Genomic DNA, 48,017 nt, shown 5'->3' with positions numbered 1-48,017 from the left:
GTCCTACACCCTTACCCCGGGACAACCACCGCCCGGGATGGACTACCTTCCTGCGCCCCGGCGACGCCGGGGGCCTCCTCGCATGTGCGGGCGCGGCTCAGACGGTGGTGACGACGTCCTCGTAGGCCAGGCGCGGGCCGCGCGGGTGCGAGGCGTCCGGGGCGGGCCTGCCGATGTTGACGATCATCAGCGGGGTGTGGTCGTCGTCCAGGAACTCCTTGCGGACGCCCTCGGCGTCGAAGCCGGTCATCGGGCCGGCGGCCAGGCCGGCGGCGCGGATGCCGACGATGAGGTACCCGGCCTGCAAGGCGGCGTTGAACGCGGCGGCGCTCTCGCGGACCGGGCGCTCGGCGAAGAACACGTCCTTGGCCTGCGGGAAGGCCGGGAAGAGGGTCGGCAGCTCCTCGTGGAACTCGTTGTCCGCGGAGAGGATCGCGACCAGCGGGGCGGCGGCGGTCTTGTCCCGGTTGCCCTCGGCCATGTGCTTCAGCAGGCGCTCGCGGGCCTCGGGGGAGCGGACCAGGGTGATGCGCAGCGGGGTCTGGTTGAAGGCGGTGGGGCCGTACTTGACCAGGTCGTAGATCGCCCGGACCTGCTCGTCGGTCACCGGCTCGTCGGTGAAGGCGTTCGCGGTGCGGGCCTCCCGGAACAGCAGGTCCTGGGCGGCGGGGTCAAGAACGAGAGACATGCGTGACTTCCTCGGGTGCGCGTCCGGCCCGTGGTGCGGGACCGGCTGACGGCCCGACCCTACGTCAGATGAGTTTTAAGCTTCAACCAACCCCGGGGTGCGGTGACCCGCCTCACCCCGGCCCCCGCCGCGGCTACTCGCCGTCCTGCCCGGCCTTCTCCTCGGCCAGCGCCGCGTCCAGCCGGGCCCGGGCCCCCTCCAGCCAGCGCCGGCACACCTTGGCGAGCTCCTCGCCGCGCTCCCACAGCGCCAGGGACTCCTCCAGCGACGTGCCGCCGGCCTCCAGCCGCCGTACGACGTCGATCAGCTCGTCGCGGGCCTGCTCGTACGTCAGGTCCTCGTCCACCTTGCTCGTCATTCGCTCACCTTCACCGTGAATTCGCCCTCGGCGACGCGGGCGCGCAGCGCCTCGCCCTCCGCCACTTCCCCCGGACCGCGCACCACGTGCCCGTCCGGTCTCTGCAGGACCGCGTAGCCGCGCCGGAGCGTCGCCGCGGGCGAGAGCGCCACCACACGCGCGTGCGTGTGCGACAGCTCCGAGTCGGCCCGGTCCAGCAGATGCCCCAGCGTCCGCCGGCCGCGGTCGAGCAGCGAGGCGACCTGGTCCGCGCGCTCGTCGACCATCCGGTGCGGATCCTCTATCGAGGGCCGCGCCAGCGCGTGCGCCAGCCCGCGCTCCTCCCGCTCCAGGTACGCGTGCACGCAGCGCCGCGCCCGGTCCCGCAGCGTCCGCACCCGCTCCAGCTCCTCGCCCACGTCCGGCACGACCTTCTTGGCGGCGTCCGTCGGCGTGGAGGCCCGCAGGTCGGCGACGTGGTCGAGCAGCGGGTTGTCGGGTTCGTGCCCGATCGCGGACACGACGGGCGTACGGCAGGCGGCCACCGCCCGCACGAGCTGCTCGTCGGAGAACGGCAGCAGGTCCTCGACGCTGCCGCCGCCGCGGGCCACGACGATGACGTCCACCTCGTCGATCGCGTCGAGTTCCTTGACGGCCTGCACGACCTGCGGGACGGCGTGCACCCCCTGCACCGCGACGTTGCGCACCTCGAAGCGGACCGCGGGCCAGCGGTGCCGGGCGTTCTCCAGCACGTCCCGCTCCGCGGCGGAGGCCCGGCCGCACACCAGCCCGATCAGCTGCGGCAGGAACGGCAGCGGCTTCTTCCGCTCCGGCGCGAACAGCCCCTCGGCCGCCAGCGTCTTCTTCAGCTGCTCCAGCCGGGCCAGCAGCTCGCCCACGCCGACGGGCCGCATCTCGGCGGCGCGCAGCGAGAGCTGGCCCCGCGGCGCGTACCACTCGGGTTTCGCCAGCACGACCACCCGGGCCCCCTCCCCGACGACGTCCGCGACGGCGTCGAACACCTGGCGGTAGCAGGTGACGCTGACGGAGATGTCGTACGAGGGGTCGCGCAGCGTCAGGAACACCACGCCGGCGCCGGGGCGGCGGGACAGCTGGGTGATCTGCCCCTCGACCCAGACCGCGCCGAGCCGGTCGATCCAGCCGCCGATGAGCCGCGACACCTCACCCACGGGCAGGGGGGACTCGGCGGACGTGTTCACAGCCATGCGGTCGAGCGTAACGGGGCGTACCGACAGTGCGGCCCCGCCCGCCGGGGGACACCGGCCCGCCGCGCCGTGCGGAGCCTGCCGTTCCGGGCCCGGCGGTGCGCTCCCGCTCCACCGGGGACGCCGGACAGGTGATCAACGCGCCCCCGGGCGCACCCGTACGATGGGACGCATGACCGCTTCGCCTGGCCGCCGTGTCCTGCTCGCCGCCCCCCGGGGCTACTGCGCCGGTGTGGACCGCGCCGTGATCGCCGTCGAGAAGGCCCTGGAGCAGTACGGGGCCCCGATCTACGTCCGGCACGAGATCGTCCACAACAAGTACGTCGTGCAGACCCTGGAGAAGAAGGGCGCCGTCTTCGTCGAGCGCACGGACGAGGTGCCGCCGGGCAACATCGTGATGTTCTCGGCGCACGGAGTCGCCCCGGCGGTGCACGAGGAGGCCCGGCGCGGCCGGCTCGCCACCATCGACGCCACCTGCCCCCTGGTCACCAAGGTCCACAAGGAAGCCGTCCGCTACGCCAAGGAGGACTACGACATCCTCCTGATCGGGCACGAGGGCCACGAGGAGGTCATCGGCACGTCCGGCGAGGCCCCCGACCACATCCAGCTGGTCGACGGCCCCGAGGACGTCGCCAAGGTCGAGGTCCGCGACCCCTCGAAGGTCGTGTGGCTCTCCCAGACCACCCTCTCCGTCGACGAGACCATGGAGACCGTCGACGCCCTGAAGACCAAGTTCCCGCAGCTGCTCTCCCCGCCCAGCGACGACATCTGCTACGCCACGCAGAACCGGCAGCTCGCCGTGAAGCAGATGGGCGCCGAGGCCGAGCTGGTCATCGTCGTCGGCTCGCGCAACTCCTCCAACTCCAAGCGGCTGGTCGAGGTCGCCAAGCTGGCCGGCGCCCGCGCCGCCCACCTGGTGGACTTCGCCGACGAGATCGACGAGTCCTGGCTCGACGGCGTGACGACCGTCGGCGTCACCTCGGGCGCCTCCGTGCCGGAGGTGCTGGTCGAGCAGGTGCTGGAGTGGCTCGCCGAGCGCGGCTACGCCGACGTGGAGATCGTCAAGGCCGCCGAGGAGTCCATCACCTTCTCGCTGCCCAAGGAACTCCGCCGGGACCTGCGCGACGAGGCGGCCGCACTGGTCGCCGAGCGCGGCGGCACCGGGACCTCCGGGGTATGACTGTGACGGTGCGTCGTCCGTCGTAACGTGGGGCCATGCAGATCTTCGGCGTGGACATCGGCGGATCCGGCATCAAGGGCGCCCCAGTGGACCTGGACCGGGGCGACCTGGCCCAGGAGCGCTGCAAGGTGCTCACCCCCCACCCGGCGACGCCCGACAGCGTGGCCGACGGGGTCAGGCAGGTGGTGGAGCACTTCGGCTGGACCGGCCCCGTCGGGCTGACCTTCCCCGGAGTGGTCACCGGCGGCGCCATGGTGCGCACGGCCGCGAACGTCGACAAGGGCTGGATCGACACGGACGCCCGCGCGTTGTTCAGCGGCAGGCTCGGCGGCCTCCCGGTGACCGTGGTCAACGACGCGGACGCGGCCGGCGTCGCCGAGATGCAGTTCGGCGCCGGCCGGGGCCGCCGGGGCACCGTCGTCCTGCTCACCTTCGGCACCGGCATCGGCAGCGCCGTCTTCACCGACGGCGTCCTCGTCCCGAACACCGAGCTGGGCCACCTGGAGCTGAACGGCCACGACGCCGAGAAGCGCGCCTCCAGCAAGGCCAAGGAGGACAACGACCTGAGCTGGGAGCAGTGGGCGCGCCGCGTGCAGAAGTACCTGGCGCACGTGGAGATGCTGTTCTCGCCGGAGCTGTTCGTCATCGGCGGCGGCGTCAGCCGCAAGGCCCACAAGTTCCTGCACCTCATCGAGGGCGTCAAGGCGGAGATCGTCCCCGCGCAGCTGCAGAACAACGCGGGGATCGTGGGAGCGGCCATGCGGGCGGCCCAGCAGTCCTAGCCCCGGGCCCGGCCTCGCGGCCCCGTGGGCACCGGCGCCGTCCCGGTCCCGCGGAGCCGCCGCGCCGTGTCCGGTGCCACGTCCGCCGGGGCCGGTGCGGTACCGGGTCCCGCGGGCCGCCGGGGCGGGTCCCGAAGGGCCGCGCGGGGGTGTGCGTCGCTCAGGCGCGCCGGCGCCGGCTCCGTACCCACCGCACCCGGCGCACCAGCACGATCCCCCCGGCGGCGAGCGTCCCCCCGTACAGCCAGCCCGCCTGCGTGGCCAGGCCCGTGAACAGCCCCATCAGCCGGCCGGCCGACCCCCCGCTGCCGTCGGCGACGGGCAGCAGCCCCACGGCGAACCCGATCGGCACGACCACCGGGGCGGTCAGCACGTCCCCCGCGCGCACCCACAGCGCGATCAGCACGCACACCGGCAGGAACAGCACCCCGTACACCGGCAGGGAAGCCCCGAACAGCATCTGGTCCAGGCAGCCCAGCAGGAACATCGCCACCGCGCAGAACAGCCCGCTGCCGAGCCCGGTGAGCCTCGGGTTCGGCAGCGCCCCGGCCTCTCCCGCCGGGCGGGCGGTCCGGACCGGCCGGCCCAGCCGCGCCGGACGCGCCGGACGCGCGGGGCGATCCGGGCGGGCGGGACGGGCCGGGCGCACCGCGCGGGCCGGATGCGCCGGACGGGCCGTCCCCGGCGCGGGCCTGCGCCGGGCCTGCGGCGGCAGCGAGGCGGGCGGCTGGGCGCCGCGTCGCCGTCCGTCGTTCGGGGGTCGCGATCCGTGTTGCTCCATCGGACCAACTTAGGTCTGCTTATGTGCTCAATCAGCCCCGAGACACGCCGATGCGGAGCACTCGGCCGGGCATCGACGTTCGCCGCGAGGCGGGCGTGCGGGACGCCGTAAACTGGTGGATCGGCCAGTGTCGGCCTCCGGCCCCTGGCACCCCTGGCCCACTCATCTACGGGAAGTCGCAACGTGTCGCTCACGATCGGAATCGTCGGCCTGCCCAACGTCGGCAAGTCGACCCTGTTCAACGCCCTGACCAAGAACGACGTGCTGGCGGCCAACTACCCGTTCGCCACGATCGAGCCGAACGTCGGCGTGGTCGGTGTGCCCGACGCCCGCCTCGCCAAGCTCGCCTCGATCTTCAAGTCGGAGCGCATCCTTCCGGCCACCGTCGACTTCGTCGACATCGCCGGCATCGTGCGCGGCGCCTCCGAGGGCGAGGGCCTGGGCAACAAGTTCCTCGCCAACATCCGCGAGTCCGACGCGATCTGCCAGGTCATCCGCGCCTTCAAGGACGAGAACGTCGTCCACGTCGACGGCAAGGTCTCGCCGAAGGACGACATCGAGACGATCAACACCGAGCTGATCCTCGCCGACCTCCAGACCATCGAGAAGGTCCTGCCCCGCCTCCAGAAGGAGTCGCGGATCAAGAAGGACGTCGCCCCGAAGGTCAAAGCGGTCGAGGAGGCCAAGGAGATCCTCGAGAAGGGCGAGACGCTCTTCGCGCACGGCATCGTCCAGGGCAGCGAGCGCGCGGAGCTCCTCCACGACCTGCACCTGCTCACCACCAAGCCGTTCCTCTACGTCTTCAACGTCGACGAGGACGAGCTGGTCGACGAGGACTTCAAGAACGAGCAGCGCGCCCTGGTCGCCCCGGCCGAGGCGATCTTCCTCAACGCCAAGCTGGAGGCCGACCTCGCCGAGCTGGACGAGGAGGAGGCGCTGGAGCTGCTGCAGTCGGTGGGCCAGGACGAGCCGGGCCTCGCGACTCTCGCCCGCGTCGGCTTCGACACCCTCGGCCTGCAGACCTACCTGACGGCCGGCCCCAAAGAGTCCCGCGCCTGGACGATCAAGAAGGGCGCCACCGCCCCCGAGGCCGCCGGCGTCATCCACACCGACTTCCAGAAGGGCTTCATCAAGGCCGAGGTCATCTCCTTCGACGACCTGGTCGAGGCCGGCTCGGTCGCCGAGGCCCGCGCCAAGGGCAAGGCCCGCATGGAGGGCAAGGACTACGTCATGCAGGACGGCGACGTGGTGGAGTTCCGGTTCAACGTGTAGCGGGTGACTTGGCACCACTTCGCTGCTCCGGCACACATGCAGGTCGATAGGGGTCTGGCTCACCGGGGTCAGGCCCCTTGACTTTCACCGTGCTGGACAGGTGCTGGTGACAGCGCAGAACGCGCACTACAACGAGAAGTCGGCCGGTGTCTACGAGCAGATGTACCCCATCGGCTTCGACACCGACGCCGCCGTCGAGTACTGCTCCGGGATGCTAAAGCCCGAGGCCAAGGTGCTGGAATCGGGCATCGGCACCGGGCGCATCGCGCTCCAGATGGCCGAGCGCGGCTTCCGTCCGCACGGTGTCGACGGCTCGGAGGCGATGCTCGCGAAACCGGCCGAGCGCGACACGGAGGGCCTGGTCACCGCCGTGCTGGGGGGCGGAGGGCGGCCGGTTCGCGTCCTGGAGGCGTTCGACGCTTCGCCGTACCACGTGATGACCAAGCCCGACTTCTCGATGCGCTACCTCAACGAGACCGCGATCATGCTGGACACCATGATGGTGGACCGCGCGCAGCAGCTCATGGTCGCCACCCACACCATCGTGGACGGCGGGCCGCCCGAGACCACCCAGCACGTCATTCGGTGCGCGTTCCCGCTGGAGATCGACCTGCTGGCCGAATTGTCGGGGCTGAAACTCGTCGAACGCTGGGCCGGATGGCACCAGCAGCCCTACACGGCAATCAGCCAGCGGCATGTCTCGGCTTACGAACGGGTAACTTGATATCCGCACGGCACGGTGCGCGGAATCCAGGGAGAAACGTGATCGAGGGAATATCGGGTGCCATCGCGGTCGGTTTGTCGGCAGCGCTCGGCGTCGCCAGCGACCGCACCACGAAGAAGCGGAAACAAGCTTTCTGGGACCAGTACGGATCCTACGAGGGATTCCGGAGCCAGGTCGACGAGGAGCGTATCCGGGAAGTCTGGAGGGAGCGTGGGGACTTGGCCGCCATGAAGGCGGTCCGTGACGCATTCCCCTATGTCCCGCTTCCCGTGGCGAAGCGTTACGTGGACGAGCTGCCCGCCTAGGGCGGCACCTGCCGGCGGGTACGGCAGCGGTGTGAGGGGGCGGGGCCACGTGGCCCCGCCCCCTTCTCGCAATTCTTGATTCCGCTCCGCCGGGAGCCCCGCACATGCAGGCAGAAAGGCCCTGGGTCACGCCCGCAGCATTATGGCTGAAGTTTCGCCGGTCGATCGGTGAGTCGCTTATTTTCCAGCGCTGGATCACCCACGGAAGTCAGTGCAGGAATTATCTCGAAGGCGGAAACAGTCCGCCGAATGCAGTTCTCAAGAGGAGCCCGACGTACACCTCCGCGGACGAGATCGCCGCGTTCCAGGACCGCGGCGCGCCGGCGATCAGCCCGGTCAGCTGCTCCGTCGCCCTGCCCATCGTCGAGTCGTCCTACGCCTGCAGCGCGGGCATCAGCATGAGCGTCGGTGTCACCGTCGGCAAGGGCTGCTGACCCCACCGCCACGTACGAGCGTGACCCCGGCCGGTCCGGTGCCGCGAACCCCCAGGGCGCCGGACCGGCGGCACGTGGGGCGCCCGCCCCGCGGGCACCGGGCCTCACGGTGCGAACCGCGGAACTCCGCGACACCGCGGACACCGACAGGAGGGCCCCGCCCCATGCGGCACCTGACACTGGACAACGGCCTCAGGGTGGTGCTCGACGCACGCCCCGGAGCCCCGGTCTCCCGACCGAGCCGGCCGAAGAGGCAACTGCGGTGCCCGAGGCCGCTGCCGTACCGGCCGGCGCCAAGGACCCACCGGAGCCGACGCCGTCCGCTTTGAACAAGTCTCCTTCGCCTACGACGGCTCCCTGCCCGACGGCCTGGACACCGTACTGGGCCGTGAGGTCGACCTCTCGGGTGGTCAGCGACAGCGCATCGCACTCGCCCGGGCCCTGCTCAGCCCGGCGGTGCGCTCCGCCGCCCAGGCGTGGTCGAAGCCGGTGGAGTCGTCGCCGATCCAGAGGGCGGGGGCGTCTGCCCGATGAGGGCGGTGGCGGCCGCGAGGCCCTCGCCCAGCATGCCCACAACCCTCGTCAGGGGGTGGCGTGGGGTCTGGCCGGCAGGCCGTCGATGCTGCGGGAGTTCTTCCGGCGCATGTACTCCTCCAGTTCCGCCCCCGTCCGGCGCTCCCCCCACTTGTCCTGCAGGTCCCGCTCCCGGACCAGGGTCATCTCCGGGACCGTGAACCCGCAGGAGTCGGCGATGCGGTCGACGGAGACCACGACGACCGAGCGGGGGATGGGATGGGTGCCGAAGCGGCCGATGAGCGTGTCCCACTCCGGGGAGTCCGGGAAGACGCAGCGGCCCCGCCCGTACAGCCGGACGATCTTCGGGCGGGCGGTGAAGGAGCAGAACATCAGGGTGATCCGCCCGTTCTCCCGAAGATGGGCGATCGTCTCCGCGCCCGAGCCGATGAGGTCCAGGTACGCCACCGTGGTGTCGTCGAGCACCGCGAGGGTGTCCATGCCGCCCTTGGGCGAGACGTTGACCCGGCCGTCGGCGGCGAGGGGCGCGGTGGCCACGAAGAACACCGGCGCCTCGGCGAGGAAGGACCGCAGCGCGGGAGTCAGCGCCTCGTACAGCTTGCCCACCTGCTGTTCACCTCTTCGTGGTCGGGGCGGCCGGGGCCGCCGGCTGCGCGGGTCCCAGCAGCCGGTCCGGGCGCGGGGCCACGGCGGCGATGGGACGGGCGGGCGGCGCGGTGTCGTGCGCCCTGGTGCGGATGACGATGGCGGAGGCCAGCCTTCTCGCCCGCTCCCGCGCCTCGGCGGCGTCCGCGCCGCGGACGATGAGCAGTCCCGAGCGGTCGTAGGACCAGGCGATGGGGTGCACCGGGTCGCCGGGCGCGACCCCGATGTGCAGGTCGACCACGTGCGGGTCGGCGCGCACGGCCTCGGTCCCGTCGACGGACTCGACGACGCCCGGCTCCGCGGTCAGGAAGCGGATCGCCGCGCCGCACCGCGGGGCGCCCGGGACCACGGGCTCGGTGCGGCCCGCGTACCAGAGCCAGGCCAGGGCGTCGATGTCGATGCCGTACACCTCGTGCACCAGGTCGGCGATCCGGTCTCCGCCGCGCCGGTTGTGCGACTCCACGAGGCGGGGGCCGTCCGGGGTGAGCTTGACCTCCGTGTGCGAGGGGCCGTCCCGCAGGCCGACCGCGTCGAGCATGCGGACGACGAGGTCGTCGACGGCCGCGGTGAGCTCCGGGGCCAGGCCGGCGGGCTGGGCGTGCCCGATCTCGACGAGCGAGTCGAGCGTCTCCTTGGCGGTGTGCGCGAGCACCACGTGCCGTCCGGCGTAGGAGAACGCCTCGACGCTGATCTCGGGGCCCTCCAGGTACTCCTCCATCAGGAAGGTGTGCAGCCCGAACTCCCGGAGCCAGGCGGCGACCTCGGGCACGTCGCCGGATCCGCGCACCCGGCGCACGCCGATGCTCCCGGAGCCGTACCGGGGTTTGACGATCGCGGGTCCGTACGTGTCGACGAACTCGCGCAGGTCCTGCTCGGTGTGGCCGATGCGGGCGGCGGTGGGGTCCACGCCGCGTGCGGCGAGCAGGGAACGGAAGGCGAGCTTGTCCTGCAGCACCCCGACGACTCCGGTCCCCGCGCCGGGCAGGCCGAGCGCGTCCGTCGCCGTCGCGGCCGTCTCCAGACCGTCCTCGATCATGGACACGACCCGTTCGACGGGCCGCCGGGCGTGGACCGCCGCCAGCAGCTCGGCGACGGCGGCCGGCTCGCGGTAGTCCGTCAGCAGGGCCTCGGCCACCTCGGCGAGGCCGTCGGCGGCGAGCTCCCGGGGGTGGTGGATCCAGACCACCTCGAAGCCCGCGGCGCGGGCCTTGCGCAGGGCGGCCGGGGTGCCGCCGACGATCGCGATGCGCCTGGCGCCGGTCATGCCCGCAGCTCCCGTCCGGCCGCGTCCTCCAGCCAGCGCACGACCTCGACGTTGTCGGCGCCCGGCGGAAGGTCCGCCTCCGCTCGCTCCCACAGCTCCCGGCAGGCGGCGCCGAACGGGGAGGGGCCGCCGGCCTGCTCCTGGAGGCCGCGGGCGATGCGGATGTCCTTCAGCATCAGCCGCAGCGCGAAGCCCGAGTCGAAGGTGCCCGGCAGCACGTGGTCGGGCAGCTTGGTCTGGGAGGCGTGGTTGCGGCCGGTGGAGGCGTTGATCACCTCCAGCATGACCGCCGGCTCCAGCCCGAACGCCCGCCCCGCGAGCATCACTTCGGCGACCGCGGCCAGGTTCACCGCGGACAGCAGGTTGTTGAGCGCCTTCAGCGCGTGGCCGGCGCCGGCCGGGCCGACCCGGTGGACCCTGCCGAGCGCGGACAGCACCGGTTCGGCGCGGTCGAGTGCCTCGGCGTCGCCCGCGGCCATCAGCGTCAGGTCGCCGGCCCGGGCGGCGGCGGGGCTGCCGGAGACCGGGGCGTCCACCACGGCGACGCCGGACTCCGCGGCGGCGCGCCCGAGGGCGAGGGTGTCGGCCGGGGCCGAGGAGCCGGTGTCGACGACGAGCGCGCCCGGTTCCAGCTTCGGCAGCAGGACGTCGGCCACCCGCCGCACGGCCGCGCCGTCGGGCAGCATCGTGACGATCACCGGGGCGGCGAGGCCCGGCACGTCCGCCGCCGCGGTGACGCCGGGATGCTCCGCCGCGCGGCGCAGCACGTCCGCGTCGAGGTCGTAGGCGGTCACCTCGAATCCTTGGTCGGCCAGCCGGCGGCACATCCCGCCGCCCATGGCCCCGAGTCCGGCGAAACCCACCCGCATGGTTGGAACCCTTTCTGTCGTCCGTCCGGCCGGACCGCGGCCACAGCCGCGTCCCGCCCGGTCCTCGCGCCCGCGGCCGCCCGCCTGGGCCTTGCCTCCGCGGTCGTGTCCCGCCCGGTCGTCGCAGCCACAAGCGGGTCCCGCCCGGTCCTTGCGGCCGCAGCCCGCGTCCCGCGCCGGTCGTCGGGTCCGCGGTGGTGTCCCGCCCGGTCCTCGCGCCCGCGGCCGTCCGCCTGGGCCTTGCCTCCGCGGTCGTGTCCCGCCCGGTCGTCGCGGCCGTAAGCGGGTCCCGTGCCGGTCCTCGCGCCCGCAGCCGCGTCCCGCGCCCGCGGCCGCGTCCCGCGCCGGTCCTCCGGGCCGCACGGGGGTCCTGCCCGGTCCTCGCGCCCCGTGTCCGGACGGTGCGCCGCGCCCGGCCCTCACGCCTCGGCCGGCGCGGTGTCGCGGGAGCCGGCGGCGAGGGCGACCCGTTCGCCGCCCAGGCCCGCCAGCAGGAACACCGCGGCGGCGGCGAGCCAGCCCGCCGTGCCCGCGGTGAGGAGCAGGCCGGTGACCACGATGGGGCCGAGGACCCGCTCGGCGGACAGGCCGAGGTTGAACACCGCCAGGTAGCGGCCGCGCGCCTCGGGCGGCGCGAGGGCGATGGACAGCTCCCAGCCCGCGGAGTTGGCCATGACCTCGCCCAGCGACAGGGCGACGACGGCCGCCCCCAGCCAGCCGACCGCGGCCCGGCCGTCCGCGCCGCCCGCCGCCGCGAAGCACAGGCCCGCCACGGCGAGCACCGCACCGGCGCAGGCCATCAGCCGGCTGGTGCGGCGCAGCCCGTCGGCGAACCGGCTGACGGGGATCTGCAGCACGACGACGAGCACCGTGTTCAGCGTGAACAGGACGGACACCGTGACCCGGGGCGCGTCCGTGTGCTCCAGCACCCACACCGGCATGGCCACGAGCAGCAGGGCGTCGAAGAACATCAGCAGGAAGTTCAGCGCGGTCAGCGCGAGGTAGCGCGGGCGGGGCAGCGTCCAGGCCGGCTTGGCCCGCGGCGCCGGGCGCTTCTCCACGGTGACGCGCAGCACCAGCGCGGCGCCGCCGAGGAAGGCCAGGCCGATCGTCCCCAGGGTGAGCCGGTAGGCGAGGAGCGTGTCGCTGACCAGGGCGGCGCCCGCGGCCAGCGCTCCGGCGCCGAGCCCGACGTTGCGCACGACGTTGATCACCGCGAGCACCCGGGTCCGGTGCCGCTGGTCGGGGACGGAACCGGCGACCAGCGCCTGCAGCACGGGGGGCGCGGACCGGTCCACCGCGATCGCGAGCAGGGTGACGCCCAGGAACTGCCAGAAGGACGTCACGAAGGCGTACGTGACACAGCAGGCCGCGCGGGCCGTGTAGAGCCCCGCCAGCACGCGCCGCGCCCCGTACCGGTCGGCGAGTTCGCCGCCGAGGAGGGACACGGCGAGCGCGACGGCTCCCGCTCCGGCCAGCCCCGCGCCGACCTGGTTCGCGGACAGCCCGACCTGGCGGGTGAAGAACGCCATGGAGGACGCCATGAACATGCCGATGCCGAGGGACTGGACCAGCGCGGCCGCGGCCAGCCGGCCGCCGCCCGCGGGAAGACGGCTCAGCCGCATGTCACTCCGTTCCGAAGTCGAAGTCCACGCGGTCCTCCAGCTCCATCTCGCGGACGATCCGCCGGATGCCGGAGAAGTCACGGACCAGCAGGCCGTTGCCGCTGCGGGCACGGCAGTCGGCGACGATCTCGTCGGCGCGAGCGATGCCGGCGTGCGCGAGGACGGCGGGCCACACCTCGAAGTCCTGGGCGACGAAGGCGTGCAGCGCCTTCGGCAGGTACGCGGTGAACGCCCGGCGCTGCTCCTCGTTGAGGTGGACGTACAGCGCCTTGGCGACCTCGACCATGACGGAGGAGTGCGCGGACTCGTCGCGGGCGTGCAGCCGGGGGACGAGGGAGTGCAGCGGCTGGACGGTGTCGTCCCGGGAGAGCAGTTCCAGGTAGGCGTTGACGCTGATCTCGGAGACGGTCGTCCAGACCAGCTTGAGCAGGTCGCGCTCCCACTGCTCGCTCGCCTGCGCGTCGGCCTCCAGCAGCCGGCGGTAGGTGACCGTGTGCGGGTAGCGCGGTTCGCCGGTGACCGCCCGCACCTCACGGGTGCGCTGCATGGCGACCATGTGCATGTACGTGTGCCAGACCTCGTCGACGTGGGTCTGCTGCACGGCCCGCTTGAGGTGGACGCCGTCGGCGCCCGGGAAGACGCCGTGCATGATCATGGCGAAGGTGGGGTTGGCGACGTGTTCCTCGGCGGCGATGACGCGCTCGTTGTAGACCAGCCAGGCCAGCGTCAGCACCTTCTGGCGCTGTTCGGGGGCCGCGGCGAGGAACAGCGGGTGCTCGGCGAAGGGCAGCAGCCGTACCGGGTAGTCGGGGAGCGCCTCGTCGTACTCGCCGGGCTCGGCGATGCGGTCGAGGTCGGTGCGGATGGTCGCGCGGCGCGGCCAGGCGTCGGCGACGCGGCGCAGCACCGTCTCGTCGATGTGGGCGGGCTCCTGCCCGGCGCCGCCGGGTTCTCCGGTGTGCTCGTTCAGGACGGTCACTGTCGTTCCTCCTGTGCTGAGGCCGATTCGAGGGCGTCGGCGAGGATCCGGATGCCGTGGCGCAGGCCCTCCTCGTCGGTGACGAGGGGAGGCATGATCTTCAGGACCTGGCCGCGCGCGCCGGAGGTCTCCACCAGCAGCCCCCGCGCGAACGCGGCCCGGGAGACCCGGTCGGCCAGGCCGTCGTCGGTGAAGGCGAGCCCGCGGATCAGGCCGCGGCCGCGCACGGCGCACCCGAGCTTCGCGAACCGGGACGCCAGCTCGCCGAGGAGGCCGTCCAGCACTTCGGCACGGTGCCGCACCCGGACGGCGAACTCCGGGTCGGCCCAGTGCTCCAGACAGGCCGCGGCGGTGACGAAGGCCAGGTTGTTGCCGCGGAAGGTGCCGCTGTGCTCGCCGGGCAGCAGCCGGTCGAGTTCGGGGCGGATCAGGGTGAGCGCCATCGGCAGGCCGTAGCCGCTGATCGACTTCGACAGGCAGATCAGGTCGGGCACGATGCCCGCCTCCTCGAAGCTGAAGAAGTCGCCGGTGCGGCCGCAGCCCGCCTGGATGTCGTCGACGATCAGCAGGATGTCCCGCTCCCGGACCGCCTCGGCGAGCCGGCGCAGCCACGCGGGGCTCGCCGCGGCCAGTCCGCCCTCGCCCTGCACGGTCTCGACCACGACGGCCGCGGGCTTGTCGATGCCGCTGCCCGGGTCGTCGAGGAGCCGGGTGAGGTGGTCCACGGTGTCGACGCCGGGGCCGAAGTAGCCCTCGTACGGCATGCGCGTGACGTGGCCGAGCGGCACGCCGGCCGCGCCGCGCTTGAAGGCCGTGGCGGAGGCCGCCAGCGCGCCCAGCGACAGGCCGTGGAAGCCGCCGGTGAAGGCGATGACGTCGGTGCGTCCGGTGACCCGGCGGGCCGTCTTGAAGGCGGCCTCGACGGCGTTGGTGCCGGTGGGCCCGGTGAACTGGACGCGGTGGTCGAGCCCGCGGGGTGCGAGGACGACGTCGCGGAACCGCTCCAGGAACCGTGCCTTGGCGGCGGTGTGCAGGTCCAGGCCGTGCGCGGGGCCGTCGGCGAGGAGGTAGTCGACGAGGGCCGCCTTCGCCTCGGGCGGGTTGTGGCCGTAGTTGAGGGCGCCGGCGCCGGAGAGGAAGTCGACGTACTCGCGGCCCTGCGCGTCCCACATGCGGTGGCCCGAGGCGCGGGTGAAGACGGCCGGGAAGCGGCGGCAGTAGGTCCGTACGGCCGACTCCATCTCGTCGAACACGGCCGCGGCGGCGGGTGCGGGCTCGGTGACGGTCATGACACGCTCCAGGGGTCGGTCCCGGCGATCCGCGCGGCCTGCCGGGGGTCGAGCGCGGTGCGCGGGGTGAGCGGGAACCAGCCCGCGAGGGTGAGACGGATCAGCTCGCGCATCCGGTCGGCGATGAGCTCGGGGGTGTAGGCCGCCGGCACGTCGGCGGCGTCGAGGGTGGGCGTCGGCGGGAAGTAGCGGCCCGGTTTGGCGGGACGCACCACCGCGTCCCACAGGTTGAGGCTCTGCCCGCCCCAGCGGGCCCGGCCGCTGAAGACCGAGTACAGGGGCAGCCCGGCCGGGTGCGGGCGGCTCAGCGCCTGGTTGACCGGCTCGCTGACCATCTCCACGACCAGCCCGCAGGCGCCCGCGTCCCGTGCCCGGCGGGCCTGCGCGAACAGGTCCATGGCGTCGTCCACGGCGTCCCCGTGCCGGCTCAGGGAGGTGAGCTGGGGGGTGTAACCGAGGTGGGCGAGGGTGGGCAGGCCGGTGGCGGCGACGGCCTCCACGCAGCGCAGCTCGTCCTCGCCCGCCACCTCGATCTTCACGGCGTCGGCGCCGGCGTCGCGGAACCGGGCGGCGGCCTCCCGGGCGGCGGCCGGGCCGGCGGTGGTCCCGTCGGGCAGATCGGCGAGCAGGAACGGCACGCGTCCCGGCGCGAAGTGCCGGTCCAGCGCGTCGCGCACCTCGGCGACCAGGCCGATCAGGGTCGTGAGCGCCCAGTCGCGTTCGCGGGGGGTGGACATGACGGTGCCGGGCCGGCCGAGGTGGGTCATGAAGTAGGAGTCGCCGACCATCACGCACTCGACCGGGCTGTCGGCCAGGTCGGGGACGCGCAGCGCCTCGGCCAGCCCCTCGATCTCGTAACCGCGGTAGGCGTTGATCTTCAGGCCGAGCTGGACCGGGGACGTGTAGCGCGACAGGTAGGGCGCGAGGGCGCCCATCAGGGGCGGCGCGGACAGGTCGGCGGTCATCGGACGCCCTCCCGGTACACCTTGTCGATGCGGTCGACGGCCTCGCGCACGGCCTGCGGCGGCGCGGCGGTGAAGCAGAGCCGCGCCCAGGCCGCGCAGTGCGCGCCGAAGACCCGGCCGGGGGCGAGTCCGACGCCCTCCTCGGCGCAGCGGCGGACGAACTCGCCGCCGTCGCCGTCCCGGTACGCCCGCAGGTCCAGGAAGGTGTAGAGACCCCCGTCGACCCGGGTGTGCGGGATCTCCAGCGCCTCGTCGGCGAGGTCGCGGGCCTGTGCGGCGAGCCGGCGGCGGGCGGCCAGTTCCCCGGGCGCGGTCGCCAGCGCCTCGAAGGCGGCGAACTGCGCGGCGGTGGACACCGAGTACAGGGTGTGCAGCGACCACTTGGTCAGGGTCTCGGTGCAGCCGGGCGGGGAGATCAGGTACCCGGCCCGGGCGCCGGGCATCGCGTAGGTCTTGCTGAAGGAGTGCACCGAGAAGGTGCGCGCGTCGGCGCCGCCGACGGTGGCCGGTTCGGTGAAGCCGTCGGGGGAGAAGTCGTAGTTCTCGTAGGCGTTGTCGGCGATCAGCCACAGGTCGTGCCGCTCGGCCAGGTCCACGAGCCGGGCCAGCTGGTCCTCGTCGAGGCGCTGACCGGTCGGGTTGTTGGGGTTGTTGAAGTAGACGGCGCGGGTGCGGGGGCCGACGGCCGCCTCGATCGCGCCGATGAAGTCGAAGCCGGCGTCCTGCGACAGCTCCAGGAAGACCGGGACCTCGCGCGGCAGGCCGCCCGCCGCGTGGACCAGGCCGGTGGCGAACAGCCACTGCGGGGACAGCACGAGGACGTCGTCGCCCGGGCTCAGGACCGCGTGCAGGACGACGGCGATGGCGTGGGTGGCCCCGGCGGTCACCAGGATCCGGTCGGGGTCGACGGGGGCGCCCCGGCGCGCGCTCGCCGACCGGGCGAGGCGTTCGCGCAGCGCGGGGACGCCGGCGGGCGGCGCGTGCTCGTGCGGGGCGATCCCGAACTCGGCGCGCTCCCAGGCGCGGGGCTCGGCGCACGGGGGGAAGACGGTCCTGCCCTGGTGCAGGCCGACCGGCGTCTCGTGCCCGTGGGCCCGCAGCAGCCGCTCGACCGCGACCAGCGGCGAGGGAGGGATTTCGGTCAGCGAACGACCGAACGAGGGCATGTGGAGGCTCCTAGTCGGCGGGGGAGGCGGGCGATGCGGTCGAGGCCGGCGATGCGGTCGAGGCCGGCGATGCGGTCGAGGCGACGGAGGCCGCGGTGACCGGCGAGGCGGTGCCCACCTTCGAGGCGGGGGCGACCGGGATGGTGGGGCCGGCCGGGGCGGTACGGGCGGAGGGGGCCGGCGGGGAGTCCGGGGCGGCGGCCCGCCCGGCCCCCCGGGCGGCGCCCCGGGCGGGCCGCTCCAGCCCGAGGTTCTCGCGCAGGGTGGCGCCCTCGTACTCCGTCCGGAACAGGCCCCTGCGCTGCAGCTCCGGCACCACCAGGGCGACGAAGTCGTCGAGTCCGTCGGGCAGGACCGCGGGCATGATGTTGAAACCGTCGGCGGCGCCGGTGGTGAACCACTCCTGCAGCTCGTCGGCGATGCTCTCGGGCGTGCCGATGACGATGCGGTGGCCGCGGCCGCCGGACACCGACCGGTACAGCTCGCGGATGGTCAGACCCTCCCGGCGGGCCTTGTCGTACACGAGCTGCCGGCGGCTGGTGCTGCCCTCGGTGCGGGGCGGCTCGGGCAGCGGGCCGTCCACCGGGTACCCGGACAGGTCGACGTCCCCGAGGAGCAGCCTGAGCAGCCCGAGGCCGACGACCGGGTCCACCAGCTCCTGCAGCGCGGCGTACTTGTCCTCGGCCTCCGCCTTCGTGCGGCCGACGACGGGGAAGATCCCCGGCAGCACCTTCAGCTGCCCGGGATCGCGGCCGTGGCCGGCGGCGCGCTCCTTGATGCCCCGGTAGAACGCCCGCGCCTGCCCGGCGTCCTGGGCGGCGGTGAAGACGACCTCGGCCCAGCGGGCGGCGAAGTCCTGCCCGTCGGGGGAGGAGCCGGCCTGCACGATCACGGGGTGGCCCTGCGGGGGGCGGGCCACGTTGAGGGGGCCGCGGACCCGGAAGTGCTCGCCCTCGTGGCCGAGGATGTGCAGCTTGGCCGGGTCGAAGAAGCGTCCGGAGGCCTTGTCGTAGAGGAAGGCGTCGTCCTCCCAGCTGTCCCACAGGCCGGTGACGACCTCCATGAACTCCCGCGCCCGGCGGTAGCGGTCCGCGTGCGCGGGCTGCTTGTCCAGGTTGAAGTTGCGGGCCTCGGCGTCGGTGACGGAGGTGACCACGTTCCAGCCGGAGCGGCCGGCGCTCAGGTGGTCCAGCGAGGCGAACCTGCGCGCCAGGTTGAACGGCTCGTTGTAGGTGGTGGAGGCGGTGGCGGCCAGGCCGATGCGGGAGGTGTGCACGGCGAGCGCGGACAGCAGCGTCAGCGGCTCGAACTGCACGATGCGGCCCTGCCGGCTCAGCTCGTCGGCGTCCCGGAACGGGATGCGGATCCCGACCCCGTCGGACAGGAACACCATGTCGAACAGGCCGCGCTCCGCGGTCCGCACGAGATCGCGGTAGTGGCCGAAGTCAAGTCCGCCGTCGGCGTGCGCGTGCGGGTGGCGCCAGGAGGCTATGTGATAGCCCGGCGCGACCAGGAACGCCCCGAGACGGAGCCTGCGGTCCGGTGTCCGCGTCATTCCGAATCCCCCTTTGCGTACGCGACCCGAACGGGACGGTAGCCAAGGGAGCGGGCGGGGCCACGGTTGTGGGCACAAGGCGCTGTTCCCTTCGAAAATCTCGTTGTGCCCATTGCGCCGGGGTCTTTCCCAAAACCCTCGCGACCGCCGGCGGTGGCCTACTCTGCGAGCGGTCTGCGAAGCGGAGGGACAGCGATGGCAACGGCGGACGGCACGGGCGGCACGGTCGTCGTTCTCGTCGACAGCGACTACGCCGACACCCCGTACGACAAGTGGTCCGCCGACGCCGGCGTACGGCCCTGCCTGCTGGTGTCCGCGCGCCGGTACCCGCAGTACCGCCACATCCCCGGCGCGCGCTCCTTCGACGCGTACGCCACCGGCGGCGAGGTGGAGCGGACCGCGCTCGCCCTGCGGCCCCGGGCGGTGGTGGCCCGGTCCGAGGCCGACGTGCTGCGCGCGGCCCGGCTGCGCGAGCTGCTCGGCGTGCCCGGGCAGGACTACGCGAGCGCGCTGGCGTTCCGCGACAAGGTGCTGATGAAGTCGCTCCTGCGCGAGCGCGGGGTCGCGGTGCCGCGGTTCGCGCCGGTGCGGCTGGTGGTGGACCTCCTCGCCTTCCTGCGCGCACACCCGTACCCGGTGGTGGTCAAGCCGGCCTTCGGCTCGGGCTCCACGGGCACGCACGTGCTGCGCGACGACGCGGACCTGGCGGCGCTGCTCGCCGCGGGGCTGCCGGAGCACGCGCAGGTGGAGGAGTTCGTGGACGGCGTCATGCACGTGGTGGACGGCCTGGTCGTGGACGGCGTCCCGCGCGCCCTGTTCGTCTCCCGCTACCTCAACGACTGCCTGTCCTACCGCACCGGCGCCCCTCTCGGCTCGGTCCAGCTCACCCGGGACGACCCGCTGGTGGACCGGCTGGCCGACTACGCCCGGCACGTCCTCGCCCGGCTGCCGACGCCCCCGTGCACCACCTTCCACCTGGAGGTGTTCCGCACGCCCGGCGACGACCTGGTGCTGTGCGAGGTCGCCAGCCGCACCGGAGGCGCCCTGACCGCCGCCGCCGTGCGGGCCGCGAGCGGCTTCGACCTGGACGAGGAGTGGTACCTGGCCCAGGTGCGGGGCGCCGCGCACCCCGTGCCCGAGGTGACCGGGGCCGCTCCGGGGCGGTCGGCCGGCTGGGTCGTCTTCTACCCGGAGGCCGGGACCCTCGCGGCCCTGCCCGCCGAGCCGCCGCCGTACGTGGTCGAGCAGCGGCTGCGCGGCACCGTCGGCACGCGGTACGAGGGCGGCGAGAAGTCCGGCGTGTACCTGGCCGGTTACGTCGTGACGGGCCGGGACGCCGGCGAGGTCGAGCGCCGTGCGGGCGAACTCGCCGAGTGGTACCGCGCCTCGGTTGAATGGGCGGGGTGACGGCGGGACGGTCCGCCGGCGGAGGGAGCGGAGCAGGGATGCGGTACATCGTGATCGGGGCCGGTGCGGTCGGGGGTTCCCTCGGCGGGCGGCTCCACGAGAGCGGCCGGGACGTCGTGCTGGTGGCGCGGGGGGAGCACGCCGCGGCCCTGCGCGCGGACGGGCTGCGGTTCAGCACCCCCGAGGGCACCCGGTACGTGCGGGTGCCGGTGGCCGGCGGCCCCGAGGACGTCGAGCTGCGTCCCGACGACGTGCTGGTGCTGGCCGTGAAGACCCAGCACACGGCGGACGCGCTGGCCCGCTGGGCGGGCAGGCCGGTCGCGGGCGGCGGTACGGCGGGCGAGTCGCTGCCGGTGCTGTGCGCCCAGAACGGCGTGGAGAACGAGCGGCTGGCGCTGCGGCTGTTCCGCCGGGTGTACGGGGTCTGCGTGGTGCTGCCGGCCGTCTTCCTGCGTCCCGGCGCGGTCACCGCGGCCTGCGGCCCGTACACCGGGGTCCTGGTGATCGGCCGTTACCCCGGCGGCGCCGACGACACGGCCCGGGCGGTCGCGGCGGATCTGGAGGACTCGGTCTTCCGCGCCCCGGTCGTACCCGACGTCATGCGCTTCAAGTACGCCAAGCTGCTGGGCAACCTCACCCAGACCGTCGAGGCGCTGTGCGGTCCGGTGGAGGCAGGGTCCGACGCGGCCGAACTCGCCGGGCGGGCCCGGGCCGAGGGTCTGGCGGTGCTGAAGGCGGCCGGGATCGACGTCGCCGACGCCGCCGAGCTCGCCGCGCTGCGCGAGGGCGCCGTCGAGCCCCGGGACGTGCCGGACGGCGACCGCGCGCTGGGCTCGGCGTGGCAGAGCCTGGCGCGGGGCGCCGGAAGCGTGGAGGCGGACTACCTCAACGGGGAGTTCGTGCTGCTGGGCCGGATGCACGGCGTGCCCACGCCCGTCAACGAGACGCTGCTCCGGCTCACCGCCGCCGCGGTGGCGCAGGGCCGCGGCCCCGGCGCCACCGCGGCGGCCGATGTGCTGCCGCTGCTCGACGCCCCGGTGTGACCCGCCCCCCCGTTCACGGAGTGCGACGCGGGCCGCGGTTCCGGTACGGACCGTGAGGCGAATTCCCCCGCAAGCCCTGCCGGGTAAACAGGCTGTAAAGCGATTTCTTTACCCGGTAGGTCTTGCCGCTGTCACCGCCCATCGGAATAGATGAATTCCGGCGACGGCACGGGCCGTCCTCAGTGTGGTCAAGCAATCAACTACCTTGCCGCGCTGGCCTGATGAGCCGTACGTGATTCGGCCACGCTGACCGGATTTCGCGCACGGGGGAGACTCGAAACGGGGCTTGATGACCAATCGCATGCCTGCGCTCCGTCCGCCTTCCCGCATACGGGAGGACCTACCGGAGGACATACCGGAGGACGTACGGAAGGACGTACGGAAGGACGTACGGGAGGACGTACGGGAGGACGCGCACAGACACGAACGGCGCAATGCGCTGCACACCCTCGCCGGACTGCGGGTGGCGGACAACGGCCCCGGAGTGCCGCCGGAGAGACGGCGGCGGATCTTCACCGCGGGCGTCGCCACCGAACGGCACACCGGCGAGGGCCATCGCGGCCTCGGCCTGGCCCCGGTGGCCGGCCTGCTCCCCGAGCGGGGCGGCACCGGGTGCCTGACCGGACCGGCTCGCGGCGGTGCGGTGTTCACCGCACGGCTGCCGAGGAAGGTGTACCCCGGCGAGCGGGGGGCGTCGTGATCGACGTACTCGTCGTGGACGACGACTTCCACGTCGCCGGCATCAACGCCCGGTACGTCTCCCGGGTGCCCGGCTTCCGCGTGGCGGGGCGGGCGCACGACGCCGCCGCCGCCTTCGCGACCGTGCAGGCCGGCGGTGTCGACCTGGTCCTCCTCGACCACTACCTGCCGGACGAGAGCGGCCTGTCGCTCACCCGGCGGCTGCGCCGCGAGGGACCGGCCGTCGACGTCATCATGGTCACCGCCGACAACCGGCCCGCCTCGGTCCAGGAGGCGCTGCGGGCCGGGGTGCTGCAGTACATCGTCAAACCCTTCACCTTCGAGGGGCTGCGCGGCAAGCTGGAGGCCTATGCGCAGCTGCGCGGGGCCCTCGACGACACCGAACTGGACCAGGACAAGATCGACCGGGTCCTGGGCACCCTGCGCGCCTCCGCCGCCGTCAACCCCATGCCCAAGGGGTACACGCAGCGGACCGCGGAGCTGATCCGGCAGATCGTCACGCGGGCCGGCGGGCCGGTGTCCGCGCACGAGGTGTCGGAACAGGCCAGGGTCAGCCGGTCCACCGCCCAGCGGTACCTCAAGTACCTGGAGGAACAGGGCCGGTTGCGGCTCACCCTGAAGTACGGGGACAGCGGCCGCCCCGAGCACCACTACTCCGCCGCCTGAGGGTGCCGCCCGCCCGCCGAACTGGCGGGCGGCACCAGGGGCCCGGTCCGACGGTCACACCGTCGGACCGCCCGCGTCGCGCACCCGGAGCTGGAACTCCAGGCGGGCGACGGCCTTTCGGGCGGCCTCCACCGCGGCCTCGGCGCTGTCGCCGAGGGCGCGGGCGTACGCCACCCGGGAGTCGGAGGAGGACAGCCCACCGGCCCGGCCGCCCTCGCGGGCGGTCACCTCCACAGCGGTCACGCCGGGCACGGCACGGGCCTCCTCCAGCCCGGTGACCCCGCCCAGCACACCGCGGGCGGCGAGGACCGCGAACCAGATCGCGGAGCTGCGCCTGCCGTCCGCCGCGGCCAGCGCCGCCCGGACACCCGGCAGCACCCGCTCCCCGAGCGTCTGCCGCAGCGCGCACTCGTCCAGGTCGACGCCGGTGGCGTCCAGGGTCAGCGCCGGGATCTCGTCACCGCCCATCCGCACGTGGGTCTCGATCACCCGCGGACCCGCCGCGCCGAGCACCACCTCGGTGTGGGTCACGCCGAACGTCACCCCGAGCGCGTCCAGGACGCCCGCGACACAGGAGGCGATCTGCGCACCCTGCTCCTCGGGCAGGCCGGCCGGCGAGACGTGCCCCAGCTCCACGAACGTCTCCGGGTCCGAGTACTTGCGGGTGATCGCGACCACCTGGTGCTCGCCCCGCTCGGAGACCGCCTCCACGCTGAACTGGGGGCCTTCGATGAACTCCTCGACCAGCACCCCCGGATTGACCAGCCCCGGATAGCTGCCGCCGGCCCGTTCGAACGCACCCGCCAGATCGCTGCCGGGGCTCACCCTGGCGACGCCCGCGCTGCCCGCGCCGGAGACCGGCTTGACCACGCAGGTCCCGTGCACGCCGACGAACTCCCGCAGCGCCTCCACGTCGGCGACCCGGGCGTGGGCGGTGGTGTCGACGCCCGCCTCCGCCAGCCGGACGCGCATGGCCTCCTTGTCGTGCACCAGCGCCACCGTCCGGACGCTGTGGCACTCCAGGCCGAGGGCCTCGCCGATCGCCGCGTAGCGGTCCTGGTCCCGCTCGCCGAAGGTGGCGATCCGGGTGAACGGGTGCAGGGCGTGCGCGGCCCGGGCCAGCGCGATCCACTCCGCGTCCGGGGCGTCCCCGCGCACCCCGATCACCCGCGCGTTGCCGCCCGGGTCGCGGACCTTGCCGAGGTAGTCGAGCTGGACCATCACCGAGGTCCGGACGCCGGGCCGGGCGGCGCGCAGCCGGGCCGGGAAGTCGCGGCCCGTCCCCACGACGAGTACGTGCTCAGACATGACAGCTCTCTTCCCCCGGGACGTCAGGACGCGTCCGGCTCGGTCCGCACCCAGCCGGCGGCCGCGTACCACCAGCGCGCCAGCTCCTCCATGTCCTTGCGGACCTCCTCCGCCGTCCTCGCCGCCACCAGGGCGACGGCGGCCGACTGCGTGAGGTGCTCCACGCCGCGGCCCACGGCGCCCGGCGCCATCCGGAGCGTCAGCTCCGCCGTCGGGACGGGGCAGGGCCCGGCGGGCGGCACGAACGCGCCGTACCCCGGCGGGAAGAGGGTCCAGCCGGCGAGTTCCGCCGGGGCGGGCGGCTGCGCGGTGAGGGTGAGCGCGCTGCCGCACTGGGCGCGCAGGCCCTCCTTGGCGAGCTGGACGCCGAAGACGCGCTCGTAGGCCTCGGCGATCAGCGCGCCCCCGGCCCGGCTGGCGATCTCGCACAGCACCGGCTCGCCGTCGTCGCCGATCCACGCCTCCAGGTGGAAGGCGAGGGGGGTCGGCGAGGCCGGCAGGGCGGCGATCACGTCCCCGGTCAGCTGCGTCAGCGGCGCGCGGCGCGGGTCGTCCGGGGCGAGCATCACGCTGCTCATGTGCGAGTCCTCCCACAGCCGCTGCGCGATCCCGCCGCCGCCGTACTGCCCCGGCCAGGCGTGCACCACGCGCCCGTCCCGCATGATGCCGTCCACATGGAAGAAGTCCCCGTGCACGAAGCTCTCCGCCATCCACTGCCCGGGCAGGTAGGGCACCTCGGCCTCGCGCTGCCGGGCCAGGAAGGCGGTGACGTCCTCGGGGCCGCGCAGCACGGCGACCCCCTCGGAGCCCGCGCCGAAGCGCGGCTTGACCACCGCCGGGTAGCCCACGGCGTCCAGGAAGCCCAGCAGGTCCGCCACGCTGTCGACCGCCGTGAACGCGGGCACCCGGACGCCGGCCTCGCGGGCGGTCCGCTTCATGACGACCTTGTCGCGGTAGGCGGTGGCGGAGGCGGGCTGCTGGCCGGGCAGGCCGAGCCGGGCCCGCAGCCGGGCCGCCCTGAGGACGTCGCTCTCGCTGGTGCTGGCGACCAGGTCCACGCCGTGGGCGCGCGCGGCCTCCTCGGCGACCTGCTCGGTGGCCCAGGAGTGGTAGTCGGGCACCAGCCGGTGCATCGGGAAGTGCTCGGCGAGGACGTCCTCGGCGCCCTCGACGGCCTTCGGCGTGGTGAGCAGGACGACGCTGCCGGCGGTGTCGTCCAGCCACTCGTGCAGCGGGCGGCCGGTGAGCGGCTGACGGGAGAACAGCAGGACTTTCGGCATGGTTCTCAGATCCTTGACACGGTGGTGGAGGTGACCGGCCGCAGGCGCCCGTGGAGATGGACGAGGCTCTCCCCGGGCTCCCCTTCCCGCACGTGCTCGACCGCGGCCACCACCAGGTGGTGGTCGCCGACCCGGACCCGGTCCTGCCGGGCGCACACGAGCCAGCCCAGGCAGCCGTCCAGCAGCGGCACCCCGTGCGGGCCGGGGCGCCAGACGGTGGGCGGGGCGAACCGGTCGGCGCCCCGGGTCGCGAACCGCTCGGCCAGCTCCGCCTGGTGGGCGCCCAGCAGCTGCACCCCGAACCACTGCGCGTCCCGGATCAGCTCCCAGGTGCTGGAGGTGTCGGCCAGCGCGAAGGACACCAGGGCCGGGCGGGCGCTGAGCGAGGTGAACGAGGTGATGGTGACGCCGGCCGGTCCGGCCGGGCCCTGCGCGGTGAGCACCGCGACGCCGGAGGGATGCGCGCGCAGCACCGACCGCAGGGCCGTCCCCTCGACGGTCACGAAGCGGCCCCCGTGCCGCCGCGGAACGCCGGCCGGCGCAGACCGAGGTGCTCCCGCAGGGTGGCGCCCTCGTACTCCGTGCGCATCAGCCCGCGCCGCTGCAGCTCGGGCACGAGCAGCTCGACGATCGCGTCCAGGCCGTCGGGGAGGTAGTCGGGCATGATGTTGAAGCCGTCGGCGGCCTCCGCGACGAACCACTCCTCCAGCGCGTCCGCGATGGTCTCGGGCGTGCCCAGCAGGAAGCGGTGGCCGCGTCCGGCGGCCACGGACAGGTACAGCTCCCGGATGGTCAGGCCCTCCCGGCGTGCCTTGTCGTAGAGCAGCTGCTGCTTGCTGGTGGACCCCTCGGTCGGCGGCAGCTCGGGCAGCGGGCCGTCCAGGTCGTGGCCGGAGAGGTCGACCATGCCGAGCTGGTACGACAGCATGCCGAGCCCGACCACCGGGTCGACCAGGTCCTGCAGCGTGGCGTACTTGTCCTCGGCCTCGGCCTTCGTGCGGCCGACGACGATGAAGGCGCCGGGCAGGATCTTCACCTGGTCCGGGTCGCGGCCGTGGTCGGCGACCTGCTTCTTCAGCCCGCGGTAGTAGGTCTGCGCGCCGTCCAGGGTCTGCTGCACGGTGAAGACGACCTCGGCCCAGCGGGCGGCGAAGTCCTGCCCGTCGGGGGAGGAGCCGGCCTGCACGATCACGGGGTGGCCCTGCGGGGGGCGGGCCACGTTGAGGGGGCCGCGGACCCGGAAGTGCTCGCCCTCGTGGCCGAGGATGTGCAGCTTGGCCGGGTCGAAGAAGCGGCCGGAGGCCTTGTCGTAGAGGAAGGCGTCGTCCTCCCAGCTGTCCCACAGGCCGGTGACGACCTCCATGAACTCCCGCGCCCGGCGGTAGCGGTCCGCGTGCGCGGGCTGCTTGTCCAGGTTGAAGTTGCGGGCCTCCGCGTCCGTCGCCGAGGTGACCACGTTCCACCCGGACCGCCCGGCGCTCAGGTGGTCCAGCGAGGCGAACGCCCGGGCCACGTTGAACGGCTCGTTGTAGGTGGTGGAGGCGGTGGCGGTCAGGCCGATGCGGGAGGTGTGCACGGCGAGCGCGGACAGCAGCGTCAGCGGCTCGAAGTGCACCATGCGGCCCTGCCGGCTCAGCTCGTCGGCGTCCCGGTACTTGGTGCGCACCCCCGCCCCGTCGGAGAGGAAGACCATGTCGAACAGGCCGCGCTCGGCGGTCTGCACCAGGCCGCGGTAGTAGTCGAAGTCGAGTCCGCCGTCGGGTCGGGCGTTGGGATGACGCCAGGCGGCTACGTGGTGCCCCGGCGCGGGCAGGAAGGCGCCGAGCTTCATCATGCGGCGTTGCGGGCTCACGTGGATCTCCAAGGTGCAGGGTTCGGACTTCGAGGGGCACCCGCGCGCACGGCCGGCCGCCGGCGGACGGCCGGCCGTGGCATCCGGTCAGCCGAGGCGGCGTACCGGCTCGCCCGCGAGGAACGCCTGGATGTCCTCGACGGCGTGGCTGTAGTACGTCGCGTAGTTGGCCTGCGAGACGTAGCCGAGGTGCGGGGTGGCGAGCAGCCGGGGTGCGGTGCGCACCGGGTGGTCGGCGGGGAGCGGCTCGATGTCGTGGACGTCGATGCCGGCGCCGGCGATCCGGCCCTCGTGCAGCGCGGCCAGCAGGGCGTCCTGGTCGACGATGGCCGCGCGGGAGGTGTTGACCAGGTAGGCGGTGGGCTTGAGGAGGGCGAGCTCCGCGGGGCCGAGCAGGCCGCGCGTGCGGTCGCTGAGCTTGAGGTGGATGGAGACGAAGTCGCTGCCGCGCAGCAGCTCCTCCTTGGAGGGGGCCAGCTCGACGCCGGCCTCGTCGGCGCGCTCCTTGGTGAGGTTCTGGCTCCAGGCGCTCACCTGCATCCCGAAGGCCAGGCCCACCCGGGCGACCCTGCTGCCGATCTTGCCCAGGCCCAGCAGGCCCAGACGGCGGCCGTGCAGGTCGGCGCCGACGGTGGACTGCCAGGGTCCGCCGGTGCGCAGCGCGGTGCTCTCGGTGACGAGGTCGCGGGCCAGGCCCAGCAGCAGGGCCCAGGTCAGCTCCACCGGCGGGGCGGAGGAGCTGGCGGTGCCGCACACCGTGACCCCGTTGCGCTCGGCGGCCGCGTAGTCGATGACCGAGTTGCGCATGCCGGAGGCGATGAGCAGCTTCAGCCGGGGCAGGCGGTCCAGCAGCGTGCCCGGGAACGGCACCCGCTCGCGCAGGGTGACCACGATGTCGAAGTCGGCGAGTCGGGCGGCGAGTTCGTCCTCGTCCGCGATGTGGTCGCGGAAGACGACGATCTCGACGCGGTCCTCGACCGGGCTCCAGTCGGCCGACTCGAGGGCGGCGTTCTGGAAGTCGTCGAGGACGGCACAGCGCAGTCGCATGTCAGTTGTCTCCGTAGTCGGTGCTGGTGGTGAGGGCGCCGAGGCCGGCTGCCGTCGGCAGGGCGATCTCACCACGGTCGACGGTCATCCCGGTGAACGGGTCGGCCACCAGGCCGAGATGGCCGTCCAGGTCCAGTTCGTCGGCCAGCGGGGCGAGTTGGGCCATGGCCGTCACCCCGAGCGCGCTCTCCAGCTTGCAGCCGAGCATCACCCGCAGCCCGGCGCGCCGGGCGAGCACCACGGTCTCGCGGGCCGCGAGCAGCCCGCCGCACTTGACCAGCTTGACGTTGACCCCGCTCACCCGGCCGCGCAGCCGCGGCACGTCCTCGGGGCCGGTGCAGTCCTCGTCGGCGTACACCGGCACCGGCGAGCGCTCGTGCACGTACCGCAGCGCGTCCGGGTCACCGGGGGCGACCGGCTGTTCGAGGATCTCGACACCGTGGCGGTGCAGGGTGCGGGCCACCCGCACCGCCTGCTCGGGGCTCCAGGAGCCGTTCCCGTCGACGCGGATGCGGCCCTGGTACACCGAGGCCAGCACCCCGGCGCGGCTGCCGTCGTCCTCCGGGGTGAGCTTCAGCTTCAGCACCGGCCACGCGGCCAGGGCCCGCCCGCGGGCGCGGAGCTCGTCGTCCGGGCAGGCGCCGATGGACAGGGCCGTAGGGGCCAGGGGCAGCCCGGCCAGGCCCCACAGCCGGTGCAGCGGCTGCCCGCAGGCCTTGCCGAGCAGGTCGTGCAGCGCCATGTCCACGGCGGACCGGGCCGCGGCGCCGATCCCGGCCCCGGCCAGCCGGCCCAGGACGCGCCGCAGCTCGAACGGCGATCCGGCGTCCGCCAGCAGCGGGGCGCACGCGTCCACGTCGGCCGGGTCGGCTCCGCGCGCGGTGCCGTACCCGCGCAGGCCCTGCCAGGTCAGCTCGACGACGCTCTGCCGCACCTCGGTGGTGACGCCCGTGTTGCTGACGAACGGCTCCTTCAGGGCGATGGCCAGGGTGCGGTGGACGAATCTCATCCCAGCGCCTCCTCGAAGGCCGCGACGACGGCGCTGGCCTGCCGGAAGGTCAGCTCCCGGAAGCCGTCCGGCTCCACCGGCACGGCCGGTTCGCGCAGCGCGCCGTCCGCGGGCACGCCGCTGCCGGACCGGAACCGGCCGCGCAGATAGCCGGAGAGCCCCTCCCGGTGGTCGCCGAGCCAGCCGAGCGCGGTGGCGTGGGCGGCGTCCGGGCCGGCGGCGCGTACCTTCCCGAACAGGTCCGCGAGCAGGGCGGCGTCGGCCGGGGAGGTGCTGGGCGGGCAGAGCATGAAGACCTGGGCGGGCAGCAGCACGAAGGCCACCGGCCGGGCCTGCTCGAAGCGGCGCACCAGCGGTGTGGTGATCGCCCGCAGCGAGCGGACCGTGGACCGGCGCGTGAGATAGCCGCCGCGCCGGGGCGGGCAGCCCGCCATGGCCCGCGCCCCCCAGTGCACATGGGTGATGAAGGGGCTCTCGGCGGCGCCGGCCGGGCGGTCGCGGCGGTCCGGGTGGTGGGTGTCCAGCAGGCCGAACAGGACGTTGGTCAGCTGGAGCGACATCACCGGCAGCACCGGCGGCAGCCCGGCGAGCTGCTCGAAGAACGCCGCCGGCTCCACCAGCGCCCGCACCAGCACCATCGCGGCCTCGGCGAGCGCACGGGCGGAGGGGTAGCGGTAGCCGTCCAGGAGGTATCCCGCGCCGTCCGCCGTCAGGTCGCAGCGGGCGACGTCGCCGTCCAGCCGCACCGCCTGGCTGATCAGCTCCGGCAGCCGGGTGCCCTGCTTGGCCGTGGCGTCGGCCTGCTCGATGAGCAGCGTGAGCATGTCGGTGACCAGCGGGCCGTTCTCGACCAGGACGGCGGCCCACTGCCGGAACCGGTAGCCGGGGATCTTCAGCATCCGCCGCCAGTGCAGGTCGACCAGCGGCACCAGCCCGCCGTCCACCTCCGCCTGGGTCAGCGGGCAGAACAGCGGACGGCTGCGGTCGCGCCGTACGAAGGCCCGCCCGTCCCACGTGTACAGGTCCAGGACGTCCCGCTTGCCCTGCTCGATCAGCGAGCCGGGCTGGTAGGCCTCGTCGCCGCCCTCCGTGGCGGCCTCGGTGCGGGTGAACCCGTAGATCAGCGGATAGCCGTGCCCGCCGCCGCAGATCGCGGTGTTGAAGTCCATCGGGCCCGACCGCCCGAGCGCGATGTCCTCCCAGTTGCCGAGGTGCCCGGTGCGCGGCGGCAGCAGCTCGGGATCGCGCCGCAGCAGCTGAAGCAGCGTGCCGATCGGCACGTCCTGGGTGCCCAGGTGGACCGGGCTGAACGTCTTCTCACCGGCGGCCAGCGCGTCGGCCCCGGCGGCCGCGCGCAGACCGAGCTCGTCGAGGAGGCGCCCGCTCACCGCTCCTCCTCCGCCCTCATCCGCCGCACCAGGTACGGCAGGGCGCCGCCCGCCTCCAGCACGTCCCACTCGCCCGCCGCGTGCACGTCGGCGCGCACGGTGAAGCGGACGCCGCCGGCGGTGACCTCCGCCGTGCCGGTCCGCCGCACCCCGTCCAGCGCCAGGTGGAACTCCTCGTGCCCGGTCAGCCCGAGGTCCGCCCAGCCGCGGCCCTCGGGCAGCAGCAGCGGCAGGATGCCCATCGCGCACAGGTTGGCGCGGTGGATGCGCTCGAAGCTCTCGGCCAGCACCGCCCGCACGCCCAGCAGCCAGGGGCCCTTGGCCGCCCAGTCGCGGGAGGAGCCCATGCCGTAGGAGCGGCCCGCGAGCACGATCAGCTCGGTGCCCTCGGCGGCGTACCGGCGTGCCGCCTCGTACACCGGCAGCCGCTCGCCGCTCGGCAGGTGCAGCGTGGTGCCGCCGCTGTCGCCGTCGCCGGTCAGGCGGTTGCGCAGCCGCGGGTTGCTGAAGGCGCCGCGGGCCATCACCTCGTGGTTGCCGCGCCGCGATCCGTAGCTGTTGAAGTCCTGCCGCCGCACCCCGTGCGCGGTCAGATACCGGCCGGCGGGCGAGTCGGGCGGGATCGCCCCGACGGGGGAGATGTGGTCGGTGCTGACGTCGTCGCCGAGGGCGAGCAGCGCGCGGGCGCCGGTCAGCGGACCGGAGCGGGCCGCGGCGTCGGCGTAGGCGGGGGGCCGGATGTAGGTGGACCGGGCGTCCCAGGCGAAGACCTCTCCGCGCGGCGCGGGCACGGCGTCCCAGCCGGTGCGCGCCGCCGCGTCGTCGGCGAAGAGATCGGGGGTGACGAACTCCTCTTCCAGCAGCCGCAGTTCCTCGTCGTCCGGCCACAGCTCGCGCAGGAACACCGGCCTGCCGTCGGCGCCGGTGCCCAGCGGTTCGCGCTCCAGGTCGGCGCGGACGTGCCCGACCAGCGCCAGGGCGACGACGAGCGCGGGGGAGGCCAGGTATCCGGCGCGGACCTGGGCGTGCACCCGGGCCTCGAAGTTGCGGTTGCCGCTGAGCACCGCCGCCACGGTCAGGCCCGCGCGGTCCACGGCCGCGCCGACGCCCTCGTTCAGCGGGCCGCTGCCGCCGTTGCAGGTCATGCAGCCGTACCCGGTGACGTGGAAGCCGAGCCGCTCCAGGTCGGCGAGGAGGCCGGCCGCGCGCAGATAGCGGGTGACGGCGCGGGAGCCGGGGGCCAGGCTGGTCCGGACGTGCCCGGGGACCGTCAGGCCCCGCTCGGCGGCCCGCCGGGCCAGCAGTCCGGCCGCCAGCATCGCCTTGGGGTTGGAGGTGCTGGTGCAGGAGGTGATGGACGCGATGACGAGGTCGCCGTCGCGGATCCCGGCCTCGCAGCGGGGCGCGCCCGGCCGCAGCGCGGCGAAGGAGCCGGGCAGTTCGGCGAGCGAGATCCGCTGGTCGGGGCGGCTCGGGCCGGCCAGGTTCGGCCCGACCTCACCGAGGTCGAACTCGATCACCCGCCCGAACCGGGGCTCTTCCCCCTCGCGCAGCAGCCGCTGGCGCCGGCAGTACGCGGCCACCAGCGCCGTGTGCTCCTCGGGCCGGCCGGTGCGCCGCAAATAGTCGAGGGTCTCGGCGTCCACCGGGAAGAACGCGGACATGGCACCGTACTCGGGCGCCATGTTGGCGATCGTGCAGCGGTCCGGCGCCGACAGGGCGGCGACCGACGGGCCGGTGAACTCCAGCATCAGCCCGCGCACGTTCTCCCGGCGCAGCCGCTCGGTGAGCGCGAGGACGACGTCGGTCGGCGAGGTGCCCGGGCGCAGCGCGCCGGTCAGGCGCACCCCCACCACGGCCGGCACCCGCATCGCCTGCGCGAGCCCCAGCATCAGGGCCTCCGCCTCCAGGCCGCCGACGCCCCAGCCGAGGACGCCCAGGCCGTTGACCATCGTGGTGTGGCTGTCGGTGCCGATCACGGTGTCCGGGAGGAGCACGTCACCGTCGGCGCGCGCCACCACGGTCGCCAGCCGCTCCAGGTTGACCTGGTGCACGATGCCGCTGCCCGGCGGGACGACCCGCAGCCCGTCGAAGGCGCCCTCCGCCCACTTCAGGAACGCGTACCGCTCCCGGTTGCGTTCCAGCTCCAGCGCCTCGTTGCGGGCCAGCGCGTCCGGCCGCCCCGCGAAGTCGGTCTGCACGGAGTGGTCGACGACCACGTCGACCGGCAGCGCCGGGTTGACCCGGGCCGGCTGGGCGACGCGGTCGCGCAGCGCGGCGAGGTCCACCAGGAGGGGGATGCCGGTGTAGTCCTGCACCAGAATGCGCGCGGGCCGGAACGGCATCTCCACTCCGGGCTCCTCACCCGCCGCCAGCCGCTTGCCGAGAGCGGCCGCCGCGGCGGTGTCCCCCGACCGCAGCAGCGACTCCAGGAGCACCCGCCCGGTGTACGGGACGGCCCCGAGGTCGAAGCCGCCCGTCGCGGCGAACTCCGGCAGACCGTGCACCCGGGCGTCCTGCCCGGCGAGCCGGGTCCTGATCGGCGCGTTCACCGGCCCACCGCCTTCCGGTCCGCCGGGAACCGGCGGCCGCGCGGGCCCACGTACTCCAGCAGCGGCCGGATGAGCACGTTGTTGGCCTGCTGCTCCAGGGCCTGCGCCACCCAGCCGGCGGTGCGGCCCACGACGAACAGCGGCACCGCGAGGTCGTCGGGCAGACCGAGCAGGCGGTAGGCGAGACCGGCGTAGAGGTCCACGTTGGGCGCGAGGCCGTAGCGGCCGTAGGGGCGCATGGCCTCGGCGACGGCGTCGAGGATGTCGAGGCCGCGGTGGTCGTCCCGCTCCCGGCTCAGCTCGACGACCGTGGCCCGCAGATGGCGCACCCGCGGGTCCTCGGTGCGGTAGACGCGGTGGCCGAAACCCATCACCGGTTCGCCCCGGCCGCGCAGTTCGGCCACGTACTCCCGGGCGCGCTCGGGCGAGCCGACCTGGTCCACGAGCCGGACCACGCGTTCGGCGGCGCCGCCGTGCACCGAGCCGGCGAAGGTGGCGACGGCCGCGGTGACGGCGGCCGTCATCCCGGCGCGGGAGCCGATGGCCACGCGGGCGGCGAACGCGGAGGCGTTGGAGCTGTGGTCGGCGTGGACGATGAACCCCTTGTTGATGAACCGCACCGCGGCCGGGGTGGGCCGCTCGCCGAGCAGCGCGGTGAGGAAGGCCTCCGCGTAGGAGGTCTCGTCCGCCGGTATCGACGGCTCCCGCCCGTTGCGGAAGGCGTGGTGGGCGGCGACGATCATCGGTATCCGGGCGATCAGGGCGATGCCGGTCTCCCGTGCCTCCTCGTACGACTCGTCGGCGCCCGCCTCGCGGCGCGGGCCGAACGCGCCCAGCGCCGAGACGCAGGTGCGCAGCGCCTCCATGGGGTGGGCGTGGGCCAGCGAGCGGGCCAGGTCGAGCACCGGCCGGGGCAGCGCGCGGGCGGCGCGCAGTTCCTTCGCGAACGCGGTGAGGGCGTCGGCGTCGGGCAGCTCGCCGTGCACCAGGAGGTGGGCCACCTCCTCGAAGGAGGCCCGCTCGGCCAGGTCGTGGATGCTGTAGCCGCGGTACTCCAGGACGCCCTCGGCGCCGTCGATCCGGGTGATGGTGGTCCGGTCGAAGCTGACGCCGTCCAGCCCCCGGTGCACGGTGGGCCGCTCCGCGGGCGCCGGCGCCCCGTCGGGGGCGCTGCCCTCGGCGAACGCGCGGATCGCCGGCACCGAGCGCAGGGCGAGGGTGAGCTCGTCGTCGATCGTCACCCCGTACGCCGTTTCGAGCGCCGCCATCAGCGAGACGTGGCCGAGCGAGTCCCACTCCCGGATCGACTGGTATTCGAGGGCGCTGGTGACGCGGTCCTCGGTGATGCCCAGGGTGTGGGCGATGAGGGCGTCGACGCTGCTCATGGTTCCCCTCCTGCGGTTGGGTCGTGTGCGGGTGTCGTGGCGGGGTCCGGTGGGCTCAGCGGCCGCCGGCCGCGCGCTCCCCGAGCCGGTCGCGCAGCGCCGCGCGGTCCACCTTGCCGTTGGCGTTGAGCGGCATCTCCTCGACGACCCGCACGGACTTCGGCACCATGTAGGCGGGCAGTCCGGCCGCGCAGGCGTCCGCCAGGGCGTCGGGGTCGTCGGCGCCGCCGCAGACCACGGCGGTGATCGTCTGGTCGTCCGGCCACAGCAGGCAGACGGCCTCCAGGGCCCCGGCGCGGCGCAGCACGGCCTCGATCTCGCCGAGTTCGACGCGGTGCCCGCCGACCTTGACCTGCTGGTCGTTGCGGCCGAGGCAGACGTACTGCCCGTCCAGGCGCCGCACCAGGTCGCCGGTGCGGTAGTAGGTGCGGCCGTCGCGCCTGAAGTACCGCTGGGCCGTCAGTTCCGGCGCCCGCCAGTAGCCGGGCGTGGTCTGCGGGCCGGCCACGCACAGCTCACCGGCCTCGCCGTCGGCGACCTCGGCCAGCTGCTCGTCCACGACCAGGGTGTGCAGCCCCGGGTAGGGCCGCCCGATGGGCACGTTGTCGTGGACGCACGCGGCGGGACCGGTCACCGGGTCCCAGCGGTGCACGGTGCAGGCGATGGTCAGTTCGGTCGGCCCGTACAGGTTCTCCACCGTGGAGTACGGCGCGGCCGCCTGCCACGCCTCGGCGGTGGCCCGGGGCAGCGCCTCCCCGCAGAACAGGCTCCAGCGCAGCGTCGGCATGGCGCCGGGCCGCAGCACCCCGCGCCGGCGCAGCACGGCGGCGACCGACGGCACGGAGAACCAGACGGTGATGCCGTTGCGCTCCAGGTACCGGAAGGGCGCGAGCAGCTCGATGGGGTCCATCGCGCACACCGCGGCCCCGTTCTCCCAGGCCATGAACAGGTCGAAGACCGACAGGTCGAAGGTCTGGTCGAAGGTCTGGGTGAGCCGGTCCTCGGGGGTGAGCCGGTACCGCTCCTGGTTGACGTCGAGGAAGGCGCGCACATTGGCGTGGGTGACCGGCACCCCCTTGGGCGTCCCCGTGCTGCCCGAGGTGAACAGCAGGTACGCGTGGTCGTCGGGTGCGGGCGCGGGCAGCTCCCGCAGCGGCGGGAACGCCGCGAGGTCGGCCGCGTCCAGCACCCGGTGCCCGGCCGGTCCCGCCAGGTGCGGCACGTCGGCCCGCCGGGCGTCCGGCAGCAGGATCACCGGCGGCCGCGGCGACCGCGCCAGCACCTCGCCGAGCTGGGGCGCGGAGGCGGCGTCCACGAGGACGGCGTCGACGTCGGCGCGCTCCAGCATGGTCCGGGTCCGCGCCGGCGGGAACTTGCGGTTCAGCGGCACGAAGGCGGCGCCCGCGAACAGCGCGGCCGGCGGCCCCAGGTAGGAGACCTCGCTGCGGTGGGCGAACACGCCGACCCGTGCGGGGCGCCGGCCCACCGCCTCGACGAGGGCGGCGGCCCAGCGGCGCGCGGTGAGCGCCGTCTCCTCGTAGGTGTACGCGCGGCGTCCGATGGTCAGGGCGACGCGGCCGGGCTGGGTGCTCGCGTGGTGGAGCAGGCCGGCGCCCAGGCGTCGGTCGAGTGCTGTGGTCATGTCGGTCCGAACTGACGGTGACGGGAAGCCGGACCGACGCTAGCGACGGTCCCCACCGTCCGCGCCGTTGCGCGCGCACTGCTTCTTAAACGAGCAAATCTCCTTCTGCGCGCGGGCTTTGCGGTGCGTCCCCGGCGGCAACGCGCGCAACGAGCTAAACGGTCTTTTCGCGGTTAAGTCCGTTTGTGCGCGCAAGCCTCGGCCCTGCCGGCGGTGACTTAGCCTCGCCGGGACGAGACAGCGAGGAGTGCCCCCGAGATGAGATCCCTCCTGCCGCCCCCCGGACCCGCGCGTCTCCTCGCGGTCATCACGATGGTGATGACACTGGGCCAGGGGCTGTGGATGGCGCTCAGCGCGATCTACGCGGTCACCGTGCTGCACCTGACGACGGCGCAGCTCGGCATCAGCGTGAGCGTCGCCGCCGCGATCGTGCTGCTGTGCAGCATCCCCCTCGGGCACCTGGCCGACCGGGCGGGCCCGCGCACCGTCCAGATGTGGTCGTTCCTGATCCTGACCGTGCTGACCGGCGCGCTGCTGTTCGCCACCGACTTCTGGCCGTACCTGGTCATCGTCTCCCTCCAGGGCATCGCCTACCGGTCCGGCCGCAGCGCCCGGAAGGCGATGATCGCGGGTCTGGTGCCCGCGGCCGACCGGGTCACCGTACTCGCCCAGATCCGCGCGGCCTCCAACGCGAGCGTCTCGGTCGGCGCGTGCCTGGCCGGCCTGGTCCTCGCCGTGGGCTCCCGCGCCGCCTACCAGGGGGCGGTGGGCTTCATCGCCGTCACCTTCCTCGTCACCGGCCTGCTCACCGTGAAGGAGCCGGCCGTGCCGCCGGTCCCCGCCTCGGCGGGCCCCGCCCTCGCGGTCCTGCGGGACGTGCCGTTCCTCAGCTTCGCCGCGCTGGACGGGCTGCTGACCACGCACGCCATCCTGCTCGACGTGGTGCTGCCGCTGTGGGTGCTGCGGCACACGGGGGCGCCCCGCTGGATGAGCGCGGCGCTCCTGCTGGTCAACACGGTCCTGGTGGTGGCCGTCCAGACCTGGGCGGCCAGAGGCGCGGACACGCCGCGGGCCGCGGCCCGGGCCAGCTTCCAGGGCGCGGGGTGCGTGGCCGCGGCCTGCCTGGTGTTCGCGCTGAGCGACGGGGCGGCCCTGGCGCCGGCCTGCCTGCTCCTCGTGGTGGGCGCCGTCGCGCACGCGCTGGGCGAGGTGCGGCAGGCGGCGGGCAGCTGGGGCATCGCCTTCGACCTGGCCCCCGACCACGCCCAGGGCCAGTACCAGGCCACGCACGCGATGGGCGCCGACATCGGGAAGATGATCGCGCCGGCGGTCTTCACCTGGCTGGTGCTCGACCACGGGGCGCTCGGCTGGGTGGTGCTGGGCGCGGCGTTCGCCGTCCTGGGCGCGGCCATGCCGCCCGTCGTCTCCCGCGGGCTGCGCACGCGTGACGCGGCCGGCGACACGGCCGGCGAGGTGACCACGGCCGGCTGAGCGGCCCGCCCCGCCCGCGGGCGGGGCCCCCGGCCGCAGTCCCGTCCCGGACTCCGGTTCCCGAGCAGCACCAGAAGGTGGGCAGGTTCGTGATGACCATGTGGAACGTCGCACCGCGCAGCGTCAACCTCCAGGGTGTGTGCCGGGTGGGCCGCACGCACGGCTGGGCCGTCGGCGACGGCGGCATGATCGTCGCCACCCGGGACGGCGGCGCGCGGTGGGAGCCGCAGGGGGACACCGACAAGGACCTGCGGGCGGTGTGCTTCACCGACGCCCTGCGCGGCTGGGTGGCCGGGCGGGACGGCACGATCCTGCGCACCGAGGACGGCGGCGGGCGCTGGCGGCGGCTGGATTCGGGCACCGTGCGCAACCTGTACGGCATCGCGTTCGCCCCCTCGGGACGGACCGGCTGGGCCGTCGGCGACGGCGGCACGGTCCTCGTCACCCGGGACGGCGGCGCCCGCTGGGAGCCGCAGCGGACCCCCGCCGAGGCGCACTTCACGCGCTGCTTCGCCCTCGACGACCGGACGGCCTGGACCGTCGGCAGGAAGGGCCGGATCCTCGCCACCACCGACGGCGGCGGCACCTGGACGCTCCAGGACAGCGGCACGCGGGCCGATCTGCGGGGCGTCTTCGCGGTCACGCCCGAGGTGTGCTGGGCCGTGGGACGCGGCGGCACCGTGCTGTGGAGCACGGACGGCGGCGCCTCCTGGAACCGCGCCGACAGCGGCACCGAGCTGGACGTCTACGGCCTGTGGGCGGCGCCGGACGGCCGCACGGTCCGGGTGTCGGGCGACGACGGCATGATCCTCGCCTCGGCGGACGGCGGCCGCACCTTCGCGCCGCGGACCAGCGGCACCGGCAAGGACGTCGTGACGCTCGCCTTCACCCCGGACGCGCTGCACGGCTGGGCCGCGGGCGACGACGGCCTGCTGCTGGCCACCGAGGACGGCGGAGTGACCTGGCGCCCGCAGCTGTCAGGCATGCACAAGGACCTGGTGAGCGTGCACGGCGCGGGCCGGGTCCGCTGGGTGACGGGACAGGACGGCGCCGTCGCCGTGACCCGTGACGGGGGCCGGTCCTGGCAGGGCGGCGACACCGGCGCCGCATGCCTGCTGTGGGGCGTGCACGGCCTGGCCGACGGGCTGCACGCCTGGGCGGTGGGCGTGGACGGCGCCCTGTACGCCACGGCCGACGGCGGCGCCACCTGGCAGCCGCGGGACGTCCCGGCCACCGGGCACCTGCACGCCGTCCACCTCTCCGGGCGGACCGGCTGGGCCGTCGGCACGGCCGGCACCGTGCTCGCCACGGCCGACGGCGGCACCACCTGGCAGCCGCGGCACACCCCGGTCACGGACCACCTCCACGCCGTGCACGGCCCGGCCGACGGGCTGCACGCCTGGGCGGTCGGCGAGCGCGGCACCGTGCTCGCCACGGCCGACGGGGGCCTCACCTGGCAGCGGCAGACCACGCCCCTGACGGCCACCCTGACCGCCGTGCACGCCGTGGACGCCGGCACGGTGTGGGCCGCCGGCCGCACGGGCGCCCTCCTGGTCACCCACGACGGCGGCGCCACCTGGTCGCGCCGCGACAGCGGCACGGACACCGCGCTGTGGGGCGTCGCGTTCACGGCGTCGGGCGGACACGGCTGGGCCGTCGGCGACTCGGGCGCCGTCCGCGCGACCTCCGACTCCGGCGCCACCTGGCACGCCCAGGACACCGCCGTCCGCAACAACCTCAAGGCCGTGTGGGCCGCACCCGACGGCACGTCGGTCACCGCCGTCGGCGACGGCGGGCTGGTCCTCGGCACGGAGGACGCCGGGCGGACCTGGCGGACGCACGTCTCCGGCACCGGGAAGAACCTCTACGGCGTGCACGTCTTCCCCGACGGCGGCGGCTGGATCGTCGGCGACGGCGGTACGGTCCTGTCCTCGCACGCCGGCGGACGGTGGACCCCGCGGCCCCCCGGCGTCGCCGCCAACCTGTACGGCATCTCGGCGCCGGACCCCGGCCGGGCGTGGGCGGCGGGCCGCGGCGGCACCGTCCTGGCCACGCACGACGCGGGCGCCACCTGGCGGATCCAGCCGACCGGCACCCTCAGGGACCTGCTGTCGGTGCACATGCGCCCGGACGGGCGCACCGGCTGGGCCGTCGGCGACCAGGGCACCGTCCTCGCCACCGAAGACGGCGGACGGACCTGGCGGGCCCGGGCCGGAGCCGGCGGCGAAGCCGCCCTGTGGGCCGTGCAGTTCGCCGACGACCGCACCGGCTGGGCGGTGGGCGCGGGCGGCACGGTGCTGGCCACCGACGACGCGGGCCGCACCTGGCGGCCGCAGGACAGCGGCACCTCGGACGACCTGGTCGGCCTGTGCGTCCTCGACTCCCGCACCTGCTGGGCCGTGGGCGACGACGGCACCGTCCTCGGCACCCACGACGCGGGCCGCACCTGGCGCCGCCGTGCCGCCGGCACCGCCCAGAGCCTCAACGGCGTGCACTTCTCCCCCGGCGGACGGGTGGGCTGGGCCGTGGGCCGCAGCGACACCGTGCTGGTCTCGCGGGACGGCGGGGAGTCCTGGCGGACCGGTGCCACCGGCTCGGGCATGTCCCTGTGGGCCGTGCACGCCGTCTCCCCGCTGCGCGCCTGGGTCGTGGGCGACGAGGGAGCAGTACTGTCGACGCCGGACGGCGGGGCCACCTGGGAGCAGCACTTCTACAGCCCGGAGAAGGACGCGACCGCGTTCGGGACCACGACGAACCGACCCGCGGACGGAACAGACCCGCGGACGAACCGACCCGCGGACGAACCCACCCACGGATGAACAGACCCACGGATGAACAGACCCACGGATGAACAGACCCACGGATGAACAGGGGAGACATGGCAGACGCCACTGAGACCGCCGCCGGATTCGCGGACATCCCGACCACCACCCTCGCCGACGTCCTGGGCCGCGGACAGGTCATGGACTTCGGCATCCGCCCGTTGTGGCAGCCGGTCCCCCGCATCGCCGGACCCGCGTTCACCGTGCGGTGCCCTCCCGGCGACAACCTCATGCTGCACGCCGCCATCCACCGGGCCGCACCGGGTTCGGTCGTCGTCGTCGAGTCCGGCGACCTCGATTACGCGCTGGCCGGCGGGAACGTGTGCGCCGTCGCCCGGCGCCGGGGCGTCGCGGCCTTCGTCGCGGACGGCCTGATCCGCGACCTCGCCGAGGTCAGGGACATGGCCTTCCCGGTCTTCGCCCGGGGGGTGATCCCCATTCCCGGCGGCAAGAAGGCCGTCGAGCCGCTCAACGCCGAGGTGCGCTGCGGCGGGGTGCGGGTGAACGCCGGCGACATCGTGGTGGCCGACGAGGAGGGCGTCGTGGCCGTCCCCGCGGCCCGCCGGGAGGAGGTGCTGACCGCCGCCCGCGCCAAGCTGGCCAAGGAGGCCGGGGAGAGCCTCGACGCGTGGGAGGAGGCCCACCGCACCCGGATCGAGAAGATCCTGCGGGAGGGGGGCTTCGAGGACTGACGCGCCGGGCGGCGCCCCGGCAGCCCCACCTGACCCGGCGTCACCGCACGCCCGTCGCACGCCGGGTCAGGGGGCGGGACCGCCCCGGAGGCGCGTCCGCCGCCGTCCGGACCAGGAGCCCGGCGCCGGGTGCGCCGGTGCGACCCGGCATGGGACGCCGCGCGAGGTGTGAGCGCATCCCCACGGGGGAGAAAACGCCTGGGTGCAGCCCTCCCCGGCGCAAAGTCATCACATCGAGTGATTCTCTGGCCTTTGCTTGCACGGCACAACCCACGGTTGCCAGGCTGTTGCTGTCTGTACAACCTGATGGGAGCGGCCAGTGACTTTCGGTGAACAGCCGGCGTACCTGCGTGTCGCGGGTGATCTCCGCAAGAAGATCGTCGACGGTTCACTGCCGCCCCACACCCGCCTCCCCTCCCAGGCCCGCATCCGCGAGGAGTACGGCGTCTCCGACACGGTCGCGCTGGAGGCCCGCAAGGTGCTGATGGCCGAGGGGCTGGTCGAGGGCCGCTCCGGCTCGGGGACGTACGTGCGCGAGCGGCCCGTGCCCCGGCGGGTGGCCCGCTCCGGATTCCGTCCGGCCGGCGGCGCCACGCCCTTCCGGCAGGAGCAGGCCGACGCCTCGGCGCGCGGCACCTGGGAGTCCAGCAGCGAGCAGACCGAGGCCGGCGCGGCCATCGCCGAGCGGCTCGCGATCAAGACCGGGGACCGCGTCATGCGCACCAAGTACCTGTTCCGGGAAGGCGGCGAGCCGATGATGCTCTCCACCTCCTGGGAGCCGCTCGCCGTCACCGGCCGCACCCCCGTCATGCTCCCCGAGGAGGGACCCCTCGGCGGCATGGGCGTGGTCGAGCGCATGCGGGCCATCGACGTCATCGTGGACAACGTCACCGAGGAGGTCGGCGCCCGCCCCGGACTCGCCGAGGAGCTGCACCTGCTCGGCGGCGTCCCGGGCCATGTCGTCCTCGTCGTCCAGCGCACGTACTTCGCCTCGGGCCGCCCGGTCGAGACCGCCGACGTGGTGATCCCCGCCGACCGCTACCGCGTCGCCTACCACCTGCCCGTGAAGTGACCCCCGCGGCACGGCCGTTCGGCGCGCCGCACGCGCCCCCCGAGTGAGGTAGCGCACACCCCGGCGCGCCGGGCGGCCGAGCGCTCCTGTCCGGTGCGGCCCGGGGGTGCCGGGCGGTCCGCAGCGATCCGGCCGTTCTCCCAGGTGGCCCCGGCCGCCCGTGGAGCGCCCCCGACCCGGGACTGCCTCGTTCCAGAGGGCGCGTTCGGTCTCGTGCGCCCCCGGCGTTCTGGCTGGTTGCGTACCTCTTTGTGAAAAGGCGTATTCGCTCCGTGAAGGTTGGGCGTACGCTCGGGCATATGCGGATTGCGGTTTCCTTGGACGGGACCCGGCGGGGGCCCGAAACGGAACGAGCGCACGCCCGCGGTGGGGGTTCCTCCCGCCGAGGGGCGGCAGCCGGGCGAGGGGAAGCGGTCGAGCGTGGGGGAGGGCGGAGCGGTGCGGGACGGCACACGGGCGGTGGGGGGCATGAGTGACCACACGGTCTCCCTGCCCTGGAGCGTGATACGGCAGGACGACAACGGCAATCGCTACCGCGTCGGCCGGTACGCGACCCGCGCGGAGGCCCAGAAGATCGCCGACAGCCTCGACGACCGGGGGCACCAGCAGACCTACTGGGTCGAGCGCATCGGCCAGAACGGGGACGGCGCGCGGAACTGACCGTCCGCGAACTCCCGTAGGCTGCGCCCCATGACGCGCACGACCCCCGAAGCGGAACGGATCGTGGTGGTCGGCGCCGCCCTCCTGGACGGCGGCCGCCTGCTCGCCGCCCGCCGCACCGCCCCCGAGGACCTGGCGGGCCGCTGGGAACTCCCCGGCGGCAAGGTGGAGCCGGACGAGCGGCCCGAGGACGCCCTGGTGCGTGAACTGCGCGAGGAACTCGGCGTCGACGCCGAGCCGGTCGCACGCGTGCCGGGGGAGTGGCCGCTGCGGCCGCCGTACGTCCTGCAGGTGTGGACGGCCCGGCTGCGCCCCGGTTCGCCCGAGCCCCGCCCCCTGCAGGACCACGACGAGCTGCGCTGGCTCGCCCCCGGCCGGGTCTGGGACGTCCCCTGGCTCGACCAGGACGTCCCGGCGGTGCGGCGGCTGGAGAACCTCCCCCCGCTCTCCTCCTGACCCGCCACGCCCCGGACACCCCGCCCCGGACACCCCGCCCCGGCCGGCCGGACCGGGAGGCCGGGCCGGGTTGGCACCACAACCCCCGTGCACGGCGTCCGGCGTCACGTCGGGCGCCGTGCACGGCGACCCGGCGTTCATGTCATGCGCCGCGACGCGCCCCGTACGCCGTTCGTGCCACAGTGCGCCCGCTCGCGCGGTACTGCGACCCGGATATCGGGTATGTGCCCATTAACCCCATGAAATCGGACATGGGTAGGCTCGCTGGCCCGGGAAGTGATCGGCGTGATCGACACCGATGGCGACAGCGCCGAGTGGACCTTCCCCGCGGTGCCGGGCGCCGTGCGCACCGCCCGCTCCGCCGTCCGCGGCCAGCTGCACGGCTGGGACCTCGACTCCCTGGCCGACCTCACCGCCCTGCTGGTCAGCGAGCTCGTCACCAACTCCCTGCGGCACGCCACCGGCCCCATCGGCGTGCGCCTGGTCCGCCCCGCCGGGCTCGGTACGCTGCGGGTGGAGGTCTCCGACCCGCTCCCGGACCCGCCGCGCGAGCGCGTCGCCCACCTGGAGGACGAGAGCGGACGCGGCCTGCAGCTCGTGGCCGGGTCCTCGCGCCGCTGGGGCACCCGGCCCGGCGTGGGCGGAAAGACCGTCTGGTTCGAACTCGCGGTGCCCGGGTGAGGCCGGAGCGTCCGCGGGAGCACGGGGTGTACAGCCGCCGGCACGCGGTCCACCGTGTGCTCCGGGGGCGCGCCCGGGCCCAGGGGGCCTGATTCGACGGTGTGTTCCCTGGTTAGAAGAGTGGAAGTGTTGTCACGGACCGGTCCGAAAAACACCTGGGCCGTGCTGTGATCGTGAACACCGTGTCGTGCGGCGCCGTAGTGCTGGATACTGCGGGCAGCCGCCCCCGGTGACCGGTGCCGGACGCGGTGAGCTGGAGGGGACGGTTCGCGTGAGCGAGATACCAGCGAAGGCCACGGAGTCCGAGGACCCGTCGGACGGCGCTAGGGACCGGGCCGCGGAGCGTGCCGCGGCGCCCGGCGACGCCATGTGGCAGAGCAGCCCACCCGGTTCGATCTACGACTACGTCAAGGTCGCGTCCTTCTCCATCGGCCCCGACGGTTTCGTCGACCAGTGGAGCCTGCGCGCCGAGCAGCTGTTCGGCATCCCCGCCGAACGCGCCGTCGGCATGGACCCCATCGAGGCCTTCGTCGATCCGGACCTGCGCGAGCGCAGCCAGCGGAAGATGGCCGAGATCCTGGACGGGCGCGAGTGGAACGGAGTGGTGCCCTTCCGGATGCCGGGCCGGACGGACGGCGGGCGCGGCGAGGAGGGCCTGGCCGAGATCTACGTCATGCCGACCCGCACCGCCGAGGGCGAGAACGCCGCCGTCTGTCTCGTCGTGGACGTCCGCACGCTGCGCAGCATCGAGACCGACCTCGCCGCCTCGCAGGCGATTTTCGGTCAATCCCCTTTCGGTTTCCTGCTGATCGACACCGATCTGCGGGTCCGCCGGGCGAACGAGCGCTTCGCCTCCATCTTCGGCGGAACCCCCGACGACCACCGCGGCAGGGGGGTCCACGACTATCTGCCGCGCGGCGAGGCCGAGCGCGTTTCGGCCACCCTGCGGCGGGTCCTCCAGACCGGCGACTCCATCACCGACATGCACGTCACCGGCTTCGTCCCCGGCTCCGAGGAACGCCGGCACTGGTCCGTCAACCTCTACCGCGTGCAGAGCGGCACCGGCCGGCCCATCGGCATCGCCTGGCTCGGCATCGACATCACCGCCCGCCGCGCCGCCGCCCGCGAGGCCGCCGCCGCCCGGCGCAACCTCGCCCTGCTCAACGAGGCGGGCGCCCGCATAGGGAACTCCCTCGACCTGGAGACCACGGCCCGCGAACTCCTCGACGTGGCCGTGCCCGGCTTCTGCGACCTCGCCACCGTCGACCTGTACCAGGGCCTGCTGGCCGGCGACGAGGCCCCGCCCGGCCTCGCCGACGGCAGCGCCGAACTGCGCCGCGTGGCCTTCGCCAGCGCCGTCTCCGGCGCCCCCTTCAGCGGCTCCGGCCGGCCCGTCGAGGTCGGCGCCGTCCACCACTTCCCCTTCAACTCGCCCTGCGCGGACGCGCTGCGCACCGCCCGCCCGCAGCACGTGCCCGCCGAGGAGGGCGGCCTCGTGCAGTCCACGCTGGCCGTGCCGATGGTCGCCCACGACACGGTCGTGGGACTCGCGCAGTTCGCCCGGACGAAGGGCAGCGAGCCGTTCGGCGACCGCGACCGGGAGCTGGCGGTGGAGCTGGCCGCGCGGGCCGCCGTCTGCATCGACAACGCGCGCCTGTACCGCCGGGAGCACGAGCGGGCGCTGATACTGCAGCGGTCCCTGCTGCCGCCCGGCGACCCCGAGGCGTCCGGCCTGGACATCGCCTGCCGCTACCTGCCCGGCAACGCGGCCACCGAGGTCGGGGGCGACTGGTTCGACGTCATCGAACTCCCCGGCCACCGCACCGCGTTGGTGGTCGGGGACGTGATGGGCCGGGGACTGCGGGCGGCCGTGGCGATGGGGGAGCTGCGCACCGCCGTGCGCACCCTGGCCCTGCTGGACCTGGAACCGGCGGAGGTGCTGGCCGCGTTGGACGAGATCGCGCGGGGCCTCGGCACCCCGGGCGGGGTCCGGCAGGCCGGCCGCACGGCCCGTCAGCCCAGGGACGCCGACCTGTCCGAGGTGTACCTCGCGACCTGCGTGTACGCCGTGTACGACTCCGTGACCAGGCGCTGCACGTTCGCCAACGCCGGCCATCTGCCGCCGGTCCTCGTCGAGCCCGGTGAACCGGCGCTGATGCTCGACGTGCCGCCCGGCATGCCGCTCGGCGTGGGCGGCGAGCCGTTCGAGGAGGTCGAGGTGGAGCTGCCGGAGGGCGCGCTGCTCGCCCTCTACACCGACGGCCTGGTGGAGTCCCGCGACCACCCCCTGGACGAGGGGCTGCAGGCCTTCGTCGGCGCGCTCACCGACCCCGCCCTCCCCCTGGAGGACGTCTGCGACCACGTCCTGAGCACCCTCGACACCCACCACGGCGAGGACGACATCGCCCTGCTGATGGCCCGCGTGCAGGGGCTGCCCGCGGAGTCCGTCGGCGACTGGACGCTGCCGCGCGAGCCGCGCAGTGTGGGGCGGGCCCGCGAGTACGCCCGCGGGCAGTTGCTCAGCTGGGACCTGGAGCCGCTGGTCGACACCACCGAACTGCTGGTCAGCGAGCTGGTGACGAACGCCCTCCGGTACGGCGAGGGGGACATCCGGCTCCGGCTGCTGCTGGACCGCACCCTGGTGTGCGAGGTGTGGGACTCGGGACTGGTCCAGCCGCGGCGGCGGCGGGCAAGGGACACGGACGAGGGCGGCCGGGGCCTGCAACTGGTCGGGCTGCTGAGCGCGGCGTGGGGCTCGCGCCGGACGCCGCACGGCAAGACGGTGTGGTTCGAGCTGCCGCTGCCGGGCGGAGAGGGCGGCCTCGCGGATCCGGCGGAGGCCCTGCTCAGCCTGTTCTGAGCCCTGCCCGTCCGGCCCGGTCGTCACAGGCGGCGGCGGGAGCGGGTCCGCGGGCCGCCGAACGCGGCCGGGGGGCCGCCGTCCGCATCCTCCCCCAGCAGGATGCCGCCCAGCACGGCGCCGGCCGGACCGGCCGCGCCGCCTTCCGCGCCGGCGTACGGGTGACCGTGCTCCAGGAGGTCCCGCTCGGCCAGTTCCCGCGCCTCGCCGGCCGCGGAGCCGGCCCGCAGGGCGTCTCCCGCGCCCAGCTCCCGCACCGCCTCCGCCAGCCGGGCCCGGGCCGGCGCGCCCACCGCCCCCCGGTGCACCGCGACGAACTCCTCCGCCCCGGCGACGCGGGCGCGCGCCACGAGCAGCGCCGCGGCCCCCAGCACCCCGGACGGCGTCCCCGCCGGCCGTTCCACGGCCCGGGTGATCCGGTCCAGGGCGTCCAGCGGGTCGTAACTGGCGCCGGTCAGCTCCTCGCGCACCGCCGCCAGCACCCCGTCCGCGTGCCGCAGGCCGGCCTGCGGCCCCTGCGCGGCCGGTGCGGCCCGCCCGCCGCGGACCCGCGCCAGCTCGGCCTCCGCGCCGGTCAGCGCGGCCGGCACCAGCGCGGCGGCCTCCCGCAGCTGCGCCGCGAGCCGCTCCACCGCGCCCGCGAGCACCTCGCACCGGGCCACCGCGCCCTCCGCGGCGCGCAACTGCCCGGCGGCCCGCTCCCCGTCGCCCGCGTCGGACGTCTGATGCGCCTCGTTGAGCCGGGCGGTCGCGAACACCAGCCGGTCCTTGGCCTGTTCCAGGTACCCGGTCACGGACGCGGTCGCGGAGGGCGGGTACCGCCGCCGGAGCGCCGCCAGGGTCTCCTGCGCGGCCACCGTCCGGGCCGCCGCCTCCCGGAACCGCCCCTCGGCCACCTCCAGCGCCGCCCCGACGCCGTCCTTGCCCTCCGCCCACCGGTCCGGACCGCCCGCCTCCCGGCCCCGGCGCCCCACGCCCGCCGGGTCCCGCCCGCCGTCCCCGCGCCGCGCGTCCGGCTCCTGCCCCGCTTCCGGCGGTCCCTCCCCCTCCGGCTTGCCCACCCGCCACTCGGCCAGGTCCCGCAGGGCGTCCAGCGCCGCCGCCTCCGCGTCCAGGCGGCGGCCCGCCTCGGCGCAGCGGCCGACGACTCCCACCAGCGCCTGCCGGCGGGCGCCCGCCTCCTCCGGCACGCCCTGCTCGTAGCGCCGCCAGAGCGCGAACGCGGCCGACAGCTCGGTCTCGGCGGCCCGCAGGGCGCGGGCGAACGGTTCCGTCCGCTCCTTCCCGAAGCGGTCGCGGACGAAGGACAGTTCCTCCCGGCTGGTCCGCACGCACTCGTCGGCCAGCACCAGCGCCGCCCGGGCCTGCCGCTCGGAGTCGGCCGG

Annotated in this window: 42 protein-coding genes (1 of these 42 cut by a window edge); 18 read left to right on the top strand and 24 right to left on the bottom strand. The window is 74.5% G+C overall.

From position 1 onward, the window contains the following. Window positions 1-97 precede the first annotated feature (97 nt). From ABZ261_RS05500 to xseA, 3 genes are all read right to left on the bottom strand, one after another. Window positions 98-688 (bottom strand): malonic semialdehyde reductase, encoded by a 591-nt coding sequence (locus ABZ261_RS05500; RefSeq protein ID WP_356855543.1) that lies wholly within the window; start codon window positions 686-688, stop codon window positions 98-100. A gap of 133 nt (window positions 689-821) precedes the next feature. Then, the gene (locus tag ABZ261_RS05495) at window positions 822-1,046 is read right to left on the bottom strand and encodes an exodeoxyribonuclease VII small subunit (RefSeq protein ID WP_356855541.1); all 225 of its coding nucleotides are present in this window, start codon (window positions 1,044-1,046) and stop codon (window positions 822-824) included. Then, entirely contained in the window at window positions 1,043-2,251 is a 1,209-nt protein-coding gene (gene xseA, locus ABZ261_RS05490; protein ID WP_356855539.1) for an exodeoxyribonuclease VII large subunit, read from the bottom strand. Before xseA ends, ABZ261_RS05495 begins: the two co-directional genes overlap by 4 nt. Before the next feature lie 163 nt (window positions 2,252-2,414). Here xseA and ABZ261_RS05485 point away from each other — a divergent pair, with 163 nt between their 5' ends. Both ABZ261_RS05485 and ppgK read left to right on the top strand, forming a co-directional pair. Beyond that, a complete protein-coding gene (locus ABZ261_RS05485) occupies window positions 2,415-3,431 on the top strand; it encodes a 4-hydroxy-3-methylbut-2-enyl diphosphate reductase (protein WP_356855537.1) in 1,017 nt (338 codons plus the stop codon). A 35-nt stretch (window positions 3,432-3,466) separates the two neighbouring features. Next, window positions 3,467-4,213, top strand: a complete 747-nt coding sequence (gene ppgK / locus ABZ261_RS05480; protein ID WP_356855535.1) for a polyphosphate--glucose phosphotransferase — start codon at window positions 3,467-3,469, stop codon at window positions 4,211-4,213. A 160-nt stretch (window positions 4,214-4,373) separates the two neighbouring features. Here ppgK and ABZ261_RS05475 read toward each other — a convergent pair whose 3' ends face one another. Next, a complete protein-coding gene (locus tag ABZ261_RS05475) occupies window positions 4,374-4,994 on the bottom strand; it encodes a DUF6542 domain-containing protein (protein WP_356855533.1) in 621 nt (206 codons plus the stop codon). 183 nt (window positions 4,995-5,177) lie between these two features. On the opposite strand from ABZ261_RS05475, the gene ychF reads away from it, so the two are divergent. The 4 genes from ychF to ABZ261_RS05455 all read left to right on the top strand — a co-directional run bounded on the left by ychF (window position 5,178) and on the right by ABZ261_RS05455 (window position 7,729). Further along, window positions 5,178-6,266: a redox-regulated ATPase YchF gene (gene ychF / locus ABZ261_RS05470; protein ID WP_356855531.1), complete on the top strand. Its 1,089-nt coding sequence runs from the start codon at window positions 5,178-5,180 to the stop codon at window positions 6,264-6,266. A gap of 106 nt (window positions 6,267-6,372) precedes the next feature. After that, the gene (locus ABZ261_RS05465; protein ID WP_356855530.1) at window positions 6,373-6,990 is read left to right on the top strand and encodes a class I SAM-dependent methyltransferase; all 618 of its coding nucleotides are present in this window, start codon (window positions 6,373-6,375) and stop codon (window positions 6,988-6,990) included. A 38-nt stretch (window positions 6,991-7,028) separates the two neighbouring features. Further along, window positions 7,029-7,295: a hypothetical protein gene (locus tag ABZ261_RS05460; RefSeq protein ID WP_356855528.1), complete on the top strand. Its 267-nt coding sequence runs from the start codon at window positions 7,029-7,031 to the stop codon at window positions 7,293-7,295. 104 nt (window positions 7,296-7,399) lie between these two features. Then, window positions 7,400-7,729: an LxmA leader domain family RiPP gene (locus ABZ261_RS05455; protein WP_356855526.1), complete on the top strand. Its 330-nt coding sequence runs from the start codon at window positions 7,400-7,402 to the stop codon at window positions 7,727-7,729. A 582-nt stretch (window positions 7,730-8,311) separates the two neighbouring features. Here ABZ261_RS05455 and ABZ261_RS05450 read toward each other — a convergent pair. The 9 genes from ABZ261_RS05450 to ABZ261_RS05410 all read right to left on the bottom strand — a co-directional run bounded on the left by ABZ261_RS05450 (window position 8,312) and on the right by ABZ261_RS05410 (window position 18,620). After that, window positions 8,312-8,869, bottom strand: coding sequence for a pyridoxamine 5'-phosphate oxidase family protein (locus ABZ261_RS05450; protein WP_356855524.1), 558 nt, complete (start codon window positions 8,867-8,869; stop codon window positions 8,312-8,314). A 7-nt stretch (window positions 8,870-8,876) separates the two neighbouring features. Next, on the bottom strand, window positions 8,877-10,172 hold the full coding sequence (locus tag ABZ261_RS05445) for an ATP-grasp domain-containing protein (protein WP_356855522.1): 1,296 nt from the start codon (window positions 10,170-10,172) through the stop codon (window positions 8,877-8,879). Beyond that, complete coding sequence (locus ABZ261_RS05440; protein WP_356855520.1) at window positions 10,169-11,041, bottom strand: NAD(P)-dependent oxidoreductase; 873 nt, start codon at window positions 11,039-11,041, stop codon at window positions 10,169-10,171. Before ABZ261_RS05440 ends, ABZ261_RS05445 begins: the two co-directional genes overlap by 4 nt. A 419-nt stretch (window positions 11,042-11,460) precedes the next feature. Beyond that, window positions 11,461-12,666: an MFS transporter gene (locus tag ABZ261_RS05435; protein ID WP_356855518.1), complete on the bottom strand. Its 1,206-nt coding sequence runs from the start codon at window positions 12,664-12,666 to the stop codon at window positions 11,461-11,463. A gap of 1 nt (window position 12,667) precedes the next feature. Next, complete coding sequence (locus ABZ261_RS05430; protein WP_356855516.1) at window positions 12,668-13,645, bottom strand: diiron oxygenase; 978 nt, start codon at window positions 13,643-13,645, stop codon at window positions 12,668-12,670. Further along, window positions 13,642-14,934, bottom strand: a complete 1,293-nt coding sequence (gene ectB / locus ABZ261_RS05425) for a diaminobutyrate--2-oxoglutarate transaminase (protein WP_356855514.1) — start codon at window positions 14,932-14,934, stop codon at window positions 13,642-13,644. Before ectB ends, ABZ261_RS05430 begins: the two co-directional genes overlap by 4 nt. Further along, the gene (locus ABZ261_RS05420; protein WP_356855512.1) at window positions 14,931-15,899 is read right to left on the bottom strand and encodes a 3-methyl-2-oxobutanoate hydroxymethyltransferase; all 969 of its coding nucleotides are present in this window, start codon (window positions 15,897-15,899) and stop codon (window positions 14,931-14,933) included. The genes ectB and ABZ261_RS05420 overlap by 4 nt, the downstream gene beginning before the upstream one ends. Beyond that, on the bottom strand, window positions 15,896-17,065 hold the full coding sequence (locus ABZ261_RS05415) for a pyridoxal phosphate-dependent aminotransferase (RefSeq protein ID WP_356855510.1): 1,170 nt from the start codon (window positions 17,063-17,065) through the stop codon (window positions 15,896-15,898). The genes ABZ261_RS05420 and ABZ261_RS05415 overlap by 4 nt, the downstream gene beginning before the upstream one ends. Before the next feature lie 10 nt (window positions 17,066-17,075). Continuing rightward, window positions 17,076-18,620: an NtaA/DmoA family FMN-dependent monooxygenase gene (locus ABZ261_RS05410; protein WP_356855508.1), complete on the bottom strand. Its 1,545-nt coding sequence runs from the start codon at window positions 18,618-18,620 to the stop codon at window positions 17,076-17,078. Between the two features lie 195 nt (window positions 18,621-18,815). Between ABZ261_RS05410 and ABZ261_RS05405 the strand changes: the two genes are divergently transcribed. From ABZ261_RS05405 to ABZ261_RS05390, 4 genes are all read left to right on the top strand, one after another. Continuing rightward, window positions 18,816-20,027: an ATP-dependent carboxylate-amine ligase gene (locus ABZ261_RS05405; protein WP_356855506.1), complete on the top strand. Its 1,212-nt coding sequence runs from the start codon at window positions 18,816-18,818 to the stop codon at window positions 20,025-20,027. 38 nt (window positions 20,028-20,065) lie between these two features. Then, window positions 20,066-21,070, top strand: a complete 1,005-nt coding sequence (locus ABZ261_RS05400) for a 2-dehydropantoate 2-reductase N-terminal domain-containing protein (RefSeq protein ID WP_356855504.1) — start codon at window positions 20,066-20,068, stop codon at window positions 21,068-21,070. Between the two features lie 301 nt (window positions 21,071-21,371). Further along, a complete protein-coding gene (locus ABZ261_RS05395) occupies window positions 21,372-21,770 on the top strand; it encodes an ATP-binding protein (protein WP_356855502.1) in 399 nt (132 codons plus the stop codon). After that, window positions 21,767-22,435: a response regulator gene (locus tag ABZ261_RS05390; protein WP_356855500.1), complete on the top strand. Its 669-nt coding sequence runs from the start codon at window positions 21,767-21,769 to the stop codon at window positions 22,433-22,435. The genes ABZ261_RS05395 and ABZ261_RS05390 overlap by 4 nt, the downstream gene beginning before the upstream one ends. Window positions 22,436-22,489: 54 nt before the next feature. Here the strand turns inward: ABZ261_RS05390 and ABZ261_RS05385 are convergent, their stop codons facing one another. The 10 genes from ABZ261_RS05385 to ABZ261_RS05340 all read right to left on the bottom strand — a co-directional run bounded on the left by ABZ261_RS05385 (window position 22,490) and on the right by ABZ261_RS05340 (window position 35,898). Then, window positions 22,490-23,743, bottom strand: a complete 1,254-nt coding sequence (locus tag ABZ261_RS05385) for an ATP-grasp domain-containing protein (RefSeq protein ID WP_356855498.1) — start codon at window positions 23,741-23,743, stop codon at window positions 22,490-22,492. 23 nt (window positions 23,744-23,766) lie between these two features. Next, window positions 23,767-25,023, bottom strand: coding sequence for a hypothetical protein (locus tag ABZ261_RS05380; protein WP_356855496.1), 1,257 nt, complete (start codon window positions 25,021-25,023; stop codon window positions 23,767-23,769). A gap of 5 nt (window positions 25,024-25,028) precedes the next feature. After that, a complete protein-coding gene (locus ABZ261_RS05375) occupies window positions 25,029-25,526 on the bottom strand; it encodes a flavin reductase family protein (protein WP_356855494.1) in 498 nt (165 codons plus the stop codon). After that, window positions 25,523-26,875 (bottom strand): LLM class flavin-dependent oxidoreductase, encoded by a 1,353-nt coding sequence (locus tag ABZ261_RS05370; protein ID WP_356855492.1) that lies wholly within the window; start codon window positions 26,873-26,875, stop codon window positions 25,523-25,525. Before ABZ261_RS05370 ends, ABZ261_RS05375 begins: the two co-directional genes overlap by 4 nt. Window positions 26,876-26,962: 87 nt before the next feature. Beyond that, a complete protein-coding gene (locus ABZ261_RS05365; RefSeq protein ID WP_356855490.1) occupies window positions 26,963-27,922 on the bottom strand; it encodes a D-2-hydroxyacid dehydrogenase family protein in 960 nt (319 codons plus the stop codon). Between the two features lies 1 nt (window position 27,923). Continuing rightward, window positions 27,924-28,931 (bottom strand): enolase C-terminal domain-like protein, encoded by a 1,008-nt coding sequence (locus ABZ261_RS05360; RefSeq protein WP_356855488.1) that lies wholly within the window; start codon window positions 28,929-28,931, stop codon window positions 27,924-27,926. Continuing rightward, the gene (locus tag ABZ261_RS05355; protein WP_356855486.1) at window positions 28,928-30,319 is read right to left on the bottom strand and encodes a DUF6025 family protein; all 1,392 of its coding nucleotides are present in this window, start codon (window positions 30,317-30,319) and stop codon (window positions 28,928-28,930) included. Before ABZ261_RS05355 ends, ABZ261_RS05360 begins: the two co-directional genes overlap by 4 nt. Continuing rightward, window positions 30,316-32,871: an aconitate hydratase AcnA gene (gene acnA / locus ABZ261_RS05350; protein ID WP_356855484.1), complete on the bottom strand. Its 2,556-nt coding sequence runs from the start codon at window positions 32,869-32,871 to the stop codon at window positions 30,316-30,318. The genes ABZ261_RS05355 and acnA overlap by 4 nt, the downstream gene beginning before the upstream one ends. Further along, the gene (locus tag ABZ261_RS05345; protein WP_356855482.1) at window positions 32,868-34,256 is read right to left on the bottom strand and encodes a citrate/2-methylcitrate synthase; all 1,389 of its coding nucleotides are present in this window, start codon (window positions 34,254-34,256) and stop codon (window positions 32,868-32,870) included. Before ABZ261_RS05345 ends, acnA begins: the two co-directional genes overlap by 4 nt. 55 nt (window positions 34,257-34,311) lie before the next feature. After that, entirely contained in the window at window positions 34,312-35,898 is a 1,587-nt protein-coding gene (locus tag ABZ261_RS05340) for an amino acid adenylation domain-containing protein (protein WP_356855480.1), read from the bottom strand. A gap of 258 nt (window positions 35,899-36,156) precedes the next feature. Between ABZ261_RS05340 and ABZ261_RS05335 the strand changes: the two genes are divergently transcribed. From ABZ261_RS05335 to ABZ261_RS05300, 8 genes are all read left to right on the top strand, one after another. Then, a complete protein-coding gene (locus ABZ261_RS05335; protein WP_356855478.1) occupies window positions 36,157-37,389 on the top strand; it encodes an MFS transporter in 1,233 nt (410 codons plus the stop codon). Between the two features lie 92 nt (window positions 37,390-37,481). Beyond that, window positions 37,482-40,208, top strand: a complete 2,727-nt coding sequence (locus tag ABZ261_RS05330) for a YCF48-related protein (protein ID WP_356855476.1) — start codon at window positions 37,482-37,484, stop codon at window positions 40,206-40,208. A 59-nt stretch (window positions 40,209-40,267) separates the two neighbouring features. Next, window positions 40,268-40,903 (top strand): RraA family protein, encoded by a 636-nt coding sequence (locus ABZ261_RS05325; RefSeq protein WP_356855474.1) that lies wholly within the window; start codon window positions 40,268-40,270, stop codon window positions 40,901-40,903. A gap of 319 nt (window positions 40,904-41,222) precedes the next feature. Further along, complete coding sequence (locus ABZ261_RS05320; RefSeq protein ID WP_356855472.1) at window positions 41,223-41,975, top strand: GntR family transcriptional regulator; 753 nt, start codon at window positions 41,223-41,225, stop codon at window positions 41,973-41,975. Window positions 41,976-42,443: 468 nt separating this feature from the next. Beyond that, window positions 42,444-42,635 (top strand): SPOR domain-containing protein, encoded by a 192-nt coding sequence (locus ABZ261_RS05315; protein ID WP_356855470.1) that lies wholly within the window; start codon window positions 42,444-42,446, stop codon window positions 42,633-42,635. A gap of 30 nt (window positions 42,636-42,665) precedes the next feature. Beyond that, on the top strand, window positions 42,666-43,091 hold the full coding sequence (locus tag ABZ261_RS05310; RefSeq protein ID WP_356855468.1) for a (deoxy)nucleoside triphosphate pyrophosphohydrolase: 426 nt from the start codon (window positions 42,666-42,668) through the stop codon (window positions 43,089-43,091). Window positions 43,092-43,376: 285 nt separating this feature from the next. After that, entirely contained in the window at window positions 43,377-43,772 is a 396-nt protein-coding gene (locus tag ABZ261_RS05305) for an ATP-binding protein (RefSeq protein ID WP_356855466.1), read from the top strand. A gap of 271 nt (window positions 43,773-44,043) precedes the next feature. Further along, window positions 44,044-46,632, top strand: a complete 2,589-nt coding sequence (locus ABZ261_RS05300; protein ID WP_356855464.1) for a SpoIIE family protein phosphatase — start codon at window positions 44,044-44,046, stop codon at window positions 46,630-46,632. 23 nt (window positions 46,633-46,655) lie between these two features. On the opposite strand, the gene ABZ261_RS05295 is transcribed toward ABZ261_RS05300, so the two are convergent. After that, a protein-coding gene (locus tag ABZ261_RS05295; protein ID WP_356855462.1) for a hypothetical protein crosses the window boundary here: on the bottom strand, window positions 46,656-48,017 show its 3' portion. The gene runs 339 nt beyond the window's last position; 1,362 of the gene's 1,701 nt are visible here — the last part of the coding sequence; the start codon falls outside the window, past its right edge; it ends in the stop codon at window positions 46,656-46,658.

The sequence above is a fragment of the Streptomyces sp. NPDC006193 genome, from assembly GCF_040613915.1.
Lineage (GTDB): Bacteria > Actinomycetota > Actinomycetes > Streptomycetales > Streptomycetaceae > Streptomyces.
Note: the sequence above shows the minus strand (reverse complement) of the source record. Positions and strands in the feature narration are given on the sequence as shown.

Bases quoted from the DNA above. Each gene is read 5' to 3' on its own strand.
- ABZ261_RS05500 (WP_356855543.1), bottom strand. From the start codon at position 688: ATGTCTCTCGTTCTTGACCCCGCCGCCCAGGACCTGCTGTTCCGGGAG.
- ABZ261_RS05495 (WP_356855541.1), bottom strand. From the start codon at position 1,046: ATGACGAGCAAGGTGGACGAGGACCTGACGTACGAGCAGGCCCGCGAC.
- xseA (WP_356855539.1), bottom strand. From the start codon at position 2,251: ATGGCTGTGAACACGTCCGCCGAGTCCCCCCTGCCCGTGGGTGAGGTG.
- ABZ261_RS05485 (WP_356855537.1), top strand. From the start codon at position 2,415: ATGGGACGCATGACCGCTTCGCCTGGCCGCCGTGTCCTGCTCGCCGCC.
- ppgK (WP_356855535.1), top strand. From the start codon at position 3,467: ATGCAGATCTTCGGCGTGGACATCGGCGGATCCGGCATCAAGGGCGCC.
- ABZ261_RS05475 (WP_356855533.1), bottom strand. From the start codon at position 4,994: ATGGAGCAACACGGATCGCGACCCCCGAACGACGGACGGCGACGCGGC.
- ABZ261_RS05455 (WP_356855526.1), top strand. From the start codon at position 7,400: ATGCAGGCAGAAAGGCCCTGGGTCACGCCCGCAGCATTATGGCTGAAG.
- ABZ261_RS05445 (WP_356855522.1), bottom strand. From the start codon at position 10,172: ATGACCGGCGCCAGGCGCATCGCGATCGTCGGCGGCACCCCGGCCGCC.
- ABZ261_RS05440 (WP_356855520.1), bottom strand. From the start codon at position 11,041: ATGCGGGTGGGTTTCGCCGGACTCGGGGCCATGGGCGGCGGGATGTGC.
- ABZ261_RS05435 (WP_356855518.1), bottom strand. From the start codon at position 12,666: ATGCGGCTGAGCCGTCTTCCCGCGGGCGGCGGCCGGCTGGCCGCGGCC.
- ectB (WP_356855514.1), bottom strand. From the start codon at position 14,934: ATGACCGTCACCGAGCCCGCACCCGCCGCCGCGGCCGTGTTCGACGAG.
- ABZ261_RS05420 (WP_356855512.1), bottom strand. From the start codon at position 15,899: ATGACCGCCGACCTGTCCGCGCCGCCCCTGATGGGCGCCCTCGCGCCC.
- ABZ261_RS05415 (WP_356855510.1), bottom strand. From the start codon at position 17,065: ATGCCCTCGTTCGGTCGTTCGCTGACCGAAATCCCTCCCTCGCCGCTG.
- ABZ261_RS05410 (WP_356855508.1), bottom strand. From the start codon at position 18,620: ATGACGCGGACACCGGACCGCAGGCTCCGTCTCGGGGCGTTCCTGGTC.
- ABZ261_RS05405 (WP_356855506.1), top strand. From the start codon at position 18,816: ATGGCAACGGCGGACGGCACGGGCGGCACGGTCGTCGTTCTCGTCGAC.
- ABZ261_RS05400 (WP_356855504.1), top strand. From the start codon at position 20,066: ATGCGGTACATCGTGATCGGGGCCGGTGCGGTCGGGGGTTCCCTCGGC.
- ABZ261_RS05395 (WP_356855502.1), top strand. From the start codon at position 21,372: ATGCCTGCGCTCCGTCCGCCTTCCCGCATACGGGAGGACCTACCGGAG.
- ABZ261_RS05385 (WP_356855498.1), bottom strand. From the start codon at position 23,743: ATGTCTGAGCACGTACTCGTCGTGGGGACGGGCCGCGACTTCCCGGCC.
- ABZ261_RS05380 (WP_356855496.1), bottom strand. From the start codon at position 25,023: ATGCCGAAAGTCCTGCTGTTCTCCCGTCAGCCGCTCACCGGCCGCCCG.
- ABZ261_RS05365 (WP_356855490.1), bottom strand. From the start codon at position 27,922: ATGCGACTGCGCTGTGCCGTCCTCGACGACTTCCAGAACGCCGCCCTC.
- ABZ261_RS05360 (WP_356855488.1), bottom strand. From the start codon at position 28,931: ATGAGATTCGTCCACCGCACCCTGGCCATCGCCCTGAAGGAGCCGTTC.
- ABZ261_RS05345 (WP_356855482.1), bottom strand. From the start codon at position 34,256: ATGAGCAGCGTCGACGCCCTCATCGCCCACACCCTGGGCATCACCGAG.
- ABZ261_RS05340 (WP_356855480.1), bottom strand. From the start codon at position 35,898: ATGACCACAGCACTCGACCGACGCCTGGGCGCCGGCCTGCTCCACCAC.
- ABZ261_RS05335 (WP_356855478.1), top strand. From the start codon at position 36,157: ATGAGATCCCTCCTGCCGCCCCCCGGACCCGCGCGTCTCCTCGCGGTC.
- ABZ261_RS05330 (WP_356855476.1), top strand. From the start codon at position 37,482: ATGACCATGTGGAACGTCGCACCGCGCAGCGTCAACCTCCAGGGTGTG.
- ABZ261_RS05325 (WP_356855474.1), top strand. From the start codon at position 40,268: ATGGCAGACGCCACTGAGACCGCCGCCGGATTCGCGGACATCCCGACC.
- ABZ261_RS05315 (WP_356855470.1), top strand. From the start codon at position 42,444: ATGAGTGACCACACGGTCTCCCTGCCCTGGAGCGTGATACGGCAGGAC.
- ABZ261_RS05310 (WP_356855468.1), top strand. From the start codon at position 42,666: ATGACGCGCACGACCCCCGAAGCGGAACGGATCGTGGTGGTCGGCGCC.